The organism is Streptomyces sp. NPDC037100 (assembly GCF_055606225.1).
Window position 1 is genome coordinate 496,553 of the sequence record NZ_JBVJSX010000005.1, and the last position, 52,327, is coordinate 548,879.

The 52,327-nt window shown below is 68.9% G+C and carries 34 protein-coding genes and 4 pseudogenes (1 of these 38 only partly in view); 31 read left to right on the forward strand and 7 right to left on the reverse strand.

Annotation, left to right across the window (positions count from 1 at the left end; all coding sequences use genetic code 11):
- Positions 1-146, reverse strand: the 5' portion of a protein-coding gene (locus tag ACZ7EG_RS19600; protein WP_471079968.1) for a GH32 C-terminal domain-containing protein. The gene continues 2,413 nt to the left of window position 1, outside the view; 146 of the gene's 2,559 nt are visible here — the first part of the coding sequence; its start codon is at positions 144-146; its stop codon lies beyond the left edge, outside the window.
- A 234-nt stretch (positions 147-380) separates the two neighbouring features.
- Here ACZ7EG_RS19600 and ACZ7EG_RS19605 point away from each other — a divergent pair, with 234 nt between their 5' ends.
- The 10 genes from ACZ7EG_RS19605 (at position 381) to ACZ7EG_RS19650 (ending at position 17,593) form a co-directional block, all read left to right on the forward strand.
- The gene (locus tag ACZ7EG_RS19605) at positions 381-509 is read left to right on the forward strand and encodes a hypothetical protein (RefSeq protein ID WP_471079971.1); all 129 of its coding nucleotides are present in this window, start codon (positions 381-383) and stop codon (positions 507-509) included.
- Between the two features lie 175 nt (positions 510-684).
- A complete protein-coding gene (locus ACZ7EG_RS19610; RefSeq protein WP_471079974.1) occupies positions 685-1,692 on the forward strand; it encodes a LacI family DNA-binding transcriptional regulator in 1,008 nt (335 codons plus the stop codon).
- A gap of 408 nt (positions 1,693-2,100) precedes the next feature.
- On the forward strand, positions 2,101-3,399 hold the full coding sequence (locus tag ACZ7EG_RS19615; protein ID WP_471079977.1) for an extracellular solute-binding protein: 1,299 nt from the start codon (positions 2,101-2,103) through the stop codon (positions 3,397-3,399).
- Between the two features lie 48 nt (positions 3,400-3,447).
- Positions 3,448-4,434: a carbohydrate ABC transporter permease gene (locus tag ACZ7EG_RS19620; protein WP_471079980.1), complete on the forward strand. Its 987-nt coding sequence runs from the start codon at positions 3,448-3,450 to the stop codon at positions 4,432-4,434.
- A 6-nt stretch (positions 4,435-4,440) separates the two neighbouring features.
- The gene (locus ACZ7EG_RS19625; protein ID WP_471079983.1) at positions 4,441-5,328 is read left to right on the forward strand and encodes a carbohydrate ABC transporter permease; all 888 of its coding nucleotides are present in this window, start codon (positions 4,441-4,443) and stop codon (positions 5,326-5,328) included.
- Between the two features lie 167 nt (positions 5,329-5,495).
- Positions 5,496-7,793 (forward strand): glycoside hydrolase family 3 N-terminal domain-containing protein, encoded by a 2,298-nt coding sequence (locus ACZ7EG_RS19630; RefSeq protein ID WP_471080409.1) that lies wholly within the window; start codon positions 5,496-5,498, stop codon positions 7,791-7,793.
- A 100-nt stretch (positions 7,794-7,893) separates the two neighbouring features.
- Complete coding sequence (locus ACZ7EG_RS19635; RefSeq protein WP_471079985.1) at positions 7,894-9,366, forward strand: glycoside hydrolase family 32 protein; 1,473 nt, start codon at positions 7,894-7,896, stop codon at positions 9,364-9,366.
- A 92-nt stretch (positions 9,367-9,458) separates the two neighbouring features.
- The gene (locus tag ACZ7EG_RS19640) at positions 9,459-12,395 is read left to right on the forward strand and encodes a discoidin domain-containing protein (RefSeq protein ID WP_471079987.1); all 2,937 of its coding nucleotides are present in this window, start codon (positions 9,459-9,461) and stop codon (positions 12,393-12,395) included.
- Between the two features lie 609 nt (positions 12,396-13,004).
- A complete protein-coding gene (locus tag ACZ7EG_RS19645; protein WP_471079989.1) occupies positions 13,005-15,845 on the forward strand; it encodes an RICIN domain-containing protein in 2,841 nt (946 codons plus the stop codon).
- A 29-nt stretch (positions 15,846-15,874) separates the two neighbouring features.
- A complete protein-coding gene (locus tag ACZ7EG_RS19650) occupies positions 15,875-17,593 on the forward strand; it encodes a ThuA domain-containing protein (protein WP_471079991.1) in 1,719 nt (572 codons plus the stop codon).
- Positions 17,594-17,732: 139 nt separating this feature from the next.
- Here ACZ7EG_RS19650 and ACZ7EG_RS19655 read toward each other — a convergent pair whose 3' ends face one another.
- The 3 genes from ACZ7EG_RS19655 to ACZ7EG_RS19665 all read right to left on the reverse strand — a co-directional run bounded on the left by ACZ7EG_RS19655 (position 17,733) and on the right by ACZ7EG_RS19665 (position 24,347).
- A complete protein-coding gene (locus ACZ7EG_RS19655; protein WP_471079993.1) occupies positions 17,733-19,061 on the reverse strand; it encodes an extracellular catalytic domain type 1 short-chain-length polyhydroxyalkanoate depolymerase in 1,329 nt (442 codons plus the stop codon).
- Positions 19,062-19,216: 155 nt separating this feature from the next.
- On the reverse strand, positions 19,217-20,719 hold the full coding sequence (locus tag ACZ7EG_RS19660; protein WP_471079995.1) for an arabinofuranosidase catalytic domain-containing protein: 1,503 nt from the start codon (positions 20,717-20,719) through the stop codon (positions 19,217-19,219).
- A 73-nt stretch (positions 20,720-20,792) separates the two neighbouring features.
- Positions 20,793-24,347, reverse strand: coding sequence for a ThuA domain-containing protein (locus tag ACZ7EG_RS19665; protein ID WP_471079997.1), 3,555 nt, complete (start codon positions 24,345-24,347; stop codon positions 20,793-20,795).
- Between the two features lie 532 nt (positions 24,348-24,879).
- Between ACZ7EG_RS19665 and ACZ7EG_RS19670 the strand changes: the two genes are divergently transcribed.
- From ACZ7EG_RS19670 to ACZ7EG_RS19695, 6 genes are all read left to right on the forward strand, one after another.
- Positions 24,880-26,391: a sugar ABC transporter ATP-binding protein gene (locus ACZ7EG_RS19670; RefSeq protein WP_471080000.1), complete on the forward strand. Its 1,512-nt coding sequence runs from the start codon at positions 24,880-24,882 to the stop codon at positions 26,389-26,391.
- Positions 26,388-27,359: an ABC transporter permease gene (locus ACZ7EG_RS19675; RefSeq protein WP_471080003.1), complete on the forward strand. Its 972-nt coding sequence runs from the start codon at positions 26,388-26,390 to the stop codon at positions 27,357-27,359. Before ACZ7EG_RS19670 ends, ACZ7EG_RS19675 begins: the two co-directional genes overlap by 4 nt.
- Position 27,360: 1 nt before the next feature.
- On the forward strand, positions 27,361-28,332 hold the full coding sequence (locus ACZ7EG_RS19680) for an ABC transporter permease (protein ID WP_471080006.1): 972 nt from the start codon (positions 27,361-27,363) through the stop codon (positions 28,330-28,332).
- 22 nt (positions 28,333-28,354) lie between these two features.
- Entirely contained in the window at positions 28,355-29,527 is a 1,173-nt protein-coding gene (locus tag ACZ7EG_RS19685) for a substrate-binding domain-containing protein (RefSeq protein WP_471080009.1), read from the forward strand.
- Between the two features lie 4 nt (positions 29,528-29,531).
- Entirely contained in the window at positions 29,532-30,413 is an 882-nt protein-coding gene (locus ACZ7EG_RS19690) for a sugar phosphate isomerase/epimerase family protein (protein WP_471080012.1), read from the forward strand.
- A gap of 151 nt (positions 30,414-30,564) precedes the next feature.
- Complete coding sequence (locus ACZ7EG_RS19695; protein ID WP_471080412.1) at positions 30,565-32,865, forward strand: ricin-type beta-trefoil lectin domain protein; 2,301 nt, start codon at positions 30,565-30,567, stop codon at positions 32,863-32,865.
- Positions 32,866-32,922: 57 nt separating this feature from the next.
- Here the strand turns inward: ACZ7EG_RS19695 and ACZ7EG_RS19700 are convergent, their stop codons facing one another.
- The gene (locus ACZ7EG_RS19700) at positions 32,923-33,693 is read right to left on the reverse strand and encodes a FadR/GntR family transcriptional regulator (RefSeq protein ID WP_471080015.1); all 771 of its coding nucleotides are present in this window, start codon (positions 33,691-33,693) and stop codon (positions 32,923-32,925) included.
- A 158-nt stretch (positions 33,694-33,851) separates the two neighbouring features.
- On the opposite strand from ACZ7EG_RS19700, the gene ACZ7EG_RS19705 reads away from it, so the two are divergent.
- From ACZ7EG_RS19705 to ACZ7EG_RS19770, 14 genes and pseudogenes are all read left to right on the forward strand, one after another.
- Complete coding sequence (locus ACZ7EG_RS19705; protein ID WP_471080018.1) at positions 33,852-35,123, forward strand: ABC transporter substrate-binding protein; 1,272 nt, start codon at positions 33,852-33,854, stop codon at positions 35,121-35,123.
- Between the two features lie 184 nt (positions 35,124-35,307).
- The gene (locus ACZ7EG_RS19710; protein WP_471080415.1) at positions 35,308-36,108 is read left to right on the forward strand and encodes a carbohydrate ABC transporter permease; all 801 of its coding nucleotides are present in this window, start codon (positions 35,308-35,310) and stop codon (positions 36,106-36,108) included.
- Positions 36,108-36,935, forward strand: coding sequence for a carbohydrate ABC transporter permease (locus ACZ7EG_RS19715; RefSeq protein WP_471080021.1), 828 nt, complete (start codon positions 36,108-36,110; stop codon positions 36,933-36,935). The genes ACZ7EG_RS19710 and ACZ7EG_RS19715 overlap by 1 nt, the downstream gene beginning before the upstream one ends.
- Before the next feature lie 3 nt (positions 36,936-36,938).
- Positions 36,939-38,141 (forward strand): mandelate racemase/muconate lactonizing enzyme family protein, encoded by a 1,203-nt coding sequence (locus ACZ7EG_RS19720; RefSeq protein ID WP_466348868.1) that lies wholly within the window; start codon positions 36,939-36,941, stop codon positions 38,139-38,141.
- A 68-nt stretch (positions 38,142-38,209) separates the two neighbouring features.
- A pseudogene (locus ACZ7EG_RS19725) lies at positions 38,210-38,467 on the forward strand (SDR family oxidoreductase); the annotation flags it as partial.
- Positions 38,464-39,567: an RNA polymerase sigma factor gene (locus tag ACZ7EG_RS19730; RefSeq protein ID WP_471080025.1), complete on the forward strand. Its 1,104-nt coding sequence runs from the start codon at positions 38,464-38,466 to the stop codon at positions 39,565-39,567. The pseudogene ACZ7EG_RS19725 and the gene ACZ7EG_RS19730, both read left to right, overlap by 4 nt.
- 175 nt (positions 39,568-39,742) lie before the next feature.
- Positions 39,743-39,850, forward strand: a pseudogene (locus tag ACZ7EG_RS19735) (non-reducing end alpha-L-arabinofuranosidase family hydrolase); the annotation flags it as partial.
- A gap of 213 nt (positions 39,851-40,063) precedes the next feature.
- Positions 40,064-41,545, forward strand: a complete 1,482-nt coding sequence (locus tag ACZ7EG_RS19740; protein WP_471080028.1) for an RICIN domain-containing protein — start codon at positions 40,064-40,066, stop codon at positions 41,543-41,545.
- Positions 41,546-41,682: 137 nt separating this feature from the next.
- Entirely contained in the window at positions 41,683-44,604 is a 2,922-nt protein-coding gene (locus ACZ7EG_RS19745; protein WP_471080031.1) for a glycosyl hydrolase family 95 catalytic domain-containing protein, read from the forward strand.
- 59 nt (positions 44,605-44,663) lie between these two features.
- On the forward strand, positions 44,664-45,920 hold the full coding sequence (locus ACZ7EG_RS19750; RefSeq protein WP_471080418.1) for an RICIN domain-containing protein: 1,257 nt from the start codon (positions 44,664-44,666) through the stop codon (positions 45,918-45,920).
- A gap of 315 nt (positions 45,921-46,235) precedes the next feature.
- A complete protein-coding gene (locus tag ACZ7EG_RS19755; protein WP_471080034.1) occupies positions 46,236-46,598 on the forward strand; it encodes a hypothetical protein in 363 nt (120 codons plus the stop codon).
- Positions 46,595-46,942, forward strand: a pseudogene (locus ACZ7EG_RS19760) (nucleotidyl transferase AbiEii/AbiGii toxin family protein); the annotation flags it as partial. The gene ACZ7EG_RS19755 and the pseudogene ACZ7EG_RS19760, both read left to right, overlap by 4 nt.
- Positions 46,943-47,614: 672 nt before the next feature.
- Positions 47,615-48,034 carry an aspartate 1-decarboxylase gene (gene panD / locus ACZ7EG_RS19765; RefSeq protein ID WP_388450303.1) on the forward strand — a complete coding sequence of 140 codons (420 nt, stop codon included), beginning with the start codon at positions 47,615-47,617 and terminating at the stop codon, positions 48,032-48,034.
- A 32-nt stretch (positions 48,035-48,066) separates the two neighbouring features.
- On the forward strand, positions 48,067-48,411 hold the full coding sequence (locus ACZ7EG_RS19770) for a GNAT family N-acetyltransferase (RefSeq protein WP_471080038.1): 345 nt from the start codon (positions 48,067-48,069) through the stop codon (positions 48,409-48,411).
- A 552-nt stretch (positions 48,412-48,963) separates the two neighbouring features.
- On the opposite strand, the gene gndA is transcribed toward ACZ7EG_RS19770, so the two are convergent.
- Positions 48,964-50,403, reverse strand: a complete 1,440-nt coding sequence (gene gndA / locus ACZ7EG_RS19775; RefSeq protein ID WP_471080041.1) for an NADP-dependent phosphogluconate dehydrogenase — start codon at positions 50,401-50,403, stop codon at positions 48,964-48,966.
- A 349-nt stretch (positions 50,404-50,752) separates the two neighbouring features.
- Between gndA and ACZ7EG_RS19780 the strand changes: the two genes are divergently transcribed.
- Entirely contained in the window at positions 50,753-51,988 is a 1,236-nt protein-coding gene (locus ACZ7EG_RS19780; protein WP_471080044.1) for a transglycosylase family protein, read from the forward strand.
- Here ACZ7EG_RS19780 and ACZ7EG_RS19785 read toward each other — a convergent pair.
- A pseudogene (locus ACZ7EG_RS19785) lies at positions 51,978-52,327 on the reverse strand (hypothetical protein); the annotation flags it as partial. The gene ACZ7EG_RS19780 and the pseudogene ACZ7EG_RS19785 overlap by 11 nt on opposite strands.

Consider the following 52,327-nt stretch of genomic DNA (forward strand, 5'->3'; position numbering starts at 1 on the left):
AACTGGGGTCTGTAGGTCTCGGTGTAGGCCGGGGTGTCGGCGGCGACGGCCTGGGGGGCCAGCGGGGCTGCGGACAGGGCGCAGACGGTCGCGACCGCCGCCATCATCCGTGTGCGGGCATGCCGGGATACGTGTGCAGAGCTCATGGTGCCTCCTAGTCCCGCGGCCGTCCACGCAGCGGTGACTGCGGCTTCTGCGCGACGGACCGAAAAGTGCACCCCAGGCCGATGCCGGCTCCCGTGCCGTCGGCCGAGGGTGTCATCGTTGACTTGTGTCATCGATGACAGCGAGTGCCCGATTATGAAGCCCTATCCGGCCTCCGCGTCAACGGTCCGGGCGCGATTGCTCCGGGATGACCGGCGGTTCATCGGCTGTCGTCGATGGTCGCGAACCGCACCGACCCGTTGGCCATGGCGGTCTCGGATTCGGTGACCGCCCAGGTCACAGGGGTGGGGTGGGGCCGCCCGGCAAGCTTCGGCCTCATCGTCGACGCCGAGACGGGCCGGTGAACGAGTTGTTTCCGGCCTGTTGACCGGCCGGGCCGTTCGGTGCTTCACTGCCGGAACCGCTACCGAAACCGGTTCCGGGACCGATTCCGGTACCGGTTCCACAGGGCTCTGTACGATCGGCCCTTCGGTGCGGGAGGGAAGTCTTCCGCCTCTGCAGGAAGGGAGGGGAGGTGACATGGGAGTCACTATCGCCGACGTGGCCACGCGGGCCGGGGTCAGCAAGACGACGGTCTCGCGGGTGCTGAACGGCAAGGGCGAGATCAACGAGAACACCGTCTTGAAGGTCCGCAAGGCGATATCGGAACTCGGTTATGTGCCGAGCGCCGGGGCAGTGGGGCTCGCACGCGGCACGACACAGATGATCGGCATGCTGGTCCCTGACTTGGCCTGGGCCTGGGCCGGCATAGTGCAGGCGGTCGTTGAAACGCTGGAGGCCGAGGGCTTCGGGCTGCGGATCCTGACCTGGAACCGCGGTGAGGAGTCACTGCGCAGGCTGGGCCTGCAGGTCGCTGCCAAGTCGTTCGACGGGCTGCTGGTGATAGAGCCCGAGGGGGCCCTGGGGTCCATCACGGAACTGCACGAGGCCGGACTGCCGGTGGTGCTGATAGACGACCGCTTCCAGCGGCCGGGATTCCCCTACGTGGCCACCACCAACCGGGAGGGCGGTGAGCAGGCGGCGCACCACCTGCTGGACCTAGGCCGCCGTCGCCCTCTGGTGGTGACCGGGCCTGATGAGTACGGGTGCACGCAGGAACGGCTGGGCGGCTTCGTCGACACGTATGCGCAGGCCGGGATCGAACTCGACCCACGCAGAATCATCTGCGGCGACTTCCTGTTCGACGACGGCCGGAGCGCGGTGGCGCAAGCTCTCGCGGACGGCGTGGAGTTCGACGCGGTCTTCGGGCACAACGACCCCTTGGCAGCCGGCGTGATCGCGGCCCTGCACGAGGCCGGCCTCAAGATTCCGCGGGATGTCGCCGTGGTGGGGTTCGACGACGTCGAGGTGGCGTCGTACACCTATCCGGCGCTGACCACCATCCGCCAGCCGATGCGGGAAATGGGTGAGGCGGCGGCTCGTCTGCTGCTCGACCACGTGCGCAGATCGCCGGAGGCCGCTCCCTCGCGCATCGTTCCCACCAGCCTCGTGATCCGTGGCTCGACGTCAGAGCCGAGCTCGAACTGACGCGACGTCATCGCGATGCGTGAGTGAGGGCGCCTGGCGGCCGGGCGGTGCGTTGCCGGTGACGCACCGCCCCTGTCTCCTGAAACCTCTCTCCTCGAAACCCGGGCGACCCTCTTCGGCCTCGCCTTCCTCACCACATCCGGCGGCTGCGCCTGCGTTCACGCGGCACCGCCCACCTGCACCTTCCGCCCGCGAGTTTCCCGATCCGGGACACCGACGGGGGCGCCTGGCACATCCCGCCCGGCCGTTACCCACTCGCGTCGGACGCTCCCACCGCGACCCGCGAGGGACCGCCGCCGCTGTCACCACAGATGCCGCCCACTCGTGGGCCGGCCCATCCGGGCGCCCGCCCCTTCCTGACCTTCGCCGCCCCCCCGCCTGTCTCGCTCAACGGCAAGGAGCCGCATCATGCGTATCACCACCCGTCACGCTGTCAGAACCGTCCAGACCCTGTGCGTCACCCTCACGGCAGCCCTCGTGGCCACCGGCTGCGGCCGGAGCGAGGATTCCGGCCCCGGCAACGATGCCCCCGCCGAGATCGGCGCGGGCAAGGCCAAGGGGACGGTGGTCATGTGGTCCATGGGCGACCCCGACGACGACCTGAAGGCACTGGCCAAGAAGTTCGAGCAGGAGAACCCGGACGCAGACGTCAAGATCACCGCGGTCCCGTGGGACGGCGCCCACGACAAGCTGACCACCGCGATAGCCGGCGGCAACACACCGGACATGTCCATGGTGGGCAGCACCTGGATGGCCGAGATGGCCGCCCTGAACGGCTTCCAGGCCACCCCGAAGTCGATCAAGTCCTCGGACTTCTACCCCGGCCAGTGGGACACCACCAAGTACAAGGGCATCTCCTACGGCGTCCCGTTCATCGCCGACACCCAAGCGGTCTTCTACCGGACCGACATCACCAAGAAGGCCGGTATCAAGGGCGCCCTGGCCGGCGACCGGGCCGGGTACCTGAAGGACCTCAAGGCCATCCAGGCCACCGCCGGCAAGGAGAACCCCAAGCTGCGCCATGCCAGCGGGCTGGTGATGGGCTTCAACTCCTGGATCTTCTGGGTGCCGATGGTCTGGCAGCAGGGCGGTGACATCTACGACGCCAAGACCGGGACGTTCACCTTCGACTCGCCCGAGGTCGCCAAGGCGCTGGAGGACTACGCGAGCGTCCCCAAGCAGGGCCTGGCGCCGACCGACAGGTCGGACAACGTGCAGGGCTTCCGCGACGGGCTGATCGCCGTTTACCAGGAGGGCGCGTGGGCCGGCGGCAGCCTCCACAAGGACGCCCCGGAGCTGGACGGCAAGTGGAAGACCATGCCGATGCCGTACACCGAGCAGCCCGCCGGGTTCGCCGGCGGCAGCGACCTGGCGGTGTTCAAGGAGGCCGAGAACCCCGACGCGGCATGGAAGTTCGCCCAGTTCCTGACCGAGCCCGCCAACCTCGCGACCTACTCCAAGGCCACCGGCAGCCTGCCTCCTTCGCCCCAGGCGTGGACCGAGGGGAAGCTGACCGAGGACGAGAACCTGAAGGCGTTCGCCGAGCAGCTCGAGGTCAGCAAGGCGCCGCCCGCCATCACGACGTGGCAGCAGATCGCCGACACCATCGACTCCGAACTGGAGAAGCTGACCCTCGGCAAGGCCACCGTCGCCGAGGTGCAGAAGACGCTGCAGTCCAAGGCCACCAGCATCGGCACCGGCCGCTGAGCGCCGCCGCGTGCATACCCCTCGTACGGACAACCCACGTACGGACGGATGACATCCATGTCCACGAAAACGCTCCCCGAGCGGGGCGACACCCACGAGCAGGGCACCGCAGGGTCGCAACGGAGTGCCGATCGCCGGCACTCCGGGCTCCGCAGCACGGCGCGCGGCAGGCAGGCCCGGGCCGCCTGGGTCCTCGCCGCCCCGTTCCTCGCGCTCTTCTTGGCCTTCATGCTGCTGCCGGTGGTGTGGTCGCTGCTGATGGGCCTGACCGACACCAAGAGCGCGGACCTGCGCACACCGCTGAGCGTGTCGTTCGTCGGCTTCGACAACTACGTACGCCTCTTTGAGGACCCGCAGTTCTTCACGGCCCTGCGCAACACGGCCGTGTTCGTCCTGGTGGCCCTGCCCCTGACCCTGGCCGCCGGGCTCGCGGCGGCGGTTGCCCTCGACCGGGGCATCCGCCGCTTCCGGGCCGTCTTCCGGGTCGGCTTCTACCTGCCGGTGATCACCAGCATCGTGGCCGTCGCCGTGGTGTGGAAGACGCTCCTGGAACCTCGCGCGGGACTGGCGAACCTCGTCCTGGGCTGGTTCGGAATCGACGGTCCGGCCTGGCTGGCGGACACCCGCTTCGCCCTGCCCGTCATGATCGTGATGGCGGTGTGGCGCAACCTCGGCACGGTCATGATCATCATGCTGGCGGGTCTGCAGTCCGTACCCCAGTCCCTGATGGAGGCGGCCGAACTCGACGGCGCCGGGCCCTGGCAGCGGTTCTGGCGGGTCACCTTCCCGCTCCTGCGGCCGGCCCTGCTGCTGACCGCTGTGACCACCGGCATCGGCTATCTGCAGTTCTTCGACGAGCCGTTCGTGATGACCGATGGCGGACCGCTGGACTCCACCCTGTCGGCGACGTTGTACGCCTACAAACAGTTCGGCAACGGCAACTACGAGATGGCGTCGGCCGCCGGCTACGTCATCTTCGTCCTCATCGTCGCGCTGACCGTGCTGCAGTTCCGCGTGCTGCGAGACAAGGACTGATGCGTCATGAGCACCCTCTCCACTCTCCGAACGCCACAACCGGGCACGGACCGCGCCCTGAGGCGCCGCCGCATCCGGCAGAACTGGGGCCGGCCCTGGCTGTACATACCGCTCGCCGGCGCCCTGCTGCTGATGGTCGCGCCGTTCCTGTGGATGCTGTCCGGGTCGTTCAAGCCCGAGGCCGACATCCGCAGGGTCCCGCCCGTCCTGATCCCCACGGTGCCCACGACCGCCAACTACGGTGAGCTGTTCAGCACGCTCGACTTCACGAGCATGTTCGCCAACTCCGTGATCGTGGCCCTCGCCGTCACCGCGGGCAACCTGATCTTCTGCTCGATGCTCGGATACGCCCTGGCCAAGCTGGAGTTCCGCGGACAGCGCGCCGTTTTCCTGCTGGTCATGGGGACCCTCATGATCCCCGGCCTGGTCACCTTCGTCCCCCTGTACGTGCTGGTGGCCAACATGCAGCTGACCGGCTCCCTGCTCGGGCTGATCCTTCCGTTCCTGGCCACGCCCTTCGGGGTGTTCCTGATGCGGCAGTTCATCTCCACCCTGCCCGACGAACTCATCGACGCCGCCCGCGTCGACGGCTGCCGCGAACTGGCCATCTTCGCGAAGATCATCCTGCCGCTGACCAAGCCCGCCCTCGCCACCCTCGGGATCATCACCTTCCTCGGCTCCTGGAACAACTTCCTGTGGCCCCTGGTCGTGGCCCAGAACGAGAGCCAGTACACCCTCCCCGTCGGCCTCGCCCTGGCCAGCAGCGGACAGTCCTTCACCCGCTTCGGCATCCTGCTCGCCGGCGCCATGGTCGTCCTCCTGCCGGTGATGATCGTCTTCCTCCTCTTCCAGCGCCAGTTCGTGGCCGGCATCGCCACCACCGGCCTGAAGTGACACCCCGGCTCCCGCCCCGCCGCCCCATGCCGTACCGGTCCCGCCCGGAGCGGCGGACGGACCGCACGCGAGCCCCGCCGCGCCGGGCGGCAAGGTTCGCGCGACGAAGCACTCACCGTCGCCCAGCAACTCTCTGATCTGTGACGACTCATCTCTTGGAGAACACCGTGGGACAGCCGGTCCACTCTGCCGCGTACCTGGATCCCGAAGCGTCCGTCGAAGCGAGAACCGACGACTTGCTGTCCCGGATGACCCTGCCGGAGAAGGTCGGGCAGCTGCTGATGCTCGACGCACAACACGGGGACCTGGCGGACATCGTGTCGGCCAAGCTGGCCGGGGCAGTTCTGCATGTGTCTCCCGACCTCATGCCGCAGGCCATGGAACTGGCCCGGCAGACACGGCTCGGCATACCGCTGCTGACAGCCGACGACGGCATCCACGGCCACTCGTTCTGGCCGGGGGCGACCATCTTCCCGACCCAGCTGGCCATGGCCTGCACCTGGGACCCCTCCCTGCTCCACCGAGTCGCCCGAGCGGCCGCGACCGAGATCGCGGCGACCGGAATCCACGGGACGTTCTCCCCGGTGCTGTGCATCACCCGGGACCTGCGCTGGGGCCGGATCAACGAGACGTTCGGCGAGGACCCGTTCCTGATCGGTGAACTCGGGGCGGCGATGGTACGCGGCTACCAGGGCGACGGCCTCAGCGACCCGACAGCCGTGCTGGCGTACGCAAAGCACTTCGCGGGCTACTCCGAAACCCTGGGCGGGCGCGACGCCAGCGAAGCCGATCTCAGCCCCCGCAAGCTGCGCTCGTGGTTCCTGCCCCCCTTCGAGCAGGCGGTACGGGCCGGCTGCCGCGGCTTCATGCTCGGCTACCAGTCCATCGACGGGGTGCCCATCACCGCGCATCAGTGGCTGATCAACGACGTGCTCAAGGGCGAGTGGGGCTTCACCGGGACGCTGGTGACCGACTGGGACAACGTCGGCCGGATGGTCTACGACCAGCGGACCTGCGCCGACTACGCCGAGGCGGCGGCGGTCGCCGTCAACTCCGGGAACGACCTCATCATGGCCACACCGCAGTTCTTCGAGGGCGCCCAGGAGGCGGTCGCCCGCGGCCTGATCGAAGAGAAGCAGATCGATGACGCGGTACGGCGGGTTCTGCGGCTGAAGTTCGAGCTCGGACTTTTCGAGAACCCCCGCGCCCCCGACCCCGAGCGGCAGGCGCGGGTGATCGGCTGCCGCGCACACGCCGACCTCAACCTGGAGACCGCCCGACGCTCCCTGGTGTTGTTGCGCAACGAGGGGATCCTGCCCCTCGAGGGCGGGCTGACCTCGGACGGAACGGGGCGCGCCGTGAGCCGGGACAGGCCGCGGACGATCGCGGTCATCGGCCCCAACGCCGACAGCACGCAAGCCATGCTCGGCGACTGGGCGGGCGCCACCGGCCAGGTCCCGTGGATGCCCGAAGGACATCCACGCGAGTCGGTGGAGACGGTGCTCGACGGCCTTCGCGCCGTCGCACCGGCCGACTGGACCATCACCTACGCCCGCGGAGCCGACATCGAAAACCCCGCATCCAACTCCGAGTGGTCCCTCGGGCCCGACGGCCAGCCGCAGCCATCCGTTTTCACCCCCGCCCCGGTCGACCAGGCACAGCTTCGGGAGGCCACCGCCGCCGCGGAGACCGCCGACTACGCCGTCGTGGTCGTGGGGGACACCATCGCCCTCACCGGCGAGGTGCGCTCCACGGCGACGCTCGACCTCCAGGGAGGCCAGATCGCGCTGCTGGACGCGGTCGCCGCCACCGGCACACCGATGATCGTCGTACTGGCCCAGTCCAAGCCGAGCGCCCTCCCGGAGTCGGCACTGAACGCGGCAGCCCTCATCGAGGCGTTCAACCCGGGCATGCGCGGTGGCCGCGCCGTCGCCGAACTGCTTCTCGGACTCGTCGATCCCAGTGGCCGGCTCCCGGTCTCCTTCGCACGTCACGTCGGACAGCAACCGGTCTTCTACAACCAGGTGCGAGGCCAGCACGGGAGCCGCTATGCGGATCTCACACAGGACCCCCTCTTCGCGTTCGGCGAGGGCCTCACCTACACCACGGTCACCTACTCCGACTTGGTCGTGCACGACCCGGAGGTCTCCGCCGACGGCACCGTCGACGCCACGGTGCGGCTCACCAACACCGGCAGCCGCAGGGCCGTGGAAACGGTTCAGGCGTACGTCAGCGACCTGACCACCAGCGTCACCTGGGCCGAGCAGGAGCTGAAGGGCTTCAACCAGGTCGACATACCTCCCGGCGAAAGCCTGGACGTCCGCATCAGCATCCCTGCCTCCCAGTGCTCTCTCGTCACAGCCGACAACCGCCGAGTGGTCGAACCAGGCCAGTTCGCACTCCGCGTCGGCCCCAGCTCACGGCGGGAGCAGCAGCTGAGCGTGGAATTCCGCATCCGGACCTGAAGGCCGCACACAGGCTTGAAGACCACCGCCCCGTCGGCCCGCCGCCCCGCGAACCAGAGGGCCGGCGGGGCGGTCCCCTGCCATACCGAAAGGCACGCGTGTGTCCACCCCACCCCGCGATCCGCACTTCCCCGTCGCGCACCTGCGCCCGCCCCGCAACTGGATCAACGACCCCAACGGGCTGGTCTTCCACGACGGCCACTACCACGTGTGCTACCAGTACAACCCGCACGGAGCGAACCACGCCAACATGCACTGGGGCCACTTCCGCAGCCCCGACCTGCTGACCTGGGAGCCACTGCCGATCGCCCTGTCCCCGGCCCCCGGTGGCCTGGACGCCGACGGCTGCTTCTCCGGTAACGCCGTCTCCGACGGCGAACGGCTGGTCGTCTTCTACTCCGCGCACCGCGAGGACCGCTCGTTCCAGCACCAGCCGGTCACCCGCGCAGTCTCCCGAGACAGCGGCCGGACGTTCAGCCCGAGTGGTGAACCGGTCATCCCCGAGCTGCCCGAGGGCTGCACCATGTACCGCGACCCGTACGTCTGGCGACACGGCGACGGCTGGCGGATGCTGGTCGGGGTCGCCCTCGCGGACGGCCGCGCCGCCGCCCTGCTGTACGACTCACCCGACCTGGAGGACTGGGCCTACCGAGGGCCCTTCGCCACCCGTCGTCCGGAGCCCATCGGCGGCACCGACCTGCTCACCGGCGAGGGCTGGGAATGCCCGCAATACCTCCCGGCAGCCGACGGACGCGGCGCCCTCCTCTTCGGCACCTGGACCGAACCCACCGGTCCGCAGAGCGTCGCGGCCCTGATCGGCGAAGAGCACGACGGCCACTTCAAGGCGGGCTCAGCGGTGCCCGTCGACCACGGCCCCGACTGCTACGCACCCGCCCTGCTGCGCGCACCGGGCGACCGGTGGCTGCTGTGGGGCTGGTCGTGGGAAGCCCGCGACGAAGCCTGGGCCGTCGCGGACGGATGGGCCGGGGTCCTCACCCTGCCCCGCGAGATCCACGTCCACGACGACGGCACACTGCGCCAGCAGCCCGCCACCGAACTGCTCGCCCTGCGCGGCCGGCACACCGTCACCGCCACAGGCGCGACGCACGGCTCGCAGCCGGTGGAGCTCGGCACCGTGGGCCGCGCCTTCGACCTGACGGCCCGTCTGGAGCCGACCGGAAACGCCGGCCTGCGGCTGCTCACCACCCCGGACGGCTCCGAGTACCTCGACATCCGTCTCGACGTGGACGCGGGCGAACTCGTCGTCGACCGTGACAACGCCTCACTGGACAGCCGGGGCCGCGGCGGTTCCCACCGGATGCCCTGCCCGCCGGACCGGCCCGTCGACCTGCGCGTCGTCGTCGACCACTCCATCGCCGAAATCTTCCTGATCACCACCGGCCAGGTCCTCACCCTGCGCTTCTACCCCACAGGACAGAGCCCGTGGCGACTTCAGGCCCGCACCGCCCCCGGTACGCGCCTCGGCTTCGCGGTCGAGGCGTGGGAACTGCACCCGCTCGTGATCAAGGAGCCGAGCACCGGCGCCGCAGAGCCGGCGCCGGCGTCGCCGTAGAACCGACTCGAACCGGTCGATCCCCCACCTCGGCAATGTGTCCCACCCGCTCTCCCCAGTACTGAACAAGCAGGTCCGAAGGAGGATCTTCCATGAGGTCATACGGTCTCGGACGACGCCAGTTCCTGGCCTCCGCCGTTGGTGTCGCTGCCGCCTGGAACCAGGTTTCCGGGAACGCCGTCGCCGCCCCGCAGCTGAAGCAAGCCTCACGTGACAATTCCGTCCGTGTGTGGCTGACGGACGTATCGGCCGACAAGTGGGTCGCCGGCCAGGACGATGTGCTGTTCAAGGCGAGGAGAACGGCCAACCCGCTGACGATCAAGATCGACGACAGCGTCAAGTACCAGAAGGTCCAAGGCTTCGGGGCGGCCATGACCGACTCCTCCGCCTGGCTCATCGACAAGCTGTCCACCGCCGAGCGGACCAAGCTGATGGAGAAGCTGTTCGATCCCTCGAAGGGAATCGGCCTCAGTCTGCTCCGCTCTCCGATGGGCGCCACGGATTTCAACGCGTCCGGGAACTACTCCTACAACGACATGCCCGCGGGGCAAACGGACCCCACGCTGTCCAACTTCTCCGTCCAGCATGACGTGCCGTACATCATTCCGGCCTTGCGGCAGGCCCTCTCACTCAACCCGTCCATCAAGATCATGGCCAACCCGTGGAGCCCACCAGGCTGGATGAAGACCTCCGACTCCATGATCGGAGGCACCCTCAAGAGCGAGTACACCTCCGCGCTGGCCGACTACTTCGTCAAGTTCATCCACGCCTATGGCGAAGCCGGCGTGCCCATCTCCTACATTTCCCCGCAGAACGAACCCATGGGTACTCCCACCTGGCCCGGGATGTTCCTGTCCGCGTACCAGGAAGCCGACTTGATCCAGGAGATCGGCAAGGCGTTCGAAGCCAACGGAATCTCCACGAAGATCCTGGCATGGGACCACAACTGGGACGTGCCCTCGTATCCGGAGACGATCTTCAGCGACCCCGCAGCCTCCAAGTACACCGCGGGAACCGGATGGCACATCTACAGCGGCAACCCGAACTACCAGGCAGTGGTCCATAACGACTACCCGAGCAAGGAAACCTTCATCACAGAAGCCACCGGAGGCGTTTGGCAGGACAGCGACCAGACGGCGTTCAGCGAAGCACTGGGAACGTGGATCATCAACGGAACGCGCAACTGGGCAAACGGGGTGATGCTGTGGAACATCGCACTCGACCCCGATCGGGGCCCGCTCAACAGCGACACGGCCGGCATACCCATGCTCCGGGGCCTGCTCACGATCGACCCGGCCGACGGACGGGTGACCTACAACGTGGACTACCACGCCCTGGCTCACGCCGGCAGGTTCGTCAAGCCCGGAGCACGCCGGATCTACTCGAACACCTTCGGCGAAGGAAGCATAGAGAACGTCGCGTTCCAGAACCCGGACGGATCGAAGGTCCTGATCGCCCACAACTCGGGCAGCGCCGCGAAAACCTTCAGCGTCGCGGACGGGACACACTCGTTCGACTACACCCTGAACGCCGGCGACGCCGTCACCTTCACGTACTCCGGGCCTGCGCAGAGCGGCCGTACCCCCGCAGCGACCAAGGTCTCGGACCCGACACACGACTTCACGTTCACGTCGGCATCCGGCCCGGTCACCGTCACGTACGACCCGGCACTGCTGCCCTACCAGAACTCCCTCCGCACCGGAAACAAGCTGGTCACGTACTCCCTTCCGATCGGAGCTTCCGTCCAGACGACCGGAAGGGCGCTGAGCCGTGGCAAGTGGACCGCCACGGCTTCCGCGCAGCCGGACTGGGGGGTGGCCGCGAACGCGATCGACGGCGACATCAACACCAGGTGGAGTCTCGGGCACGGGCCGACGAGCGGCGACTGGTTCCAGATCGACCTGGGGAACCCCACGAGCTTCAACAAAATCGTCCTCGACACCGGCGTGAACAATTCGTTCGACTACGTCACCAGGTACCAGATATACGTGTCGAACGACGGAGCCGATTGGGGCAGCGCGATTGCGAGCGGCAGCGGGGGCATCGGCAAGATAGCCGTCACGTTGCCGACCCGAACGGCACAGTACATTCGCATCGTCAGTACCGCGGCGTCCGGTTTCTGGTGGGCCATCGGCGACATCGAGGTGTACGGGTCTGCGCGTGGAACCGGCTCGATCACAGCTCCTGCAGCAGTATCGAACGGCCTCCAGCTGAAGACCTGGACCAGCAAGGAAGGGTCGCAGGTAACCGTAGTGTTCAACGGGACCACCGACAGCAAGAGTTTCAAGATATCCACCGACGGCTCGTACACCTATACGCTGCCAAGCGGCACCTCGGCGATGTTCACCACCAAGAAGCTGTCGAGCTTCCCATCGCCGACCTTCAGTGAATTGAAGCCGGAACGAGGAATGCCGCGCTCCAAGTTCACGATTCGCGGTTCTGGTTTCGGCGATGCGCAGGGGCTGGGTACGGTGTATTTCGGATCGAGCTATGCCGAAATAGACACCTGGTCGGACACGAGTATCAGCGCCTACGTTCCGAAGGGGCTTCCAGGTGGGAAGGTCAAGGTTTCCGTGAAGGGGGCCGGCGGAGCAGACGCAGGTGGATCATCGTTCGACGTGATAGATCTTGGTCCTGCGCTGCCGCGGACAGGCTGGACCGCAAAGGCTTCGGACGCAAGTCAGTGGGACGCGCCCGGAAACATGCTCGACGGCAATTCCGACACCCGGTACAGCTCCGGAACAGGGCAGTACGACGGCCTCTGGATCCAGGTGGACATGGGGCAGACGCAGACCTTCGACAAGATCGTGCTGGATGTCGGCGGCAGTGTCAGCGACTATGCGCGCAGCGCAGACGTATACGTGTCCACGGATGGAACCGACTGGACCAAGGTCACGTCCGTAGCGGACGGCCAGCGAGTCCACCTGATTTCCTTCCCGACGCAGACAGCTCGCTACATCAAGGTCGTCAATACCGGCAATGTTGCCCGTAGTTGGTGGTCAGTCGCGGAATTCAACGTCTACAACTGACCCCGGGCTTCGAGGGCCGGAGTGGCACGCGTCACCAAGGCGTGCCGCTCCGGCCGTAGGCTGACGTTCGTGACGGGGGAGGCCGGCACCGGGTGATACATCGTCAGCTCAGTCGGCGCCGGGGGCGGCTGATGGCCGCGATCTGCAGGACGTGGTGAGTCCCGCGGCCTCGGCTGCGGTGGCAGGGTGCGTTCGTGGTCGGCGAAGGTGTGGCCGGGCTCGGCCGGGCTGTCGCGCGGGCGGAGGCGATGACGCACCCGTCTGCGTCCCGCCGATCCGGGTGGGAGATGGCACCGAGTCCTGACAGGGCTCGGGCCCTTCGTAACTTGCTCCACTACAGACCAAAAGCCTAGCTGGTCCGGAGGGAAGTATGGACGTAGTGGGCTGAAGCCCTCTAGTCTTGTCGGTGTACCGTCACGGTCGTCGATGTGATCCGACAGCGCGGTAGCCATCGACTTCTCCTGTTTCCGAGCTGTTGCCCCCGCTCGGCGTAGTGGCCTGCTGAAGCACACCTAGCGGGCCGAAGCGACGCATCTCGCTACGGCATCGGCGCGGCAGCGCGCGCCCCAAGCCTGGCAGCCACCTGTTCAGGAAGGGGAGTGCATTGTCATGTTCATGAGAATCAGGGCTGCAGCCGCGCGCTGGCCGGCCATAGGTTCGGCTCTGCTCCTGGTCGCGGCCACTCTCACCGCGGCCTTGTCCAGTACGACCCCGGCCTCGGCGCACCCGATCAACGCCGCCGACTTCCAGCAGGTCCAACTGGCCCGCGGAGTCGCGGAGGTCGGTGAGCCGATGTCGCTGGCCGTACTCGCCGACCGGTCGGTGCTGCACACCGCCCGCAACGGGACCGTGCGCCGCACGGATGCGGGCGGCACCACCACGGTGATCGGCAGCATCCCCGTATACGTGCACGACGAGGACGGCCTCCAGGGCATCGGCATCGACCCGGGTTTCGCCACCAACCGGCACATCTACCTCTACTACGCCCCGCCGCTGTCCACACCAGGAGGCGACGCACCGACCACCGGCGGCAACTGGTCGGCGTGGCAGGGTGTCAACCGGCTTTCCCGGTTCACGCTCAACGCCGACTTCACGCTCAACCAGTCCAGCAGAGTGGACATCCTCGACGTGCCGGCCGACCGAGGCATCTGCTGCCACGCCGGCGGAGACATCGACTTCGACGCGGCAGGCAACCTGTACCTGTCCACGGGCGACGACACCAACCCGTTCGAGTCCGCCGGATATTCCCCGCTCGACGAGCGGACCGACCGCAACCCGGCGTTCGACGCGCAGCGCACCGCCGCCAACACCAACGACCTGCGCGGCAAGATCTTACGGATCAAGGTGAACGGGAACGGGTCGTACTCGATCCCGGCAGGCAACCTGTTCCCGCCCGGCACGGCCAGGACCCGGCCGGAGATCTACGCGATGGGCCTGCGCAACCCGTTCCGGATGAGCGTGGACAAGGCCACCGGCATCGTCTATGTCGGCGACTACGGCCCCGATGCCGGGGCCACCTCGGCGCGCGGGCCGCAGGGCCAGGTCGAGTTCAACCGCGTCACGGGCCCGGGCTTCTACGGCTGGCCCTACTGCACCGGCACGAACACGAGCTCCGAGACGTACGCCGAGTGGGACTTCGCCACCAACACGGCAGGCGCGAAGTACAACTGCTCGGGCGGGCCGACGAACAACTCGTTCCGCAATACCGGCTTGAGCACGCTGCCCCCCGCCAAGGCCGCCTGGATCCGTTACGGCGGCGACGCCGGCAGCCCGTCGGCGTTCGGCGGCGGCGCGGAGTCGCCGATGGCCGGCCCGGTGTACCGGTACGACCCCGAGGTCAGCTCGCCCACGAAGTTCCCGCAGTCGTTCGACGGGCAGTTCTTCGCCACGGAGTTCGGCCGCGGCTGGATCAAGCCGATCCACCTCAACGCCGACGGCTCCCCGGGGACCATCGACAGCTTCCCCTGGAACGGCAAGCAGGTGATCGACTCGGCGTTCGGCCCGGACGGCTCCTACTACGTGCTGGACTACGGCTCCGGGTGGTACCAGGGCGACCAGAACTCCGCCCTTTACCGCTTCGACTACGTCGGCGGCGGCAACCGGGCGCCCACGGCGATGGCCGGCGCCAACCGGACCTCCGGCGCGGCGCCGCTGACCGTGACCTTCTCCTCGGCCGGCTCATCCGACCCTGACGGTGGGGCACTGACCTATGCGTGGAGCTTCGGTGATGGCACCAGCTCCACCGACGCCAACCCGACGAAGACGTACAACACGAACGGCGACTACACGGCCAAGCTGACGGTGCGCGACCCGCAGGGTGCCACCGGTACCGCCGAGGTGCGGATCACCGTCGGCAACACCGCGCCGACCGTGACCATCAACAGCCCCGCCGCGGGGGAGATCTTCGCCTTCGGCGACACCGTGCCGTTCCGTATCACCGTGACGGATCCCGAGGACGGCACCGTCGACTGCGCCAAGGTCAAGCTGACGTACATCGTCGGTCACGACAGCCACGGCCACCCGATCACCTCGAAGACCGGTTGCTCCGGCACGATCACCATCCCGGTCGACGGTGAGCACGACGACGCGGCGAACATCTTCGGGGTCTTCGATGCCGAGTACACCGACAGCGCCGGGCTCACCACGCACACACAGCACATCCTGCAGCCGAAGCACCGGCAGGCCGAGCACTACAAGACATCGTCCGGCATCGCCGTCTTCGACAAGCCGACCGCCGAGGGCGGCAAGTCCGTCGGTGACATCGAGAACGGCGACTGGATCGCGTTCGAGCCGTACAAGCTGAGCAACGCCACGTCGTTCAGCGCCCGGGTGTCGTCAGCCGGCGCGGGCGGCACCTTGCAGGTCCGGGCCGGCTCGCCGACCGGCACCGTCCTCGGCTCCGCCACCGTCCCGGTCACCGGCTCGTGGACGAACTTCACCACCGTGAGCGGCTCGATCTCCGGCGCACCGGCCGGCACCACCACGCTCTACCTGACCTTCACCGGCGGCTCCGGATTCCTCTTCGACGTCGACGCGTTCACCTTCAATCCCGGCGGCGGCCCGACCCCCGGCGCGGGTCCGATCGTGGGGCTCGCGGGTAAGTGTCTGGACGTCCGTGACGGCGGCTCGGCGGACGGGACGGCGGTGCAGATCTCGTCGTGTACGGGCTCGGCGGGGCAGCGGTGGACGGTGACGCCGGGGTCGACGGTCAAGGCGTTGGGCAAGTGCCTGGATGTCAGCGGTAACAGCACGGCCGACGGGGCGAAGGTCCAGTTGTGGTCGTGCAACGGTGGCGCCAACCAGAACTGGCAGGCGTCTGCGGACGGGTCGCTGCGGAACCCGCAGTCGGGCAAGTGCCTGGACGTGTCGGGCGCCGGCTCGTCGGACGGCACCCTCGTGCACCTGTGGACCTGCCACGGCGGAGCCAACCAGAAATGGACCCTGCCCTGATTTCTGTCACCCGGAAGAGAGCGACGGACATGCGCAGACAACCCCGAAGCCTGCTCGGCGGGGCGGCCGCGACACTCGCCGCCCTGGCCCTCCTCGGGCAGCCCAGCCCCGTCAATGCCGCGGACACGGCCTACGACGTCCTCGTGTTCTCCAAGACGGCCGGATTCCGGCACGACTCGATCCCGGCAGGGATCCAGGCCATCCGCGACCTCGGCGCCGCGAACAGTTTCACGGTGACGGCCACGGAGGACGGCAACCACTTCACCACGAGCAACCTGAGCCGTTACGAGGCGGTGGTCTTCCTCAACACCACCGGCGACGTTCTGAACGAGGCCCAGCAGTCGGCGTTCCAGTCGTACATCGGATCGGGCGGCGGCTTCGTCGGCGTCCACTCGGCCGCGGACACGGAGTACAACTGGCCGTTCTACGGCGATCTGGTCGGCGCCTACTTCGCCTCGCACCCCGCTGTCCAGCAGGCCGACGTCAAGGTGGAGGGGCGGGCGCACGCGGCGACCGCCCACCTGCCGCAGACATGGACCCGCACCGATGAGTGGTACAACTTCCGGACCAACCCCCGTACCACCGCGCGCGTGCTCACCACGCTGGACGAGTCGTCGTACTCGGGCGGCTCGATGGGCGCCGACCACCCGCACACCTGGTGCAAGACCCAGTCGGGGGGCCGGTCCTTCTACACCGGCGGCGGGCACAGCCAGGCGTCGTACGCGGAGCCGGCGTTACGGGCGCACCTGCTCGGCGGTATCCGGTACGCGGCAGGCCGGACCAAGGCCGACTGCCGGCCCGAGACCGGCTATACGACCCTCTACAACGGCTCGACCACCGGCTGGTCGCAGGCCGGCCCGGGCGGCTTCACCAACTCGGACGCCACCCTCGCCTCGTACGGCGGCTTGGGCATGCTCTGGTACAGCGCCCGGCAGTTCACGAACTACTCGCTGAAGCTGGACTGGAAGACGGCCGGCGACGACAACTCGGGTGTGATCGTGGGCTTCCCACCGTCGAGCGACCCGCAGTCGGCACTGAACAACGGCTATGAGGTCCAGATCGACGCCACCGACGCGCCTGACCGCACGACTGGCTCGATCTACGCCGTCAAGGCCCCGGACACGGCTGCCCGGGACGCGGCGCTCAACCCACCGGGCGAGTGGAACACCTTCGAGTTGCTGGTGGAGGGCGAGCGGCTCCAGGTCTGGCTCAATGGCGTGAAGATCAATGACTTCACCGACACCGACCCCGCCCGCTCCCTCGCCGGCCACGTCGGCATCCAGAATCACGGCACGGGGGACGACGTATCGTTCCGCAACGTGCGGATCAAGGAGCTGGGCGGCAGCCCGCCGCCCACCCCCGGCGTGGGTCCGGTCGTGGGGCTCGGGGGTAAGTGTCTGGATGTCCGTAACGGTGGCTCGGCGGACGGGGCGGCGGTGCAGATCTCGTCGTGTACGGGCTCGGCGGGGCAGCGGTGGACGGTGACGCCGGGGTCGACGGTCAAGGCGTTGGGCAAGTGCCTGGATGTCAGCGGTAACAGCACGGCCGACGGGGCGAAGGTCCAGTTGTGGTCGTGCAACGGTGGCGCCAACCAGAACTGGCAGGCGTCTGCGGACGGGTCGCTGCGGAACCCGCAGTCGGGCAAGTGCCTGGACGTGTCGGGCGCCGGCTCGTCGGACGGCACCCTCGTGCACCTGTGGACCTGCCACGGCGGAGCCAACCAGAAATGGGCCCTGCCCCCCGCCTGAGCTGACGCAGCACGCTGGAAGGGCCACCTGCCACGGTGCGGTGGCCCTTCCGAGTTCTACGAACGAACGCCGGGTCGACCGACGGTCAGGCCGGTGTACGGCTTTCTCTGTTCGGCGGGCAGAAGGACGGCTCCGCCGCTCAACGACGGCTCCACTGCTGGTTGGTGCCGCCGTTGCAGGACCAGAGGGTGATCCTGGTGCCGTTGGCGGTGCCGCCGGCGTTGGCGTCGAGGCACAGTCCGGACTGGACTCCGGTGACGGTGCCGTCGGGGTTGACGTTCCACTGCTGGTTGTTCTGGCCGTTGCAGTCCCAGATGACGACGGCGGTGCCGTTGGTGGTGCCGCGTCCGCTGGCGTCGAGGCACTTGTCGCCGTGGACGGTCAGTTGTTTGTCTGCCGTGTAGGTCCAGGTCTGGCCGGCTGCGCCGGTGCAGTCCCAGAGTTGGGTCTGGGTGCCGTTGGTGGTGCCGGCACCGGGGACGGTCAGGCAGCGGCCGGACTGCGCGCCCACGATCTGCTGAGCCGTCGTCGGCGGTGGGGTGGTCGGCGGCGCCGCGTCAAGGCCGAAGAAGCGGATGGTTTCCGCGGCCTCGTCCGGCAGCCCGTGCCCCCGGCCCTGCAGGCTGATCGCCTCGACCGGCGCGGCGCCGCCCGTACCGCCGTACCGGGTGCGGGTGTAGCCGGTCTTCGGCGAGTCGGTGAACACGGGCGTCTGGCTGAGGCCGTGCACGTTCGTCCACTGCTCGACCTGCTCCCCGAAGTTGGGGTACCGCAGGATGTCGTCATCGGTGCCGTGCCAGATCTGCATCCGGGGCCGCGGCCCGGTGTACCCCGGGTAGGCGTTGCGTACCAGGTCACCCCACTGCTGCGGGGTCTTCGTGATCCGCCCCTGGGCGCAGTCGGAGTTCCACTCCGAGCCGTTGGTCGTGGCGAAGCAGGCGAACGGTACGCCGGCGATCGAGGCACCCGCGGCGATCACGTCCGGATAGAGGCCGAGCAGGACGTTGGTCATCATCGCCCCGGACGACTCACCGACGGCGAAGACCCTGGCGGGATCCACGGGGTACCGCTGCTTCACGTAGTCGACCATCGACATGATCCCGACCGGGTCACTGCCTCCGCCGCGCCGCAGTGCCTGTGGCGACGCGACGTCCCAGCACTTGCTGCTGCGCGTCACCGACGGGTAGATCACGATGTAGCCGTACCGGTCCGCCAGCGAGGCGTACGGCCTTCCGTTGTGGAAGGCCGGGCCACTTCCCCCGCAGTAGTGCGAGGCGATCACGACGGGGGGCCGCGCCGCCAGGCGGTCCGGCACGTACAGGTACATGCGCAGGTTCGTCGGGTTGGTGCCGAAGTTGGTGACCTCGACGAGCGTGGCAGCGGCTGCCGGCGACGCGACCGCCGGCCCTCCGAGTGACGCCACCGCCATGGCGAGCACCGCGGCGACCGCCATGAAGATCCGTCTCATCTCTGAGCTCCTCGGTAATCCGTAGGACCACGCTGATGGAAGTGGTGGGCCCGGCTCGCCGGGAAGGGAGTGAAGGCGGCACGTGATGTCACGTACCGCCTTCACCCGTCCGCCCATGCTCGAGTCCGGCGCTGGTTGGTGCAGTACGGAGCGACTCAGCGGTAGCCGGCGGCGATGATGTTGGCTTGTACCGCGTTCTCGGTTGCGTCGGACGGGTATCCGGACACCATCGCGCCCTCGTAGAAGGTGCCGGCGCTGAGGTTCGCGCCGCCGCCGGGCTTGCAGCAGTCACCACCGCTGCCGAGGATGATGGCACCCTGCTTCTTCATGGGGCTGTAGCCGGGCGGAAGCGCGCCGTCCCAGAGCGTGGTCAGGCTTCCGGTCTGGGCGTTCCCACCCTTGAGCGCGAAACGGCTCGTCCCGTTGTTCTTCAACATCGCCGTCACGAACTTGCTGGTGAACGCCCGCTGGTTCGGGTTCCAGGTCTGACTGCCACCGGAGTAGAGCCCCCATTCGAGGTCGGCCTGGACCCAGGGGCCCCTGCCGGCGCACCCGCCGAACCAGCACTGGGTGCTGAAATTGATGGCGTCCATCGCCCCGGCCGCGTCGGCCGCTCGGGTCGTCTCGCTGTTGCCGTAGTCGAAGCAGCAGCCGCCGTTGACATGGGTGCCGCTGGTCACCATGTACATGCCTTCAGGGGCGCTACCGGTCGGCACGCCGGTCAGGTGGCCGTCCCGCCAGTAGCTGTTGCCGGGGTTGATGTAGAGCGAGTAGGCCTTGCTGCCGCCGACCGCCAGCGACTCGGACGTCGCGATCGCCGGGCGGCTCTGGGGGGAGCCGGGAACCACACTCGATCCCTGGTACCACAGGTCGTTCCCGCGGCCGGACTGGTCGTAGACGACGGTGATGACACAGGTGGTCCCCCCGCAGAACGAGTCCTGCGTCGTGGCGTCGGCGGCGCCACCCGCGCTCAGGACGCCGATGTTCCGGGTCGTGCTGTCGGACGAGCGCCGGACCTGGTAGAGGTTGCCGTTGTAGGTGCCGTAGAGCGCTCGTACGGTGCTGTGGGCGGCGATGCAGGGGGTGCCGCCCGAGGCGTAGATGTCGCACGTGCCCGCGCCGCCCGGCACCGGCGGGTCCGGTGGGTCCGGCGGCGGGGTCGGCGAGTTCCACTGTTGGTTGGTGCCGCCGTTGCAGGACCAGAGGGTGATCCTGGTGCCGTTGGCGGTGCCGCCGGCGTTGGCGTCGAGGCACAGTCCGGACTGGACTCCGGTGATGGTGCCGTCGGGGTTGACGTTCCACTGCTGGTTGTTCTGGCCGTTGCAGTCCCAGATGACGACGGCGGTGCCGTTGGTGGTGCCGCGTCCGCTGGCGTCGAGGCACTTGTCGCCGTGGGCGGTCAGTTGTTTGCCGGTCGTGTAGGTCCAGGTCTGGCCGGCTGTGCCGGTGCAGTCCCAGAGTTGGGTCTGGGTGCCGTTGGTGGTGCCGGCGCCGGGGACGGTCAGGCAGCGGCCGGACTGCGCGCCCACGATGGGGGCGCTCCGCCCGGGTTCGATCGGTGCCGCCACCGCGGTGGCGCCGACGGCGACCAGCACCAGGACGGTGCCCAGCGCGGACAGCCGTCCGTACCGGCGGGGCCGAGGTATCCGAAACCTCATGGGAGGGTTCCTCACCTGTTCGTAGGGAGGGATGCCCGGCGCGCAACCGCGCCGGGCATCCCGTCCGGACGGGCTATACGGCGGTGAACCGCCACTGTTGGTTGGTGCCGCCGTGGCAGCTCCATTGCAGGAGTCGTGCGCCGTCGGCCGTCGAGCCGCCGTTGACGTCGACGCACAGTCCACTGGGGAGACTTTTCATCGTGTACACGCCCACCGTGGTGGTCGGTGTGACGAGGAACTTCTGCGGGTCGCTGTTGTTGCAGGTGGACTGCTGCAGGAACGCGCCCTGGGCGGTGGACCCGCCCGTGACGGCGAGGCACTTGTCGCTGTGCACCGCCTTCAGATAGACGGCGTCGCCACCGGCGTCGACGGCCTGCCACTTCTGGTTGTTGCCGCCGGTGGCCGGCCACTGGACGATCTGGGTGCCGTCAGCGGTCGAGGCGTCGCTGACGTCCATGAATTTGCCGCTGTGCTGCGCTGCGACCGTCCAGGTCCGACCGGCCACGCCGCCACCGCCGCCACTGCCCGGTTCGCCGACCCCGTTGCCGCCGAAGGTGAGCGAGTCGAGGTCGAACCAGTTGTTCGAGGTGCCCTTGAACACCAGGTAGAGGCGGTGCGAGCCGGCGAGATCGGCAGTGTTCACCGCCCGCGTGGACTGGTAATTGTTCCAGCCGCCGGTGCTGGGCACCGGTGTCGTGGCCAGGAGCGTGCCGGTCGGGGAGTCGGCGCGCAGTTCGATCGATCCGCCGCCGCTCGGCGACGACAGGCGGTAGCTCACGCTCGTGATGCCCGACAGGCTCATCGGGTTGAACGCGATCCAGTCGCCGTCGGAGATGTTGCCGACCCGCTTGCCGCTCTCCGCGCCGGACTGCTCGACGATCTGCACACCCGACTGGTCCGTGTAGAACTCGGCCTGCTTGTGCTTGGGCTGGAGGATCGCGTGAGCGTAGCCGGTGAGCGGGTTCGCACCCCCGGGGCCGCCGTCGTCGGTGTAGCGGGCGTTGAGGACGTAGTACAGGTTGGCGCCGTCAGGGTGCCCGCCGAGCACCTTCGTGTCGATGGTGCCCGAGCACCCCGGGTAGTCCGTGGTCTCATGCTGGTGGTCGTCATGGCCGAGGGCGGGGTTGACGAACACCTTGCTGCAGTCGATGGGCGCGCCGCCGGGGTCCGAGACGGACACCTTGTACGAGACGCGGTCGCCGAAGTCCAGCATGCCGCCGCCCGGCGGAATCGTGAGGGTGACGATCGGTGCGGTGTTGCCCACGGTGATCGGCACGTTGGCGAAGGCCGTCCTGCCGGTGTTGTCGGTGACCTTGAGCTGGGCGGTGTAGTTGCCGTTGGCGGTGTAGGTGTGTGACGGGTTGGCCGCCGTGGACGTGGTGCCGTCGCCGAACGTCCAGTGGTAGCTGAGCGTGCTGCCGGGATCCGGGTCCGTGGACCCCGCGCTGCTGAACTGCACGTTCAGTGGCGCGTTCCCGTTGGTGGGCGTTCCGGTGGCTTTGGCGATCGGAGACCGTCCGCCGTGGTTGTAGTCGATGCGGTAGAGCCCCGAGTCGTTGTTGCCACCGCCGAAGTTGGTGCCCCACTCGAGCAGGTACAGCGAGCCGTCGGGCCCGAACTCCATGTCCATCGGCTTGAGGAACTTGGCGGCGGGCATGAAGGGGTTGGTCCGGGTGACGGCGGTCGCGGAGTCGAAGTGGACCTCCTTGACGGTGTGGCGCGACCACTCGTAGAAGAAGTGGACCCCGTCGTAGTAGGGCGGGAACTTCGTCTCCGACGGGTTCGCGGCGTTGTAGCGGTAGACCGGTCCGCCCATCGGCCCCGAGCCGCCGGAGCCGAGTTCGGGGAAGTTCGGTGAGACGCCGTAGCCGTACCACATGTTCGGCGCGACGATCGGCTTGAGGCTGGTCAGGCCGGTGTTGTTCGGTGAGTTGTTGACCGGCGCGTTGCAGTTGAACTTGGGGCCGACGACGCGGGTGTCCGGGTTGTAGGGCGCGTAGGCCTGGTTGTCGCCGTGGCAGAAGGGCCAGCCGTAGTTGCCCGGGGACTTGATGACGTTGAGTTCGACGAGCCCTTCGGGGCCGCGGTTCGTCGCGGGCGGGTTCCGGTCCGGGCCGTAGTCGGCGAGGTAGACCCAGCCGTTCTCCGGGTCGATCGAGAAGCGGAACGGGTTGCGGAAGCCCATCGCGTAGATCTCCGGCCGGGTCTGCGCCGTGCCCTGCGGGTAGAGGTTGCCGGCCGGGACGGTGTAGCCGCCGCCCGCCGACGGCCGGATGCGCAGGAGCTTGCCCCTCAGGTCGTTGGTGTTGCCGGCGGTGCGGGCTGCGTCGAGGTTGGCCTTGCCCAGCCGCCAGTCCAGCGGGGCGTAGCCCTGCCAGTTGGAGTCGAGGTTCGGCGGGACGTCGTCCCCGGTGCCGATGTAGAGGTTCTTGTCGGGGCCGAACTCGATGTACCCGCCCGTGTGTCCGGGCTCGGCGAACGTGCGGTCCCGGGTCGCGGGGATGTCGATGATCGTCACCTGGCTCGACAGGTTCAGGGTGTCGCCGGTGAGCGTGAACCGGGAGACCCGGTTGATGTCGTTCGGGACTCCGGCCGGGGAGTGATACAGGTACACGTAGCCGTTGTCGGCGAAGTCGGGGTCGAGCGCCAGTCCGGTGAGGCCGTCCTCGCCGCCGGTGTAGACGCTGAGCGTGCCGGCTGTCACGGTTCTGTTCGTGGTCGGTTTGAAGATCTTCACCTGCCCGCCCCGCTGGACGTAGAGCACCCGCCCGTCCGGGGCGACCGCGAGGGCCATCGGGTCCGCGGTGTTGTCGTCGAGGGTGCGCTTCTCGAAGTTGCTCCACACGGTGCCGCCGCAGTCGCCGGGCTCCTTGCCGGCCGCCCACTTGACGCCCCCGAGGACGTGGTTGCGGAAATGGGTCTCGCTGTAGGCCGCGCTGCTGTGCCCCATGGCGGTGGCCCACACGCGGCCGCCGCCACTGTTGCGGCACCAGGAGATGGGGTGGTCCGGCCCCATGGCGCGCGGGCCCGGGTTGTACGTGCGCTCGTCCGCGGTGACCAGGACATGGACGTCGCCGCGGGGGTTGCGGTCGAAGTTGTACCACTCCTCGCTGCGGTTCCAACGGTCAGGCAGGCCGGCCGTCGACGGGTGCTTCTTGTCCGCGACGATGGCGGTGCCGGGCAGCACGCCGGGGGAGTGTTCCGGCATGTGTGCGCCGCCGTTGATGGTCTGGTCCCACCACGGGTACTCGTTCTCGACGCCCATGTCTGTGGCGTTGTGGATCGCGACGATGCCCTTGCCACTGGCGAGGTAGCCCTCCACCGCCTGGCGTTGGGCCGCCGTGGTCCACACCATTCCCGAGGTCTGGAACATGATGAGCACGTCGAAGGTGGCGAGGTTTGCCGGGGTGAATACGCTCGAGTCCTCGCTGTGGACCAACTCGAAGTCGTTGGCCGCCGCCTGCTCCCGGAACATCGACAGGCCGGCCGGGATCGAATCGTGCCGGTAACCGGCCGTCTTCGTGAAGACCAGGGCTCGAAAGGCCGGCGCCGCTGACGCCGGTTGGGCGACGACGAGCGACAGGAGCACGCTCGCGATCGCCCCGAAGATAACGATGATGCGACGCAATGCCGTCTCCTATTTCGGCGGAGCAACGATGGCATGACCACGGGCACGCGTCGGCCGCACCTGAAGATGCGCCGGAGTGCCCGAGCGCGTCGTAGGCACGCGTGTGCCGTCAGTTCGTCGTCCCGTCCGCCGTGACGGGCAGTCAAGTCCCTACGGAAGCAAGGGGAGTCACACCAGATGCGACCGTCTCCCGTGGTCTGCCGGCCAGCATGCAGCGGGGTATCGCAACAGTCAATATGAATCGGGTGCGGCCGATTCCATAACACTTTTTGCGCATCAATCGTCGTGGTTCGGCGCGCGACTGTCGTCGGGCCGATTCCATAACACATTTTGCGCATCAGTCGTCGTGACTTGGCGCGCGACTGTGGACGGGCCGATTCGATAACAGATTTTGGCAATCAATCGCTGATGTCTGCTGGTATTGCCAGGCGCTCATTGAGGCATTTACTCTCGGGGCCGCGATGTCGCCATCGCGTCCGGCGAAAGTCCGCGGCTATTCGACCTGACGACGCGAATGCAGAGGTTACCCACGATGTCTGGCCTGCTGCCGTCGCCGCTGCTCGCTCTGCGAGGCATCGGCAAGTCGTTCCTCGGCGTGCGGGTGCTCGACGGCGTCGACCTCCAGGTCCGGCCCGGCGAGGTGCACGCGGTCGTCGGCGAGAACGGCGCCGGCAAGTCCACGCTCATGAAGGTGGTGTCCGGCGTTCACCAGCCCGACGAGGGAACGGTTGAGTTCGCCGGCGCACCGCGGACGTTCCGCAGCCCGCGTGAGGCCCAGCAGGCCGGTATCGGCATCGTCTACCAGGAGCTGACCCTGCTGCCCGAGCGCACCGTCGCGGAGAACGTCTGTCTGGGCCGCGAGCCCCTGCGCCGCGGGCTCGTCGACCGCAGGGCGATGCTCAGCCACACCGCGGGGCTCCTCGCCTCGATCGGGGAGGGCTCGTTACCGCCCGACACGCGCGTGGGACGACTCGGCGTGGCGCAACAACAGGTGGTCGAGATCGTCAAGGCGCTCGCCCTCGACGCGCGGCTGCTCATCATGGACGAGCCCACCGCGGCTCTCGCCGACCACGAAGTCGACCAGCTCTACGCGCTCGTACGGCGGCTGCAGGAGAACGGGATAGGCGTGCTGTACGTCTCGCACCGCCTCAAGGAGGTCTTCGACCTGTCCAGCCGGATCACCGTACTCAAGGACGGCCGGGCGGTGGCCACCTTGGACACCGCGGACACCAGCGCCGATCAGCTGGTGCGCCACATGGTCGGCCGCGAGCTGTCGAGCTACTACCCCGCCCCGGCGAAGCCGCAGGAGCTGGGCCCGGTGCGGCTGACTGTCCGGGGCGGAGGAAACCGGAAGCTGCGCGGCATCGACCTACGGCTGCGCGCCGGCGAGGTGCTCGGCGTCGGCGGCCTGCAGGGGTCCGGCCGGTCGGCGTTGGCCCGCGCACTGTTCGGCGCCGCACCGTTCAGCACCGGCCAGGTGACCCTCGACGGAGCGCCGGTCCGGCTGCGCTCGCCCCGCGCCGCGATACGGGCCGGTATCGCCTACGTCTCCGAGGACCGCAAGGGCGAGGGGATCGTCGCCGACCAGTCGGTGCTCGACAACGCGCTGTTGGCCGGCCGCGCCGTCCGTCCGGGCCCGGTCGGCCGCGGTGCCCGGACCGCGCGGGTCCGGGAGCTGCTCGCAGCCGTCGAGCTTCGCGCTGCGGGGGAGGACCAGGAGATCCGTTTCCTGTCCGGGGGCAACCAGCAGAAGGTCGTGCTGGCCAGGTGGCTCGCGCTCGCCCCGAAAATCCTGCTCTTCGACGAGCCGACCCGGGGCATCGACGTGGGCGCCAAGTCGGCGATCCACGATCTCGTCCGCCGGCTGGCCCGCGACGGCGCCGCCGTGCTGATGGTCTCGTCCGAGCTGCCCGAGCTGCTCGGCATGAGCGACCGGATCATCGTCATGCGCGACGGCCGGATCGCCGGCGAGCTGCCCGCCGGCGCGACAGAGGAGGATGTCGTCGCCCTGGCGGTCGGCACCGTGGGGGAGGCGGCCGGATGAGCGGCGCGCTGTCCCCGCCGGCCCGGTGGACCCCGCCCGGCGTGTTCGTCGCCCTGGTCCTCACCCTGGCGATCGGCTGGCTCATCGTCACGGTCGACGGCGGCCGGTTGTTCAGCGTGCCGACGACGGTGAGCCTGCTGCACGTCGCCGCCGGTCTGGGCCTCGTCGCGGTCGGCCAGACGCTGGTCGTCGTCGGGGGCTCGCTGGATCTGTCCGTGGCGTACGTGGTCAGCCTGAGCACCCTCGTCGCCGCCGAGACCATGGCCGGTGACGACGGTGCGCTGCTGCCGGGGATCGGCCTGACGCTCGCCGTCAGCGCCACGATCGGCCTCGTCAACGGATTGCTCGTCACCACAGTGCGGATCAACCCCTTCATCGCGACCGTCGGTGTCGGACTGCTGCTGAAGGGATACCTCGACAACGGATACGACGGCCCGGCCGGCAAGACCGCACCCGCCCTGGTGCAGGGCCTGGGGTACCAGCGCATCGGCCCGGTGCCGCTGTCGTTCCTGCTGCTCCTCGCCGTCGCCGCCGCGGTCTGGTTCGTGCTGGCGCGCACCCGCTTCGGCCACCACCTGATCGCCGTGGGCGGTGACCCGGAGGTCGCCCGGCTCTCCGGCGTGCGGAACAGCCGGGTCCTCGTCACCGCCCATGTGCTGTGCGCCCTCTGCGCCGGCCTCGCCGGGATCTACCTCGCCAGTCGTCTCGGCGCCGGCGCACCGAGGGTCGGCACCGAGGGACTGTACGACCTGGAGTCGATCGCCGCGGTGGTGCTCGGCGGCACCGCCCTGGCCGGCGGGCGCGGCGGCGTTGTCGGCACGGTCGGCGGCGTGCTGCTGCTCGCGAGCATCGACGCCGTCTTCAACCAGCTCGAGGTCGACGTGTTCTTCAAGCAGGTGATCCGCGGTGTGATCATCATCGCGGCGGTCGCCGTCTACGCCCGCCGGGCGATGCGAAAGGCGTCATAGCATGCAGATCGCGCGCCCACTGCGGCTCCTTGAGTTCCGCTCCGGCAGTCTCGCACCGATCCTCGTGATCCTGGCGGTGTTGCTGGTTCTGCTGACCGCCCGCCAACCGGACTTCCTCTCGCCGCCGTCGCTGATGTCGTTCCTCGGCCGCTCCGCGCCGGTCGTCCTGCTCGCCGCCGGCCAGTACTTCGTGATCGTCTCCGGCGAGTTGGACCTGTCCGTCGGCTCTCTGGTCACCGCGCAGGTGGTCATCGCCGCCCGGCTGATCGACGGCGATCCGTCGGCCGGCTGGCCTGTCGTCGTGCTCCTGCTCGCGTTCGGCGTCGCCGTCGGCCTCGTCAACGGCCTCGTCACCACGCGGCTGCGGGTGCCGTCGTTCATCACGACCCTCGGGATGTTCCTGATCCTCGTCGGTGCCGTGTACCTGTGGTCCGACGGTGCCCCGAAGGGCGGCCTCTCCGAGGAGTTCCGCCGGCTCGGCCGGTCGGCGTTCGAGGACGTGCCCGCGCTGGGCCGGATACCGTACGCCCTCATCGTCTTGCTGGCGGCGGCCGCTCTCGCGCTGGTGCTGACGCGTTCGGACTTCGGCCGCACCCTGGTCGCGGTCGGCGGCAACCCGCGGACCACCGAGCTGAGCGGCGTGCGCGTGTGGCGCGCCAAGACCACGGCGTTCGTCCTCAGTGGAGTCGCCGCCACGCTCGCCGCGGTCCTGATCGGCGGGTACAGCGGAGTGTCGTTCCAGGCCGGTGCCGGCCTCGAGTTCGGCGCGATCACCGCGGCGGTCCTCGGCGGTGTCGCTCTGGGCGGGGGCCGCGGTTCGGTCGTCGGCGCGATGCTGGGCGCGCTGACCCTCGAGACGCTCTTCACGCTCATGAACTTCTACGGCGTCTCCGGCGCCCTCGAACCGACCGTCCAGGGCGCGATCATCCTGCTCGCCGTGGCGGCGGCGTCCTTCCGTTTCCCGTCCAGATGAAGGGGATTCAGTGAGGCATTCCATGACGGTGCTGACCGTGAGCGCCTTACTGGTGCTGGCCGGCTGCTCCACCGACGAGCCCACGACCGGCGCAACCGGTTCGCCCTCCGCAAGCACCGGGTCGGGCACCGGGGAGCAGTCGAAGTTCTTCGTGCGGGCCGACTACGACGAGCAGCTCGCGCTCCTGGAGGCCGCGCCCACCGGGCCGGCCGGCAAGCCCTGGGAACAGGCGCTCAACCCGACGATGGTGCAGACCGCGAAGTTCAAGAAGCCCGGACCGTACAAGATCTGCTTCTCCAACGCGGGGCTGAACAACCCCTGGCGCCAGGTCGGTTTCAAGACCATGCGGGCCGAGGTCGACACGCACCGCGGCCGGATCTCCGAGTTCGTCCACGTCGATGCCGAAGGCAAGGACCAGAAGCAGATCGCCGACATCAACGACCTGCTCGGCAAGGGCTGCCACGCGCTCATCGTCTCGCCGAACACCACCGCGACGCTCACCCCGGCCGTGGAGGCCGCCTGCCGGAAGGGCCTGCCGGTCATCGTCTTCGACCGCGGCGTCGACACGACCTGCCCGGTGACGTTCATCAACCCGATCGGCGGCTACGGATTCGGCCACGTCGCGGCGGAGTTCGTCACCCGGAAGATGACGCGGGGCGGCAAGGTGCTCGCGCTGCGCATCCTGCCCGGCGTCGACGTGCTGGAGACCCGTTGGTCCGCGGCGAAGGTCGCCTTCGACAAGGCGGGCGTCAACGTCGTCGGCGTCGAGTTCACCGACGGCGACCCGGCCAGGACCAAGAAGATCGTCAACGACTACATCCAGCGGTACGGCACGATCGACGGCGTCTGGATGGACGCCGGGGCGGTCGCGGGCGCGGCGGTCGAGGCGTTCGAGGACGCCGGCAAGCCCGTACCGCCGATCAACGGCGAGGACCAGCTCGACTTCCTGAAGCTGTGGAAGGACAAGAAGCTCACGGCGATCGCCCCGACCTACCCGACCTACCAGTGGCGCACCCCGGTCATCGCCGCGCTGAAGATCCTCGACGGCGAGCCGGTGCCGAACCCGTGGAAGCTGCCCCAGCCGACCATCACCCAGGACAACCTGGACGAGTACGCCGACCCCACCATGCCGCCGCTGCACTACGCGATGTGCGGCTGCACCGACCTGCCCGGTTACCCGAAGCGCTGGAAGTAGTGCGGTGTACACCATCGGTGTCAACCCGTGGGTCTGGGCCTCGCCGGTCGACGACGCGGCCATGGCCGAACTGGTGCCGCGCATCGCCGCGTTCGGTTTCGACGCGGTCGAGCTGCCGATCGAGCAACCCGGCGACTGGGACCCGGCCCGCACCCGGGACCTGCTGGCGGCGCACGGCCTGCGCGCGGCCGGCGTCTGTGCGGTCACCTCGCCCGGACGTGACCTCGTGAACGCCCCGCCGGAGGCCGTCGCCTCCACCGTGGCGTACCTGAAGGCGTGTGTGGACAGTGCGGTGGCCGTCGGCGCGCCCTGCGTCGGCGGCCCGGTCTACGCCGCGGTGGGGCGGACCTGGCGCATGTCACCGGTGGAGCGCGCGGCCTGCTACGCGGACGTCCGCCGTGCCCTGCGGCCAGTGGCCGACCACGCGGGGGAGCGGGGCGTGAGCATCGGCGTGGAGGCCCTCAACCGCTATGAGACGAGCGTCGTCAACACGGTCGAGCAGGCGGTGGAGCTGATCGACGGCCTGCCCGCGAACGTCGGTCTCATGATCGACACCTATCACATGAACATCGAGGAGGCCGATCCCTACGAGGCGCTCGTCACGGCTGGTCCGCACCTCAAGCACGTCCAGGTCAGCGGCACCGACCGCGGCACCCCGGGCGCCGACCACTTCGACTGGCCACGCTTCCTCGCCGGCCTGGCCGCGACCGGCTACCGCGGCGCGGTGTGCATCGAGTCGTTCACCGCGCAGAACGAGGCCATCGCCACCGCCGCCTCGATCTGGCGGCCGCTTGCCCCGTCGCAGGACACCCTCGCCCGTGACGGGCTGTCCTACCTCCGAACTGTCCTCCGTGGACTGGAGAACGCTCCCTTGACCGGGTCATAGGGGTCGCGCCCGCACGCCGAGTACCCCGGTCGCGCCGTCATCCCCTTCTGCCCGGGAACCCCCACAAGGAGAAAAGGTGTTCACAACTCTCAGGATACGAAGGCGGCTGCTGGCCGGAGCCGCCACAGCCGGTCTGACCGCGACCGCCGTCATGGCGTTCCCCGCGCCCGCGTCCGCAGCTCCCCTCACTCTGTATGTCTCGCCGTCCGGCACCGGCACCGACTGTTCCAGCGCGCAGCCGTGCTCACTGACAGCCGCGCAGACGGCGGTGCGGTCGCTCAACGACGCCATGTCGGACGACATCGTGGTGCAGTTGGCCGACGGTGTGTACCGGCTGGCCCAACCCTTGCGGCTGACGGCGGAGGACTCCGGCTCAGGCGGTCACACGGTCGTGTGGCGGGCCGCCCCGTCGGCGCGTCCGGTGATCACCGGTGCCCGGGCGGTCACCGGCTGGTCGGTGGCCGACGCGGCCAAGAACATCTGGAAGGCCGACGTGCCCGCCGGCCTCGATACCCGGCAGCTCTATGTCGACGGCGCCGTCGCCACCCGGGCACGCACACAGGTGAACAGGGCCGATTTCACGGCCTCCAGCGCCGGAATGAGGTTCTCGAGCGGTGCGCTGAGCTATCTGAACAACCTGGCCGACCAGAGCCGGGTCGAGGTGGAGAGCGTCAACTCCTTCACCGACCGGTACTCGCCGGTGCAGAGCATCAGTGCGAACTTCATCACGATGCAGCAGCCGGCGTGGAACAACAACAACTTCGGCTACGACACCCTGATGCGGCCGCACCGGGCCGGTCCGTTCTACCTGTCCAACGCGTACGAGTTCCTGGACTCGCCCGGCGAGTGGTACCTCAACCCCACGGCCGGAGCCCTGTACTACATCCCCCGGGCCGGGCAGAACATGAGCACCGCCGGCGTGGAACTGCCGAGGCTGCAGTCGCTGGTGAGCGTCGGGGGCACGTACGGCGAGCCGGCGCACCACGTCACGTTCAGCGGGATCACCTTCACCGGTACGAGCTGGCTGGGCCCCAGCAGCAACCAGGGTTACGCAGACCAGCAGACCGGCGCGTACATCTCCGGCAACTGGAGCTGGCCGAGCTTCGACTCCTGCCACAACGGCTGCACACAGTTCGAGGCGGCCCGGCCGCACTGGCAGCAGATGCCGGCCGCCGTGCAGATCTCCGCCGCCGACACCATCACCTTCAGCGACTCCCGGTTCGTCAACCTGGGCCAGACGGCCATCGGTATCGGCAACGACGCGGGCGCGCACACCAGCGGCGTCGGCCTGGGCGCCCGCGGCATCACGGTGACCCGGTCGGAGATCGCCCGGAGCTCAGCCGGCGGCATCCTCGTGGGCGGCGTGCGCGCCGACGCCCACCACCCCAGCGACCAACGCATGGTCAACAGGGACATCACGATCAGCAACAACCGTATCCACGACCTCGGGGCGGACTACCGGGGCATCGTCTCTGTCCTGACCACGTACGTCACCAACAGCACCGTCGCCCAGAACGAGGTCTACAACATGCCGTACTCCGGCATGTCGATCGGGTACGGCTGGGGCTCCAACGACGCGGGCGGAAGCAACCACTATGCCAGCCGCGGCCTGTACAACTACCAGCCGCGCTACACGACGCCGACCACCGCGTCCAACAACCGGCTCATCGGCAACTACATCCACGATGTGATGCAGCAGATGAACGACGGTGGCTGCATCTACACCCTCGGATGGAACCCGAGCGCGCAGATCAGCCGGAACCACTGCCTGCGGACCAACGGATACTTCGGGGTGTACTTCGACGAGGGCTCGAAGTACTACACGGCCAGCAACAATGTCTTCTCGAACACCGGTACGTGGGCGACGGCCAACTACTGGGGTGGCGAGAACATGGGGAACTGGACCGTCACCAACAACTGGTCGACCAACGGCAGCACGAACATCACCAACGGGGACCGAGGCAACGTGGTCTCCGGCAACGTCACGGTCACCAATGGCAACTGGCCTTCCGGTGCCCAGGACGTGATGGCGTCCGCCGGACCGCAGGGCACCACCCCGCCGCCCACGGGTCAGCAGATCGTGGGCGCGCAGTCCGGCCGCTGTCTGACCGTCCCCGGTGCCGGCACCACCAACGGCACCCAGACCCAACTGTGGGACTGCACCGGCGCAGCCGGCCAGACCTGGACCTACACGGCAGACAAACAACTGACCGTCCACGGCGACAAGTGCCTCGACGCCAGCGGACGCGGCACCACCAACGGCACCGCCGTCGTCATCTGGGACTGCAACGGCCAGAACAACCAGCAGTGGAACGTCAACCCCGACGGCACCGTCACCGGAGTCCAGTCCGGACTGTGCCTCGACGCCAACGCCGGCGGCACCGCCAACGGCACCAGGATCACCCTCTGGTCCTGCAACGGCGGCAGCAACCAGCAGTGGGCACTGCGATAGGGGAATGCATCGGCCTCGCTCGCGACAGGACCCGTCCGTCGCGAGGGAGGCTCGCCTCTAACGCCGTAGCAGGGTCGGCTCTCCCGGCCCGCTGCGGCGCACCACCCACGCGTCGGTGATGTGGGTGAACATCGCCTCGGCCGCACCCTTGGGGTCGTGCGCGGCGATCCGCTCGTAGATGCGCCGATGGCCGTGGTTGGACGCGACGCAGAAGGCGCGGCCGGTTCGGCCCATGTAACGGACGGAGTCGATGACCTGCCGCTCCAGCGAACGGACCACGGCACGGCCGATGCGGTTCCCCGACGCCTGCATGACGGTGTCGTGGAACGCCCGGTCCTCTTCGTGGTACGAGGCGGGGTCGTCGACGAGCTCGTCCATCCGCTCCACCAGGCTGCGTAGCCGGTCGATCACCTCGGCGTTCGCCAGGCCGGCGGCGACGTTGGCCATGTCGGACTCCAGCACGCGGCGGGTCGCGACGAGGTGGTCGAGGATGGCCAGGCTCTCGTCTTCGGCGATGGTTGCGCCGAGGACCAGCTCGTCAAGCATGTTCCACATCGCCGGCGGCGTGACCATCGTGCCGGCGCCCTGGCGGACCTGCACCAGGCCCTTCTCCTGAAGAATCTTCACCGCCTCGCGGACCACGGTGCGGCTGACCGAGAAGGTCTCGCAGAGCACGGGCTCGGGGGGTAGCGGCGAACCGGACGGATGGACTCCACGAACGATCCGCTCCACCAGCTCAGCCGTGACGGCGGCGGCAAGGTTCGCCGGGCGTCGACTCCAGGCGGGAGCCTCGGAGGCCGCTGTGGATGACTGCGGTACTGCCGTCATGGCACCCCCCGGGACCCGTGCCGTACCACGGATGCTCGCCCACTATACGGCATCCGGTTGACGTCATACGTCATACGAGTTACATACGTCATACGAGTTGCGTTCCTCCTCAACCTCAACTGCCGGACAGCCGGCCACCTCAGGAGAGTGGGGCAGCGATGAAGCAGCGAACACTGTGGTCGGCGACCCTGGTTGCCGGGCTCCTTGTCTTAGCCGGCTGCGGAAGCGCCTCCGACCCGGATTCGGCGTCCGGTGGTTCGAAGGGCAAGCTCGTCGTCTGGGACTGGAAGTCCGGCGACGCCACAGCGTCCTCGTACGTCAAGAAGGCCAAGGCCGACTTCGCCGAGCAGCATCCCGGCGTGACGGTCGAGTTCGTCGCGCAGCCCTTCGAGCAGTACTACACCCTGCTCGGGGCCGCCATCCAAGCCGGCAAGGGGCCGGACGTCATGCTCTTCAACGGCGGCGGGCAGATCCGTGACCGCGCGGACTCCCTTCTGCCGTTGGACGAGTACGTCCGTGATGACAACAAGCGGCTCGCCGGGTGGGAGGCCTTCACCAAGGACGGCAAGACCTACGCCGCTCCGGTGACCTTGCAAGGTCACCCGATCTACTACAACAAGTCGCTCTACCGGAAGGCAGGGCTGGACCCGGAGCAGCCGGCCACCAGCTGGGACGAGTTCGTCGCCGACTGCCGGACCATCACCAGGGCGACCGGTGCCAGATGCTTCGCGCAGGGCAACAAGGAAGGCATCGGTATCCAGTTCTTCCTGTCCGGACTCGGCTCGGGCATCCTGTCGCCCACGGAGTACGACGACTGGATCGCCGGCAAACGAGACTGGTCTTCGCCGGCGGTCAAGCGGGTCTTCTCGCTCTGGAAAGAGGCCAACGACAAAGGCCTCAACAACGACGGGGCGAACTCGACGGCGATGTTCAACGACGCGTTCGCGGTGTTCCAGTCCAACAAGGCCGCCCACGTCATCGGGTTGATGTCGGACATCGGGCACTGGAAGGACTTCGCCGAATTCCTCGACGCCGACGATGTCGGCGTCATGAAGTCGCCCGTCGTCACGGCCGGTGCCACGCCGAGCCTTCCCTACGACGGCGGCATCGGCTACGCCGTCGCGAAGTGGACCAAGGACCCCGAGGCCGCCGCCGACCTGGTGCGCTCCCTGACCTCGACCGACGCACTGAAGTCGTTCTACGCCGACGCGGGCGCCATCACGGCCGACCGCACCGTGGACGTCTCGAGCGCCGGCCCGGCCGTCGCCACCATCGTGTCCGAGATCGACCGTGGCAAGCCCGCCCTGCATGTGGCCCTGCCGTCCAAGACGGTGGACCTGATGGGGCGGCTGTCCCAGCAACTGCTGAGCGGATCGGTCACGGTCGACGCGGCGGTCAAGCAGCTGGCGGCGTCCGACCAGGCGGGCTGAGGCCATGTCACCCATTGGTTCGTCGGGCCGCGCTGCTCAAGCAGGGCGGAGCGACGGGGCGCGAGCAGGTGAGGCGGTAGATGGCCGCGGCCCTGCGTCGAAGTCTCCGCCGGTCCGGGGCGGCCGGCGCGCCGACCGCCTCGCCCCCTACATCCTGGTCGCTCCCGCTGTCCTGATCATCGTGGTGCTCCGGCTCTGGCCACTGGGACTGGGTGTCAACTTCTCCTTCACCGGTGACGGCGAACGCAACGGCGCCACGGTGGGGTTCGACAACTACGCGGAGCTCGTCGACGACCCGCTGTTCCGCACCGCGCTGCGCAACGTCGGACTGCTGGTGCTGTTGCTGCCGGTCGCGGTCGCGATCCCGGGACTGCTCGCCACCTTCATCTATCTGCGGGTGCCGGGACACCCGGTCTTCCGGAGCGTCTACTTCTTCCCGGCTGTGCTCTCACCGGTGATCGTCGGCGCGATCTTCAACCTGCTCCTCGCCTTCGACGGTCCGCTGAACGCCGTGCTCGGCGGCTCGGGGCTCGGCCCGGTGGACTGGCTCGGCGATCCCGACGTAGCCATGTTCACCGTCGTCGGCGTGCACATCTGGGCCACGTCAGGGATGGCGCTGGTGGTGTTCCTGGCCGGGTTCTCGACCCTGGACCCCGCGCTCCTGGACGCCGCACGGGTCGACGGCGCCTCGCTCGCGCGGATGATCTGGCACGTCATCATCCCGGGGCTGTCCCGCACCATCCAGTTCGTCGTCGTCACCACGATGATCGGGATGCTGACCTCGATGTTCGGGCTGCTCTACGTCATGACCAGTGGTGGCCCGGAAGGGGCGACCTACCTGCCGGAGTACTACATCTGGGTTCAACAGGGGCAGATGAGCCGCCCGGCGCTCGCGTCGGCCGCGTCCACCTTCCTCTTCCTCATCATGCTGGTCGTGGGCCTGCTGCAGGTCGGCCTGCTGCGCCGGGCGGGGAGGGAGGACTGATGTCCCGCCTGGGACCGAGCAGATGGCTGGTCGCCGTGCCGATGGCGCTCCTCGCCCTGGCGACGATCTACCCGCTGCTGTTCACCGTCAACGTCGCGATGAAGACCCGCCGGGAGTACGTCCTCGACCGGTTCTCCCTGGCAAGCACTCTGAGGTGGGACAACCTCAGCACCGCGTGGAACAGCGACGGCATGGGGCGGTACTTCCTCAACTCCTTGATCGTGGTGACCTGCGCCGTAGCGCTGTTGCTGCTGATCGGGTCCATGGCCGGGTTCGCGCTGGCCCAGGTGCGGTTCCGCGGCTCGTCCGCGCTGACTCTGGTCTGCCTCGCGGCGCTGTTCATCCCGTTCCAGGTGATCATGGTGCCGCTGGCCAGGATCATGGCCGACGGCGGTCTCATCGACACCTATCCGGGGCTGATCCTCGCTTACGTCGCGCAGTTCCTGCCGTTCACCGTCTTCTTGATGACGAGCTACTACCGAGCGGTGCCCACCGAGCTCGTCGACGCCGCACGGATCGACGGCAACACCCTGTACGGCGTCTACCGGCGGATCATGCTGCCGATGGGTGCTCCGGCACTGCTGTCGGTGGGCATCCTCGACGCGCTGTTCTGCTGGAACGACGTGCTCATCTCGCTGCTGATGATGCCGTCGGCCGACCATCGCACCCTGATGGTGGGCATCACCTCACTGCGCGGCCAGTACTCCGCCGACATCCCCACCTTCGCAGCCGGTGTCCTGATCGCCGGGCTCCCCGTGTTGGTGACCTACCTGTTCCTGCAGCGCCAGATCGCCGACGGCGTGACGGCCGGCGCGACGAAGGGATGACGCATGCGCATCACCGGGTACAGAACCCTGACGACGGCGCAGCGATGGGGTCGACCTGTCGGTGACGCCAACGGCGTCTACGCCGACGGCGTCATGCCGGTGCCGGTCGTCATCGTCGAGACCGATGAGGGGATCACCGGAGTCGGCCTGGGACCGCACGTGGAAGCCGAGGCGATCTTCGCCGCCATCGACGGCCAGGACCCGCGCGCGGTGACCGCCCTCTACGACCGCATGCTGCGGCACACCTTCAAAGCCGGGCATGCCGGCGTGGTGTTCGGCACGATCGGCGCGTTCGACACGGCGTTGTGGGACATCAAGGCACAGGCCGTGGGTGAGCCGCTGTGGCGGTTGCTCGGCGGCAACGACCGCATGGTCCACGCCTACGCCTCCGGCCTGGACATCGGCCTCACCGACGACGAGCTCGTCGCCACCTACCAGGTCTATGCCGAACGCGGGCTGAGGGCGGCGAAGCTCAAGGGCGGCCTGGACATCGAGCGTGACCGGCACCGGCTGTCTCTCGTACGCGAGGTATTGACCGAGGCCGGGCACGGAACCCGGCCAGGGCTCATGCTGGACGTGAACGAGTCCTGGAGCCGCAAGCAGGCGGTACGCCACGTCGCCGAGCTCGAACGGACACTCGATCTGACCTGGATCGAGGAGCCGGTCCGGCGCTGGGACGCCGACGGCCTGGGCGCTGTCAGCCGTGGCGTACGGACGGCGGTCGCCACTGGGGAGAACCTCACCGGCCTCGAGCAGTTCCGCCCGCTGATCGCGGCCGGAGGCGTCGACATCGTCCAGACGGCCGCGGTCTGGGGAGTCACCCACTTCCTGCGTGTCGCCGCGCTGGCGCACGCCTACGACCTGCCGGTCAGCCCGATCGGCAACACGCCTGTCGCGCTGCTGCACGCCGCGACATCGGTGCCCAACCACCTCGCCAGCGAACTGCAGGGCCTGCAGCCGCCGATCGGCGTCGCGATGGATCTGCACGTCGAGGACGGCGCCTTCGTGCTCGGCGACACGCCGGGCCTGGGCATCCGGATCGACGAAACGGTGATGACCGCGCCCCGTCAGCGAACGGCACACGCACCCGACGGACCGCACATACGGCCGGAGCAGGCCGGCCGGCGGCTGCTCGCGGTCACCCCTGGACCATGCCGATCCACCGCGGAAGGGACGTCAGACACCATGGAGATGGAGGATCGATGAAGGCGGTTGTCCACTGCGGGGCCCGCACCCTCGAGATCGAGACCGAGAGCCGGGCCGCCGAGGCGCCAGCCCCGGCCAAGGAGTGGGGCGGGCGTGGCGTCGACGTCAACGCCATCGCACCGGGCTGCATCGCCACCGACAACACCGCGGCGTTACGCGCGGACCCCCAGCGCAACCAGGCGATCCTCGGCCGCCGGATCCCGGCCGGTCGCTGGAGACGCGCCGACGATCTCGCCGGGGCCACGGTGTTCCTCGCCTCCCCGGCCTCGGACCATGTCGACGGCATCGTTCTTCCCGTTGACGGCGGATGGCTGGGGCGATTATGAGCAGCCAAGCATTACCAGCCGGCCGCGCCCGAGTCGATCGTGCGTGCGAACCCGAGGGTGGCGACGCGCGCGGCACCTGTGGCGGCCTTGCCCGGGGCAACATGTACGGGCTCGTGATGCGAGCCGGCCGAGCCGACGAGACGAGCCTGGTCGTCGCCGCACAGGCCGGCGATCCACGAGCGCTCGACGACCTGGCCGCGACGTACCTGCCGCTGGTATACGCGATCGTGCGCAGGGCACTGGGTGAGCTTGCGGACGTCGACGACGTGGTGCAGGAGACGATGCTGCGGGCACTTCCTGAGCTGCGCACGCTGCGCGCCCCGGAGTGCTTCCGGCCCTGGCTGGCCACGATCGCGACACGACAGATCAGCACCCATCTGAACCGGCGGCAGGCGGACGCCGAACGGACGGCCTCCCTCGACGAGATGGCCGACCCGCCGGATGCCGACGCCGAGAACCTGGCCCTGATCCACGTCGAGCTGTCCGGTCATCGCCGAAAGACCGTACGCGCCAGTCGGTGGCTCGACCCGGACGCCCGGGCGCTGCTGTCGCTGTGGTGTCTGGAGACCGCGGGCCGGCTGACGAGGGCGGAGCTCGCGGCGGCGCTGGGAACGAGCGTGGCTCACGCGGGTGTGCGCGTCCAGCGGATGCGTAACCAGCTGGAGCTGAGCCGGTCACTCGTCGCCGCGCTGGAAGCCAGCCCCCGGTGCCCACAGTTGACCGCCGCGCTGGGGGGCTGGGACGGCGTACCGAGCACGCTGTGGCGTAAGCGCATCACCCGGCACACCCGATCCTGTGCGGACTGCGGCCGGGCCGCCGACGAACTGGTCCCCCTTGAGCGGCTGATCGTCGCCTTGGCGCTGCTCCCCGTCCCGTCGGCGCGGTCGGCGACGGTGCTCGGCAAACCTGCGCTCGCCGGGGCGACCGAGAATGCCGTCGTGAGGGGAGTCGGGTCGGCACCCAGGTCATCGCGTTCGGCGACGGCGCCGTGCTTTTCGGCACTACGGCGACTGCGACTGTTCAAGCAGGCCGCCGATAACGAAAACTGCCGCGATTCACACGCGTCCGCCAATCCAATTCGCCGCCTGAAAACGTTATGAGGGGAGGCCGTCAATAGTCCCGCCTCTCCGGTTAGTTGTGCGACGGCTCAGGCCGATATATATGACGATTCCCTCTTGAATAGACCATGGCAATCTGTCAATCTTCTAGTCGTCGACGCGTGACGTTCCCCGTTCATGACCTGTGAAAGCGGAATCCGAAATCGATCTACGGATTTGCCAGTTGCAGTTCCTGTACCAGGGCATGGACCCCAACGCCGGCGGTGACCGCATCTCCCCGCCGTGGCGGATGGGGCTGCTCACCCGGACCAACTCCACCTGCTGACCGGAGATCCGGGCGAAGCCGGGGAGCGAGGCTTTCCAGGCGCCACGGCAGCGGCATGACGCTGACATGCTCGCTGCGCGAGCGATCTGGGAGGGGGCCGGCGCGGAGAGGGCAAGCTCCGCGCCGGCTCGGCCGGCTGCCGGCAGGCGGCCGGCGTCAACAGATCCTGCACAGCGCAGACGTGACCACACCGCCAACCGGGAAGGCACGCCCATGCCCCACCCCCATCGCCGGCGCAACCTCGCCCGGGCGCTCGCCTGCATCCTGACCGCTCTCGGCGCGCTCGCGGTCGTCGAGCCCCAGAGCGCCTCGCCGGCCGCCGCCGACACCGCCCAGTTCCGCGGCGTCAACTGGGCCCGGCTCGGTGACAACTTCCACGGTGGACCGCTGGTCCTGCACGGGTTGAGCGGCTCCGACAGCTACCAGACGGTCGTGGCGAAAGCCAACGCCATCTACACCGGCTTCGAGAACAACCTCGGCGCCGACACCGTTCGGCTCCCGATCAACACCTACACCGTCGGGACGAGCTGGTGGAGCGCGTACACGGGCGCGATAGACGCAGCCACCGCGAAGGGGTTCAAGGTCGTCCTCTCCTACTGGGAGGACGGAGTGGCAGCCCGCGGCGGTCGCATCGTCAACCCGAGCGCCTTCGACACCATGTGGAACACCGTGCTTGCCCGGTACGGCACCAACAGCCTCGTGCACTTCGAGCCGATGAACGAACCGGTGGGCCACAGCGCCGGCGAGTGGGCGAACGTGGTGAGCAACTGGATCAGCAGCCACCCGTCGATTCCGCGGAACCGCATCTTCGTCAGCGGCGCCGGCCTGAACACCGACATCAAATCCATGTGCGCCGACCGCCGCCTCGACGGGACGTTCCTGTCGCTGCACCACTACACGTTCTTCAGCGGCGAGAAGACCTACGACCAGTGGGTGGCGTACCTGCGGAACGCGATCGGCTCCTGCGCCGACCGCACTGTCGTCGACGAGTTCGGCGCGCCGATGGATACCGGGCTCAACTACCACGACGCCGGCAGCACCGACAACTTCGTGCGCTACTTCCGGGCCACCACCACGGTGCTCCGGGAACTGCGGATCGGCTCCATCTACTGGCCCGGGCTGGGCGGGAAGATACGCGCCGGCCAGGGTGACGACTGGTATGCCATGCAGAAACTGCACGGCACCGGCACCGACCTCACGCTCAGCACCCCCAGCGCCACTGGCCGCGAGCGCCTCCGGTACGGCTGGGGGCTGGACGGCGACGCCCCGGCCCCGACGAGCACGCTGCGCAACGTCGGCACCGGGCGCTGTCTGGACATCCCCGGCGGGACCGCGGCGAACCTCCAGGCCCAGGTGGACACCTGCGCCAACTCGGCCGGACAGCAGTGGACCTTGACGGCCGGCGGACAGATCACCGCACTCGGGGGTGAGAAGTGCCTGGATGCGTACAGCAGCGGGACGACGAACGGCACCGTGGTCGGCACGTGGGCGTGCAACGGCGGCGACAACCAGCGTTGGACGGTGGGCGCCGACGGCACCATCCGCAGCGTTCACTCCGGCCTCTGCCTCGACGTGAACACCGCCACCTTCAAGGTTCAGCTGTGGGCGTGCTGGGGCGGCGACAACCAGAGATGGCAGATCCAGAACACGGACGCGCGACGCGACGCCCGACGCGGCGGACACGGTGGACGGTGACCGCCGGCCGCGGCCGAGCCGATGGCAACGGCCTGCGGCTCGTCGGAGAGGACAGCGTACGGCCGTCGCCTTTCTCACCGGTGGTTTGTCATCACCGAAGTCAGTGACCTGCTCCAGTCCGTGAAGGGAGAACGACATTGTCCGATGTGACACGCAGACGGTTTCTCGCCGCCGGGGCGGCGGCTGGAGCAGGGATCGTGCCCGGTGGGTGGACGGCCTTCGCCAAGGGCGGCTCGGCCGCGCCGCCGGAGGTTCTGGCCGCCGACGACCTCGCCCTGTGGTACGACGAGCCGGCCGGCGCTGACTGGCTGCGGGCACTGCCGATCGGCAACGGACGCCTCGGCGCGATGGTGTTCGGAAACGTCGACACCGAACGGCTGCAGCTCAACGAGGACACCGTCTGGGCCGGCGGTCCGTACGACTCCGCCAACACCCGCGGCGCGGCCAACATCGCGGAGATCCGCCGGCGGGTCTTCGCGGATCAGTGGGGGCCGGCGCAGGACCTGATCAATCAGACGATGCTGGGCAGCCCGGCCGGACAGCTGGCCTACCAGCCGGTCGGAAACCTTCGGCTCTCCTTCGGCAGCGCCACCGGTGCGTCGCAGTACAACCGGACCCTCGACCTCACCACCGCCACGGCCACCACGACCTACGTGCTGAACGGCGTGCGGTACCAGCGCGAGGCGTTAGCCAGCGCACCCGACCAGGTGATCGTGGTCCGGCTGACGGCCGACCGGGCCAACTCCATCACCTTCACCGCCACATTCGACAGTCCACAACGGACCACGGTGTCCAGCCCGGACGGGGCCACCATCGCCCTCGACGGCATCTCCGGCACCATGGAGGGCATCGCCGGGCGGGTCCGGTTCCTCGCCCTGGCCAACGCCGCCGTGACGGGCGGCACGGTCAGCAGCTCGGGCGGTACGCTGCGGGTCTCCGGCGCCACCAGCGTGACGGTGCTGGTGTCGATCGGGTCCAGCTACGTCAACTTCCGGAAGGTCGACGGCGACTACCAGGGGATCGCGCGCAGCCGCCTCAACGCTGCCCGCGACGTCGGCATCGACGAACTGCGCAGCCGGCATCTCGCCGACTATCAGGCGCTGTTCCACCGGGTGTCGGTCGATCTGGGACGTACGGCGGCGGCCGACCAGCCGACCGACGTACGGATCGCACAGCACGCGCAGGTGAACGACCCGCAGTTCTCCGCCCTGTTGTTCCAGTTCGGCCGGTATCTGCTCATCTCGTCCTCGCGGCCGGGCACCCAGCCGGCGAACCTGCAGGGCATCTGGAACGACCAGATGGCTCCGTCCTGGGACTCGAAGTTCACCATCAACGCCAACCTGCCGATGAACTACTGGCCCGCCGACACGACGAACCTGTCCGAATGCTTCCGCCCGGTCTTCGACATGATCGACGACCTGACCGTGACCGGCGCCCGGGTGGCTCAGGCGCAGTACGGCGCCGGCGGCTGGGTGACGCATCACAACACCGACGCGTGGCGGGGCGCCTCGGTCGTCGACGGAGCGCAGTGGGGGATGTGGCAGACCGGTGGCGCATGGCTGGCGACCCTGATCTGGGACCACTATCTGTTCACCGGTGACATCGACTTCCTCCGCTCGAACTACCCGGCCCTGAAGGGCGCCGCCCAGTTCTTCCTCGACACCCTGGTCGCCCACCCGACGCTCGGACACCTGGTCACCAACCCGTCGAACTCTCCGGAGCTCGCTCACCATACGAACGCCACCGTCTGCGCCGGGCCCACCATGGACAACCAGATCCTGCGCGACCTCTTCAACAGCGTCGCCCGCGCCGGCGAACTCCTCGGCGTGGACGCCGCCTTCCGCGCTCAGGCACTGGCGGCCCGGGACCGGCTGGCGCCGACGAGGGTCGGCTCCAGGGGCAATGTCCAGGAGTGGCTGGCCGACTGGGTGGAGACCGAGCGGAATCACCGGCACGTCTCCCACCTGTACGGTCTGCATCCGAGCAACCAGATCACCAAGCGCGGGACACCCCAGTTGCACGAGGCCGCGCGGCGGACGCTGGAGCTGCGCGGTGACGACGGGACGGGATGGTCGCTCGCCTGGAAGATCAACTTCTGGGCGCGGATGGAGGACGGCGCCCGGGCCCACAAGCTGATCCGGGACCTGGTGCGGACGGACCGGCTCGCGCCCAACATGTTCGATCTGCACCCACCCTTCCAGATCGACGGCAACTTCGGCGCCACCTCGGGCATCGCGGAGATGCTGCTGCAGAGCCACAACGGCGAACTGCACGTGCTGCCGGCGCTGCCGGCCGCCTGGCCCACCGGGCGCGTGAGCGGACTGCGCGGCCGCGGCGGACACACCGTCGGCGCCGAGTGGAGCAGCGGCCGGATCGAGTGCGTCGTCACACCCGACGAAACCGGTGCCGTCCGGGTGCGCAGTCGGATCTTCGCCGGCGACTTCACGCTGCGGGACGAATCGAGCGGCGAGCCGGTCCAGCCGAAGCGGCTCGAGGCCGATCTCATCGAGTTCGCCGGCCAGGCCGGCCGCACCTACCGCGCGTCCGCACTCAGGTCGGGTCCGGTGGAGGCCGGCGTGGCCTATCGGCTGGTGGCCCAGCACAGCGGTAAGGCCGCCGACATCAACGGCGCGTCCACGGCCGCCGGTGCGCGGCTGATCCAGTGGCAGATCACCGCCGGTCCCAACCAGCACTTCGAGTTCCTGCCCTCCGACGGCGGGCACTACAAGATCCGGCTTGGGCACAGTGGTCTGTTCCTGCACGTCTCCAGTAGCAGCAGCGGCGCCGACATCACCCAGCAGCCGGACACCGACACCACCGGCCAGCAGTGGCGGACAGTCGACCACGGCGGTGGCGTGATCAGTCTGGTCAACCGGCAGAGCGGCCTCGCCCTGGACGTGTGGGAGGCCTCCACCGCCGACGGAGCCCGAATCTCCCAATGGGCAGCCACCGGCAGCACCAACCAGCGATTCCAACTCCACCGCATCCAGCCCCAGAGCCGACTGCGGTCCCACCGACCAGTCAGAGCCATGTCACCGAGCAGCGAGGGAGTCGCATGATGTCGATCCACAGATGGCTGTTCGGGCGAGCCGTGCTAGCGGCATTGCTCGTTCTGGCCATGGCCGGCATGGCAGGAGTCAGCGTTGCGGCCGACACGTCGCCCACCGCCGGGGCCACACGTGCGGGGACCGCCGGATGCGGACGTGCCCCCACACTGACGAGCGGTACGCACACGATTCAAAGCGGCGGTAAGAATCGCTCCTTCATCCTGAGCATCCCTGAGAACTACGACAACACCCGCCAACATCGACTGGTCTTCGGATTCCACTGGTTGGGTGGCACCGCCGGGCAGGTCGCCGGCGGTGGAAGCGATGGCGATGTCTATGCCCACTACGGACTCCGGCGACTGGCGAACAACAGTGCGATCTTCGTGGCTCCGCAGGGCATCAACAACGGCTGGGGCAACTCCGGCGGCGAGGACGTGACCTTCGTCGACGACATGATCAGGCGTATCGACAACGATCTCTGTGTCGACACCACGCAGCGCTTCGCCCTCGGCTTCAGCTACGGCGGAGCCATGAGCTACGCACTCGCATGTGCCAGGCCGAACGTTTTCCGTGCGGTCGCCGCGATAGCCGCGCCCGGGGGGATCAGCGGGTGCAGCGGGGGCACCCAGCCCTTCGCCTACATGGGAATCCACGGCATCAACGACAACATCGGCGCCGGTCGAGGGATGCGGGACAGGTTCGTCAGGAACAACGGCTGCACTCCCCAGAACCCGCCGGAGCCCGCGTCGGGCAGCCGCACCCACATCACGACCGCCTACTCGGGCTGCCGAGAGGGGTATCCGGTCGTCTGGGCCGCGTTCGACGGAGGTCACCAGCAAGGCCCCGTGGACGGGTGCGCCGGCTGTGAGAGCGGCGCCAGGAGCTGGGTCAAGGGAGAGGTCTGGAGCTTCTTCACGGGCGCTGACCCGAACCCGACTCCCCCGGACCCGACCACATTCCGGCTGCGGAGCCAGTCCGCCGACCGATGCCTGGACGTCAGCGGTGCCAACTCGTCCAACGGCGCCCAGGTGATCATCTGGGACTGCCACACCGGCACCAACCAGCAGTTCACCCAGACCGGACAGACCCTGCGGGTGATGGGCAGATGCCTGGACGTGCCGAGCAACGCCGCCCCCGGTGCCCGAGCACGGATCTGGGACTGCACCGGCGGCGCGAACCAGCAGTGGAACGTGAACACCGACGGGACCGTCAGTAACGTCCAGACCGGACTCTGCCTGGACGTCGACGGCGCCGGCACCGCCAATGGCGCTGCGGTGATCGTGTGGAGCTGCCACACCGGCGCCAACCAACGCTGGGCCCGAGGGTAAGCAGAGCTGTGGAGGCGGCCGCAGCAGTCGCGGCCGCCTTTATCTTTCCTGTGTACCTCACTTACCACCGCACCGCGGCGGCCCTCCGCATGACCTGCTACGTCATGATCAGCCGCGCCCGCGAGCGGGGCTGGACCTGGCCGGCAGGGCAGTCGGTTGCCGCATCACCTGGGGGCTGCACAGGTAGGCCATGATGCGCTAAGCGCCCACTGGGTGAGACGTCCGAGGGAAGGGCGGGCGGCGCCCGACCCGTACGTACGACAGGGGAGCCCCGTATCCGCCATGCCGCCGCCTCCCGGCAGCGATACTGGATGCATGGACCCGACGATCACCGCCCCCCGCGCCGAGGTGCTGCGGGACCGCTACCGGAGCCGACTGCCCGAGCGCTTGCAGGAGCTGGCCGGCCCCGTCGAGGGCAACGTGGACCTGCCGCTCCACATCGTCTGGTCCGGGCGGACGAGCTACAGCCTGGACCGTCCGAAGTCCCGCATGACGCTCTACCGGACCGTCCTCGCCGAAGGACTGAGTGAGGACCTGATGGCCCTCCTGCACCACCGGCTGCTCACCGAGCAGTGGCCCGTGCTGCGGCGCTTGATCAGTCCCTACATCCGCGAGGTCTGGGAGGACGCCTTCCCTGAGCTGCTCCGCACCGCTCCGGCCGACACGACCGCCGCGTGAAGCTCACTCCGCTCCACGAGCGTCTCCTCGCCGACATCCTCGACCTCGGCTCCCCATACCCTCTGGTCCTCACCGGCGGATACGCCGTGCAGGCCCACGGCCTGGTCGAACGCTTCAGCCGCGACCTCGACGTCGCCGCCGAGAACCCCGCTCCGATGCAGGAGATCGTCGCGTCACTCACAGCAGGCCTCAGCGCGCGCGGATGGCGGACCACGCACGTCCAGACCGATCCGCTCAGCGGCCGGTTCCTCGTCACCGATCCGGACACCGGCGAGGAGTGCGAGGTCGACGTCCTCAAGGAGGCGTTCTGGGCTCCGCCCGCCCAGACCCCCTACGGCCCCGTCGAGATGGGCACCCATGTCCTACTGTTCCTCCGGCCGGACAGGACCAGCGACATCGGCAGCCCACAGCCCTGGACGTTCCTCGGCCCGGCCGAGTACGCCAGCCACACCGGCAGCATGCCCATGGCCGTCACCTGGAAGCTGCGGCGCGAACTCCCGGCGGACATCTGGTCGTACGCGCGGATCTCCTGAGCCCGGTGCCGCGCAGGAAGCGGCACCGGGCTCAAGGCGATTAGTCTTCCCTGCCGTGGTTCCCGAGATGGTCGGTGTCCTTGAGGCAGCGGCGCGCCAGTATGTGGACCTTGCTGAAGATGATCGACATTTCTCCTCGTGACCGGGCCCGCGCCCCGTCTGCGGGTGGGAACCGCCCTAGGCGAGGACGGGAGCCACGACTTCGCTCTCCAGGTGCTCCCGGGAAGTACCTGATGTGTCGTCAGGTAAGTCAGCAACTGATCAGCATCAGTCCTCGCATATTGCGAGACGGCTGCCCGAGCAGAGGCTTGGTGGGTGGCGTTACAACGGCCTGGTCCTCGCGGAAGTGCAGGCAGGGCGCCTTCTCCTCAGAGTGAAGCGATGTTCCTCACAATCTTCGAGTCAAGCGCGCGCCGGTTGTAAAGTGAAGACCGCCCTTGACCTGCACAAAGCAGGCAGGGAGCCGTCTTCCAGGAGTCCAAAGTGCTGCGTACTCTGTTCAAGTCCAAGATCCACCGAGCCACCGTCACCCAGGCCGACCTGCACTACGTGGGATCCGTGACCATCGACGCCGACCTGCTCGACGCCGCCGATCTGCTTCCCGGCGAGCTCGTGCACATCGTGGACATCACCAACGGCGCCCGGCTGGAGACGTACGTCATCGAGGGCGAGCGTGGGTCCGGCGTGATCGGGATCAACGGGGCCGCCGCCCATCTCGTCCATCCCGGAGACCTGGTGATCATCATCAGCTATGCCCAGGTGACGGACGCCGAGGCGCGGGCACTCACTCCCCGGGTCGTGCACGTGGACCGCGACAACCGGATCGTGGCCCTGGGTGCCGACCCGTCCGAGCCGGTACCCGGCTCGGACCAGCAGCGCAGTCCGCAGGCCGTCAGGGCCTGACCCAAGGATCCGGTGCAGAGGAGGAGCGTGTCATGAGCGACCCGGAGATCCGCGACGACCGGGCGGCGGGCCGGCTGGAGGCCGTGTCCGGCGGGGAAGTCGTCGGCCGCATCGAGTACTTCGTGCTCGAAAGCCCCGAGCGCGCGCTCGTGCCCGTCCATACGGTCGTCGAGCCCGCCCACGAGGGCAAGGGCATCGCCGGTTCGCTCGCGCGCGAGCTCTACGCCCTCGCCGGCCGCGAGCACAGCGCCGTCGCCTCGCTCTGCCCGTACGTCACCAAGTGGGCCGAACGCCACCCCGACGAGGCCTCCCCGGCCGATCAGGACCTGCTCGTGGCGGCGAAGGACTGGCTGAGGGCCCATCCCGGGCGTTTCTGACCCGGTCCCGCTCTCCGCGGAGGCGCCCCGCCCCAAGGACTGGCTCAGGACCCATCCCGGGCGTTCCTGACCCGGTCCCGCTCTCCGCGGAGGCGCCCCGCCCCGGCCTCCCTGCCCCCACCTGGTCCCCTCTCCGTCCTGCGGGGGAGTGACTGCGGAGGCGGGTGCCGGGTAGGCGGGGGATTAGTCCAGAGCCGGAGTCGTCCCACTGGCTGGAGGACCTGATGACGAACCCGATTCCCGACCCCGTGCCACCGGCGCCGACACCGGGCCCCGATCCCCAGCGCCCGGACCCGCATCCCGATCCGGTGCCGAACCCACAGCCCCCGCCGGGCCCGGAGCCGACCCCTCCGCCGCCCGCGCCCACCCCGCCGGCGCCCCCGGGCCCCGACCCCGTGCCGGGTCCCGACCCGTCCCCGATCCCCCCGGGGCCGGAGCCCGTACCGAACCCGGAGCCCGGCCCCCCGCTGTCCTGACCCCGGTACACGAACGGGGCGGTGGACGGCGACTCGTGCCGTCCACCGCCCCGCTCACCTTCCTGAGCGGCAGCGCCTACGCGGAGGTCTCCGACCGGTCCCCGCCCCACAGCGTGTGGAACGAACCGTCGCGGTCCACCCTGCGGTACGTGTGCGCACCGAAGTAGTCCCGCTGCCCCTGCGTCAGCGCCGCCGGCAGCCGCTCCGCGCGCAGGGCGTCGTAGTAGGCGAGGGCCGCGGCGAAACCGGGCGTCGGGACACCCTGGCGGGTCGCCGCGACCAGTACCTCCCGCCAGTCGTCCTGGGCGTCCGCGATCTCCTGCGCGAACGTCGCGTCCGACAGCAGGCTCGGCAGGTCCGGCCGGGTGTCGTACGCGGACCGGATCCGGTCCAGGAACGCCGCGCGGATGATGCAGCCGCCCCGCCACAGCGCCGACACCGCACCGAGGTCGATGTCCCAGCCGTACTCGTCGCGGGCCGCGTCGATCTCGTGGAAGCCCTGCGTGTACGACACGATCTTCGACGCGTACAGCGCCTGCTCCACCCGGTCCGCGAACGCCCGGGCCTCCGCCTCGCCCAGCGGCTGCGCCTTCGGACCGGCCAGGCCCCGCGAGGCCTCCCGCAGCGCCGCGTGGCCCGACAGGGAGCGCGCGAAGACCGCCTCGGCGATACCCGACACCGGCACGCCCAGGTCCAGGGCGATCTGCACGGTCCAGCGGCCGGTGCCCTTCTGCTCGGCCTGGTCGACCACCACGTCCACGAACGGCTTGCCCGTCTCCGCGTCCACGTGCGACAGCACCTCGGCCGTGATCTCGATCAGGTACGAGTCGAGTCGGCCCCGGTTCCAGGTCCGGAAGATCTCCGCGATCTCGGCGGGGGAGTACCCGGCGACGTCCCGCAGCAGCTGGTACGCCTCGCCGATGAGCTGCATGTCCGCGTACTCGATGCCGTTGTGCACCATCTTCACGAAGTGCCCGGCACCGTCGGGACCGACGTGGGACACGCACGGTGAGCCATCGGCGGCCTTCGCCGAGATCTTCTCCAGCATCGGGCCGAGCGAGTCGTAGGACTCCTTCGGGCCGCCCGGCATGATGCTGGGCCCGTTCAGCGCGCCCTCCTCGCCGCCGGAGACGCCCATGCCGACGAAGTGGATGCCCTGCTCGCGCAGGTCCCGCTCCCGGCGCCGGGTGTCCGCGAAGTGCGCGTTGCCACCGTCGATGATCATGTCGCCGGGCTCCAGCAGCGGCGCGAACTCCTGGATCACCGCGTCCGTCGGCTCACCGGCCTTCACCATCACGACCAGGCGACGCGGCCGCTCCAGCGCCGCCACGAAGTCCTTGGCGCTCTCGCACGCGACGAACTCCCCCTCGCCGCCGAACTCCTCCACCAGGGCGTGCATACGCGCGGGCGTCCGGTTGTGCACCGCGACCGTGTAGCCGTTGCGGGCGAAGTTGCGGGCGAGGTTGCGGCCCATGACCGCGAGACCGGTGACGCCGATCTGCGCTGTACTGCTCATTCGGTTCGCTCCTAAAGACCTCGGTATCGGTGCTGCCGGTGGGGCCCCACAAGCATGCCCCCGTCGACCATCCTGACGTGCCGCTACTTCGTCCGCACGCGCGGGTCGCACGACATCGCGCAGGCTGATACGGACGAGAGCCCCGTCGCACTCAGCCGACGCACACGTCCCCGCGCACGGCGCACCCGCGCACCGGGTGCCGTACACGGTGCACCACCGAGGCGCACGTCGCGCAACAGGGGCCTCATACCGGCCACTTGGGCTCCGGGGCGGCGAAAAGCCGTCTTGTTCTGGCCGGTTCGCAGCGCTTACTTTTGCCCCTCCTGACGCATGTCTAGGGGGGCTTTCGATGGCCGTACGCGGCCGGCACCGCCGGTATCAGCCGAACAGGATCAACCGCGCCTCACTCACCGTCACGGCGGGCGGCGCGGGCATGGCACTGCCGTTCATGGGCACCGGCGCCGCTGAGGCGGCGGACATGGACACCTGGAACAAGGTCGCCGCCTGCGAGTCCACCAACAACTGGAGCATCAACAGCGGCAACGGCTTCTACGGCGGACTGCAGTTCACCCAGTCCACCTGGGAGGCCTACGGCGGCCGGGCCTACGCGGCACGCGCGGACCTGGCGAGCAAGGACGAGCAGATCGCCGTCGCGGAGAAGGTGCTCGACGGGCAGGGCCCGGGAGCCTGGCCGGTCTGTTCCGTGCGGGCCGGACTGACCCGGGGCGGTGGCGAGCCCGACATCCGGCCGGCCGCCGAGCGCACGAAGCAGAGGGAAACGAAGCCGAAGACCTCCATCGAGGAGGTACGGCCGCAGTCCACGCCGCAGTCCCGGGCGGGCAACGCCGAGATGTACACCGTGGTCCGCGGCGACACCCTCTCCGGCATCGCGGACGACCAGGACGTGCGGGGCGGCTGGCGGGGCCTGTACGTCGCCAACCGGTCGGCCATAGGGTCCGACCCCGACCTGATCGTGCCGGGCCAGCGTCTCGCGCTGCGCGGCGAGGGCGCCACGAAGACGCGTCCCGCGCACCGGCCGGCGCCGTCGGCCAAGCCGCCGACGAAGAAGCCGGCCCAGGACCGCGCGGACGAGCGATCGAAAGAGAGGACCAAGGAGCGGTCCGCGGAGCGGTCCAAGGGGCAGCGCACGGAGCGTGCCGGCCGGTCCACGGCCACCCGGCAGGGACTCGTCGCCCCCGTCGGCGCCTCGCTCGGGACGCCCTACCGCAAGGCGGGCTCGTCCTGGTCGAAGGGCTACCACACCGGTATCGACTTCCCCGTGCCCACGGGCACGTCGGTCAAGTCGGTCGCGGCGGGCAGCGTCGTCAGTGCGGGGTGGGGCGGCTCGTTCGGCTACCAGGTCGTGGTCCGGCACGCGGACGGCCGCTACAGCCAGTACGCCCACCTGTCCGCGATCTCCGTGCGGGACGGGCAGTCGGTGAGCGCCGGCCAGCGCATCGGCCGCTCCGGCTCCACCGGCAACAGCTCGGGCCCGCATCTGCACTTCGAGGTGCGGACCGGGCCCGGGTTCGGCTCTGATGTGGACCCGGTGGCGTACCTCCGGGCCGGTGGCGTCAGGATTTGACACGCATGCGGTGCCGGTCGGCCGTGGGCAGCGGCACGTACGGGATGCCGTAGCGGGAGACGTAGGAGAGCGGGCGTTCGTCGCCGGAGACCGACACCGACGGCTCACCGCTCTCGTACGGCACGCCCGACGCGTCCGGCACCGTCGCGAGCACCTCCGCCGCTGTCTCCTGCCCGGCCGGTGGCACCGTCCCTTCCGACACCGCTACGAGCACCGCCGACGATGTCCCCGGTCCGGGTACGAGCACCGCCGACGATGTCCCCGGTCCGGGTACGAGCACCGCCGACGATGTCCCCGGTCCGGGTACGAGCACCGCCGACGATGTCCCCGGTCCGTACG

What these genes read in the sequence shown, in the direction of transcription:
- ACZ7EG_RS19700 (WP_471080015.1), bottom strand. Translation starts at nt 33,693, where the DNA reads ATGACGGCAGTACCGCAGTCATCCACAGCGGCCTCCGAGGCTCCCGCC.
- ACZ7EG_RS19685 (WP_471080009.1), top strand. Translation starts at nt 28,355, where the DNA reads ATGACGGTGCTGACCGTGAGCGCCTTACTGGTGCTGGCCGGCTGCTCC.
- ACZ7EG_RS19660 (WP_471079995.1), bottom strand. Translation starts at nt 20,719, where the DNA reads ATGAGGTTTCGGATACCTCGGCCCCGCCGGTACGGACGGCTGTCCGCG.
- ACZ7EG_RS19770 (WP_471080038.1), top strand. Translation starts at nt 48,067, where the DNA reads ATGAGCGACCCGGAGATCCGCGACGACCGGGCGGCGGGCCGGCTGGAG.
- ACZ7EG_RS19625 (WP_471079983.1), top strand. Translation starts at nt 4,441, where the DNA reads ATGAGCACCCTCTCCACTCTCCGAACGCCACAACCGGGCACGGACCGC.
- ACZ7EG_RS19780 (WP_471080044.1), top strand. Translation starts at nt 50,753, where the DNA reads ATGGCCGTACGCGGCCGGCACCGCCGGTATCAGCCGAACAGGATCAAC.
- ACZ7EG_RS19615 (WP_471079977.1), top strand. Translation starts at nt 2,101, where the DNA reads ATGCGTATCACCACCCGTCACGCTGTCAGAACCGTCCAGACCCTGTGC.
- ACZ7EG_RS19650 (WP_471079991.1), top strand. Translation starts at nt 15,875, where the DNA reads ATGCGCAGACAACCCCGAAGCCTGCTCGGCGGGGCGGCCGCGACACTC.
- gndA (WP_471080041.1), bottom strand. Translation starts at nt 50,403, where the DNA reads ATGAGCAGTACAGCGCAGATCGGCGTCACCGGTCTCGCGGTCATGGGC.
- ACZ7EG_RS19715 (WP_471080021.1), top strand. Translation starts at nt 36,108, where the DNA reads ATGTCCCGCCTGGGACCGAGCAGATGGCTGGTCGCCGTGCCGATGGCG.
- ACZ7EG_RS19670 (WP_471080000.1), top strand. Translation starts at nt 24,880, where the DNA reads ATGTCTGGCCTGCTGCCGTCGCCGCTGCTCGCTCTGCGAGGCATCGGC.
- ACZ7EG_RS19655 (WP_471079993.1), bottom strand. Translation starts at nt 19,061, where the DNA reads ATGAGACGGATCTTCATGGCGGTCGCCGCGGTGCTCGCCATGGCGGTG.
- ACZ7EG_RS19705 (WP_471080018.1), top strand. Translation starts at nt 33,852, where the DNA reads ATGAAGCAGCGAACACTGTGGTCGGCGACCCTGGTTGCCGGGCTCCTT.
- ACZ7EG_RS19680 (WP_471080006.1), top strand. Translation starts at nt 27,361, where the DNA reads ATGCAGATCGCGCGCCCACTGCGGCTCCTTGAGTTCCGCTCCGGCAGT.
- ACZ7EG_RS19605 (WP_471079971.1), top strand. Translation starts at nt 381, where the DNA reads ATGGTCGCGAACCGCACCGACCCGTTGGCCATGGCGGTCTCGGATTCG.
- ACZ7EG_RS19610 (WP_471079974.1), top strand. Translation starts at nt 685, where the DNA reads ATGGGAGTCACTATCGCCGACGTGGCCACGCGGGCCGGGGTCAGCAAG.
- ACZ7EG_RS19640 (WP_471079987.1), top strand. Translation starts at nt 9,459, where the DNA reads ATGAGGTCATACGGTCTCGGACGACGCCAGTTCCTGGCCTCCGCCGTT.
- ACZ7EG_RS19675 (WP_471080003.1), top strand. Translation starts at nt 26,388, where the DNA reads ATGAGCGGCGCGCTGTCCCCGCCGGCCCGGTGGACCCCGCCCGGCGTG.
- ACZ7EG_RS19695 (WP_471080412.1), top strand. Translation starts at nt 30,565, where the DNA reads ATGGCGTTCCCCGCGCCCGCGTCCGCAGCTCCCCTCACTCTGTATGTC.
- ACZ7EG_RS19740 (WP_471080028.1), top strand. Translation starts at nt 40,064, where the DNA reads ATGCCCCACCCCCATCGCCGGCGCAACCTCGCCCGGGCGCTCGCCTGC.
- ACZ7EG_RS19755 (WP_471080034.1), top strand. Translation starts at nt 46,236, where the DNA reads ATGGACCCGACGATCACCGCCCCCCGCGCCGAGGTGCTGCGGGACCGC.
- ACZ7EG_RS19620 (WP_471079980.1), top strand. Translation starts at nt 3,448, where the DNA reads ATGACATCCATGTCCACGAAAACGCTCCCCGAGCGGGGCGACACCCAC.
- ACZ7EG_RS19730 (WP_471080025.1), top strand. Translation starts at nt 38,464, where the DNA reads ATGAGCAGCCAAGCATTACCAGCCGGCCGCGCCCGAGTCGATCGTGCG.
- ACZ7EG_RS19720 (WP_466348868.1), top strand. Translation starts at nt 36,939, where the DNA reads ATGCGCATCACCGGGTACAGAACCCTGACGACGGCGCAGCGATGGGGT.
- ACZ7EG_RS19645 (WP_471079989.1), top strand. Translation starts at nt 13,005, where the DNA reads ATGTTCATGAGAATCAGGGCTGCAGCCGCGCGCTGGCCGGCCATAGGT.
- ACZ7EG_RS19750 (WP_471080418.1), top strand. Translation starts at nt 44,664, where the DNA reads ATGGCCGGCATGGCAGGAGTCAGCGTTGCGGCCGACACGTCGCCCACC.